Origin of the sequence: Chryseobacterium piscicola, assembly GCF_900156685.1 — a bacterium.
Classification (GTDB): domain Bacteria; phylum Bacteroidota; class Bacteroidia; order Flavobacteriales; family Weeksellaceae; genus Chryseobacterium; species Chryseobacterium piscicola.
The window spans coordinates 57,672-115,342 of the sequence record NZ_FTOJ01000003.1 but is presented as its reverse complement, the minus strand read 5'-3'; the positions used below and the strand labels follow the sequence as shown (position 1 = coordinate 115,342).

Here is a 57,671-nt window from a genome sequence, read left to right as displayed (position 1 = left end):
AATATCTAGTTTTTTTAGAGGTAAAACATCCTGTATAGCTTCAGTTTGATCAAAATCATAAACGCCATAAGGTAGAAAATAGTTTTTCCATTCAAAAATCAGTCTTCTTCTCTGGGGCGACATATCTAGTCTGAAACCTCGTGGCGAATAACCGCCCGAATCTGAGCCTAATGCTAAAATATGCTTTTCTTCCTTTTTCTTCACATAAGCTGCGTACATATCCCGCCCTTGTCCGCCATTTTCACTATTGGCATATAAAATTACTCGAATGGTATGATTATTCTCTAAACCTAAAGCCTTAAAAGCCCTCAAAACTTCAATACATTGTACTACACCAGTACCGTCATCGTGAGCACCTTCCGCAAAATCCCAAGAATCTAATTGTGCACCTAGCAAAATTATTTTCCCGTCTTTTTTTCCGGGAATTTCGGCAATAATATTTTGATTCACCGTTTCGCCTTTGGATTGCGCAGACATATTGAGTTTCGCCTTCACAGTTTGTTTAGACAAAAGTTTTTCTAGTTCATCAGCAGATTTTGCCCCAATAGTTATAGCAGGAATTCTTGCTTTGTCATCCGGTTCATACACAATCATTTTCGCATGAGGAACATCATCAATTGCTGTTGTAAGTGATCTTATAATTAATGCTTTAGCACCTTTTTGGCCAATAACTGAAGCTGCCAGAAGTTTATTTTTGGCTGCACTCAAGTAGGCATCAACAGGATTTACATACGTTTGGTCCATAGGGTAATTCACAAAAATAATTTTGTCTTTTACATCAGCAGAAATCAATTTATTTAAATCTTTCACATCATTAATCATCATGATATCTGCAATCATATCTTTACCATCTGTACCTTCAGAATTTCCAAAAGACAGCATTTTAATTGATTTCCAATCGCCGTTTGCTGCTTTTATCTGCAAATATTCTCTACCCCGAATCCAAACGGGAACCTTTACATCTTGTCTCCAAACTTTCTCTGCACCAGCTTCCTTAAGGTTTTTTTCTGCCCAATCTGCAGCTTTGGCATAACCGACTGTCCCGCTAAATCTTGCACCTACACTTTTGGTTAATTCCCCTAAGTTATTATAAGCCGTACTGTTAATTAATATTTCATCAGAAATTTTTTTGAATTCTTCATGATAATTAAATTTTTCTGCAGCCGTTTTTGGCTTCTTAACAGGTTTTTTCTGGGAAAATAAAAATCCACCCAGAAAGAGTGGAATTATAATGAGTATTTTTTTCATTTTAAAACTGCCCGAATCTTTTCAGAGCATAAATTTAATTAAAAAATAAAATAGTTACTGCTTCATGTCATACATTAACAAAGCTGTAACTAATTTTGGCTCTATAAAAGTACATTTTGGTGGCATTCTTAATTTTAAATCAGAAATTTTAATCATATCATTAAAACTTACAGGGAAAATTCCAAATCCTACTTTTCCTTCTCCATTATCTACTTTTTCTTTCAAAAGACTGATTCCTGTAAGGTTGGATGAGCCTTTTACATAAGAGATTTTATCTGAACTGTCAGAGTTTTTGATGTCTAAAATATCGTTGAAAATATATTTATCTATAAGATGATGATCTAGATTATCTAACGACATCTCTTGCGAACGAAGATCATGTCTTACATGAAGGGAATAATATTTACCATCTAGATACATAGAAATATGAAACTTTTGCGACGGGTAATAGGGGGTTTCTCCTTTCTCATGAATCAAAAAATATTTTTCTATTTTCTTTAAAAAATCTTCTGTAGAGAGCCCGTTTAAATCAGTCACTACACGGTTATAATCGTGAATTTTTATTGATTGGTTGGAGACAATGAAGCTATAAACAAAATTATAAGCTTCAGTACCGCTATGTCTTTTGTTTTTCTCTTTATGACGTTGTGCATATAAGGCGGTAGAGCCAATTCTATGATGCCCGTCGGCAATGTAAAAAGATTCAATTTGATCAATAACTTCTTTAAATTGTTGAAGTTTTAATCGATTATCAATTCTCCAAATTTTATGTCGGATTCCGATGGTATCAACATGATTAAAAATAGGGACATTTTTCTCTTCATGATTCATCAAAAGCTCAATTTTGGGGCTAGATTGATAGGTTAACAACACGGGTTCTGCCTGTAAATTTACTTTATCTAAATAATGGGCGAGTTTCTCTTTTTTCTGAGGAATCGTGCTTTCATGTCTTTTGATTTTTCCGTTCAAGAAATCTTCTATGCTTGCAAGCCCCATCAAACCTCTATACACCTGTTTGTTTGGGTAAATCTGCTCATACAAATAGAAAGAAGAACTGTCTTGTATCAATATATTTTCTTCTACAAGCTCTTCAAAAGTGGTGCGTATTTTCCTTAAATTCCTATCTACGTCTTTAGATTTGCTCACCACATAAGGCTTTATCATATTGATATATGTATTTTCTTTCTGAGCCTTTTCTGTAATCTGAGCCTGAGTAAAGTTGTCTAAAGGATGTGTAGGGAAGGTCGACTCATGATCTTTATGAGGTCTTATTCCGCGGAATGGTCTAAAAACAGGCATATTTTATAATATAGTTTGGTTGATTTTAATAATTTGCTCTGCAAGCTCAATCCCAATTTTTTCTTGTGCATCAATCGTATTTCCACCAATATGTGGCGAAAGTGAAAGATTAGAATTCATTAAAAGGATTAATTCTGGGTTGGGTTCTGTTTCAAAAACATCTAAAGCTGCACCAGCAACTTTTCCATTTTCTATAAAATCGAGTAGTGCAACTTCATTCAGAACGCCCCCTCTTGCAGTATTTACGATATAAACTCCATCTTTCATTTTCTCAAATTGAGGAGTATCTATGATGTATTCTGTTGTTTTGGGTGTGTTTATGCTAATGAAATCTGTATTTCTTAGAAATTCATCAGAATTGTTGGTTGAAGTAATTTCAAAGCTTAAATTCTGTCCGTCAAAAAATTCTAATTTCAAGATTTCAGTTTTGGGTTTCCTTGTAAGAACTTTAATTTTCATACCTAAAGAAATTCCAATTTTCACTACTTCTTGCCCAATACTTCCAAAACCGATAACACCCAACGTTTTGCCAGAAAGTTCATAAGCATTATTGAAAGATTTTTTCATAGCATTAAAATGAGTTTCTCCTTCCAAAGGCATCAATCTATTGGATTCGTGAAGAAATCTCGCTAATGAAAAAAAATGTCCGAAAACAAGCTCTGCAACAGATTTTGATGAAGCAGTAGGTGTGTTAATTACGTAAAGACCTTTTTCTATAGCATATTCTACATCTATATTATCCATACCAATACCACCTCTTCCCACAATTTTCAAACTCGGACAGGCATCAATAAGATCTTTTCGCACTTTGGTAGCACTTCTTACAAGAAGTACATTGACCTTGTTTTCGTTGATGAAATTAGCAAGATGATCTTGAGCAACTCTATGCTCCAAAATTTCAAAACCTGCATTTTTAAGTGCTGTTTCTCCACTTTTTGAAATTCCGTCGTTGGCTAAAATTTTCATACTCATTTTTATTTTATTCAATATCAGATAGTAAAGAAGAGATTATCCTCTGTTAAGATTTGACATTTTACCTTAAATTGTGATAAATTTTGGGTTGTCTAATATATGTTAATTTATTGAATTCATCACATCTACCAAAACCTGCACACTTTCAATAGGTAATGCATTATAGATACTTGCACGATACCCCCCTAAACTACGGTGACCATTAAGTCCGCTTATACCAGCAGATTTCCATGCTGCATCAAATTGTTCTTTCTTAGAATCATCAATTAACTTAAATGAAACATTCATCAAAGAGCGATCTTCTTCATGGCAATAGGTTTCAAATAAAGGATGATTATCTATAGCGTCATACAAAAGTTTTGCTTTTGTAATATTTCTTTCTTCTGCAGCCGCAATTCCTCCGTTGTTTTCTAAATGCTGCAGCGTTAGTAAAGTTGCAAAAATTGGGAAAACTGGTGGCGTATTGTACATTGATTCTTTAGAAATATGCTGAGAATAATCTAGGATTGAAAACATATTTTCTCTTCCTGTATTTCCTAAAATTTCTTTTTTAATTACAACCAAAGTTACTCCAGCAGGTCCCATATTTTTCTGAGCTCCAGCATATATCAAATCAAATTTTGAGAAATCAAGTTGTCTTGAGAAAATATCTGAACTCATGTCGCAAACCATCAAAGTATCTACTTTAGGAAATTCTTTTATCTGCGTTCCGTAAATTGTATTATTTGATGTACAATGGAAATAATCATATTCTGAACCTACTTTATAATCTTTTGGAATGTAAGAGTAATTATCTTCTTTTGAAGAACCAACTACATCCACTTCTCCTACTTTTTTAGCTTCTTTAATAGCTCCTGCGGCCCAAACGCCAGTATCCAAGTAAGCTGCTTTACCGCCAACTTTTAGAATATTATAAGGCACCATTGCAAACTGCAAACTTGCTCCACCACCAAGATAAAGCACTTCATAATCATCTCCAAGATTCATTAATCGCTTTACAATTGCTCGTGCTTCATCCATTACAGCAACAAAATCTTTACTTCTGTGAGAAATTTCAAGAAGAGATAAACCGATACCGTTGAAATCTAAAATGGCTTCTGCTGATTTTTGAAAAACTTCTTGAGGTAAGATACATGGTCCTGCGCTGAAGTTGTGCTTTTTACTCATAATTTTAAAGTTTTTTTTTTGCAGAGATTACACTGCTTTTTATTTATAAGAGTTTATTTTATTTTAAAAATTTAAAGATAAAAAAAAACCGCCTCATTTCAAGTGAGACGGCAGATTTTATTCGCCATGAAGGAATGCTTTCTTATTAAGTAATGTTTCTTCACTTTCTACGTGATCTTCATCTGGCACACAACAGTCTACAGGGCAAACTGCGGCACATTGAGGCTCTTCGTGAAAACCTTTACACTCTGTACATTTATCTGTTACAATAAAATACACATCGTCACTTACGGGTTCTTGAGGCGAATCCGCATCAATCGTAAGACCAGAATGCATGGTCACTTTTCCTCTGAGTTCAGTACCTTCAGATGCTTTCCAATCTACTGCTCCCTCATATATTGCATTGTTGGGACATTCTGGTTCGCAGGCACCGCAATTAATGCATTCATCAGTTATTTTAATAGCCATCGCTAATTTTTTTTAAATTTGTACAAAATTACGAAATATTCCCAAATTTAAACGAATTATGAATGTTGAACACAAAGTTTTAGAACTTGTCCAATTAAGTGACTTAATAAAAACATATTTAACAAAAAATTCTGAAGATTTCAACGAAAATGATTTAGAATTGGAACAAACCCTAAGAAAATCAGAAATTGAAAACCCTTGGTTTACTTTAGAAAATCAAAAAAAGGCACTAGAACAATGGGTTTCGGTTTTAAATTATCCCCAGATTACGGAATGGCTGAGCCAATATTCTGAAAACAAAGTTCAAAAAAGAGTAGGTTTGATACTTGCCGGAAATATTCCTATGGTAGGTTTTCATGATGTAATTTCTGTGATATTGAGCAATCACATTCCAGTGATTAAATTATCATCTAAAGACAAAACACTACTTCCTTTTTTACTTAAAAAATGGAATGAAATCTCCAACGGAAATCTTCAATACGAAATTGTAGAGCGACTTGAAAATTTCGATGCGGTAATTGCCACCGGAAGTAACAATACGGCACGTTATCTTGAATATTATTTTAGAAAGCAACGTTCAATAATTCGCAAAAACAGAACTTCTGTAGCCATAATTTCAGGAAATGAAACTAATGAAGAGCTAGCATTTTTAGCTAAAGATATTTTTCAGTATTTTGGTTTAGGATGCAGAAATGTAACCCGTCTTTTTTTACCAAAAGATTATTTAATTGACAAAATTTTTGAAAATTTCATCAATTATCAAGACATTATAAATCATAATAAATATGCTAATAATTATGATTACAATAGGGCAGTATATCTATTAAATCAAGATCAATTTTGGGATAATAATTTTATAATGTTGAAAGAAGATGAAAAGCTATTCAGCCCGCTTTCTGTGATTAACTTCAGCAGATATGATAATTTGGATGACGTGAAAAATTTTCTTGTTCAAAATGAAGAAAACATTCAATGTGTAGTCTCTCAAACTGAAGGTTTTGAAAACTCAGTTGCCTTTGGCGAAGCGCAAAATCCTAGTTTAGATACTTATGCTGATAATGTAGATACGATGAAGTTTCTCTCGGAAATCTAATTATAGAATAGTTTGTCGTCTTTTCATTATTTTTTTCTCACAGACATCAGAAAACACCTAAGTTGTTGAAAGAAAATAAATTAAATTCAAATCTAAACTATTAAAAGACAAAACTTTACGAATCTAATTTTTGGAAATTTTTGCAATAGTTTTGAAAATTCGGAAAAATATTTTTTTTATTTTCTTTCAAAAAAAGTAAAAAACAAGTTATAAAGATGTGATTAAAAAACTATATCGAGGCATTAGTTCCTAAAGAAATAGAGACGAATACAACACATTATCAAACAGTTAAACAACATAATGCTTCAAGATTCTGAAGCATTAATTTGTGTTTTTAGTGAGAAAAAAAGTACAGGGAAAATCTAAAAGTTAACATAATATAAATTATAGGACATTATAGAATTGAGTATTATAGCTCTAAATAATCCCGAAAACTAAGTTTGTCAATTTGTGATTTCTTACTTACATTCGCTAAACCAATATTAAAGAAATCTTCTACAATGAAAAAATTAATAATTACAGGTATTTTAGGCATTCTCGTTTTTAGTTGCAAAAAACAAGAAAAACAAGAAAATAATACTGTGAAAAAAGACACTACAGAAATTGCAAATCAACCAATTGATACGCTAGGTGCAAAAAATTTCTGCTACATGAAAGTTATTGGCAAAGACACAATTGTGGCTAATTTTGACGACAACTTGGGGACAATTACCGGAAAATTAATGTATAAAAATCATGAAAAAGACAGCTCAAAAGGCAATGTTTCAGGATTTAGATCTGGTGATACCTTAAAACTGACTTATGAATTTACTGCTGAAGGAACAACCAGTAAAAGAGATATTTACTTTTTGCAAAAAGATAATTCACTTTTTGAAGGTATAGGAAATCAAAAAGATAATGCAGGGCAAATGATTTACGAAAACGAAAAGAAAATTTCTTACCCAGAAAATCAAAAATTGGAAACAGCGAATTGCGAAAAAATAAATGAGATTTTAAAATAACAAAACAGGCAAATGGCTGTTTTGTTATTTTAAAAAAAAATCTTTCAATCTTTTAGTAAATTCTTCTACAACATAGTTTTTTGTATTCCAAGATGTTATTATACGAATCGCTGATTTTTCTTCATCAATTTTTTGCCATACATAAAATTCAAAATTTTCTGAAAGTTTCTGAATAATAGTATTTTCAAGAATCGGAAATATTTGGTTGGTTGATGTATCGCTTAGAAATTGAATCCCATTTTCAGTCATTACTTTTTTGATTTTCATCGCTTGAATGTTGGCATTTTCACCTAGCTCGAAATATAAATTATCTTTAAAAAGTTCCAGGAACTGTATACCCAAAAGTCTTCCTTTCGCCAAAAGGGCTCCTTTTTGTTTAATGTTAAATGCAAAATCTTGTTGTAAATCCGGATTATTAATTACAATCCCCTCACCTATTAAAGCTCCATTCTTTGTGCCACCAATATAAAATACATCCGTTAAATCAGCAATTTGATCAAATTTCAAGTCATTAATTTCCGAAGTTAAAGCTTGTGCTAGTCTTGCTCCATCCATAAAAAGATAGAGATTATTATCTTTACAAAATTTAGAAAGTAATTGTAATTCTTCAGCTTTATAAATTGTACCCAATTCTGTTGAATTGGAGATATAAACCAATTTTGGCATTACCTGATGCGGAATATTTTTATGATTTTCAAGAATCTGAACAATATCTGAAGGACGAAGTTTCCCATCAGCAGTTTCTACCCCTAAAATTTTATGTCCTGTAGCCTCAATCGCACCAGTTTCGTTGTTGAGAATATGTCCTGTGGTTGCTGCAATAACCGCTTGATAAGGTTTTAGTATAGATGAAATTACAATTAAGTTAGCCTGAGTTCCACCAGAAACAAAATAAATTTCAGATTTTTCAGAGTTCAATTTTTTTTTTATAATTTCTTTCGCTTTTAATGAATAAAAATCTTCACCATATCCTGGTTGCTGATCTTCATTATAATTCACTAATGCTTGTAAAATATCAGGATGAGCCCCTTCAGAATAGTCGTTTTTAAAAGAGATTTTCATGAAGTAAAGATAAAATTTAATTACAAATTTTTATTCATAAAATATTATTTTGTTAGATTTGTACCTATAAGTTTCTAACATTTTGAAAACAACACTTACCGAAGAGAATTATTTAAAAGCATTATTCCATCTCGTTAATGATAATAATAATGTAACAATCAACGAACTGAGTAAATTTTTGAATGTAAAAATGCCCAGTACAAACAATATGATGAAGAAATTTGCAGAGAAAAAATGGGTCATCTATGAAACTTACAAACCTCTTACCGTAACTTCTTCTGGAATGCGTGAAGCTTCACTTGTTGTAAGAAAGCACCGTCTTACAGAGATGTTTTTGGTAGAAAAAATGAATTTCGGGTGGGAAAATGTACACGAAATTGCAGAACAACTAGAGCACCTACATTCTCAAATCTTTTTTGATAAAATGGATGAAATTCTGAATTATCCTAAATACGATCCTCATGGCGAGCCAATTCCAGATAAACAAGGAAACATTATCGCACAGGATTTACTTCAGTTATCTAATTGCTCAGTGGGCGATAAAGTTATTTTCACATCACTTACTTTGTCTGATGATGGTTTCCTTACGTATCTTACCGGAAAGAATTTATTGCTGAATACTGAAATTTCAGTCTTAAAAATTGAAAATTTCGACAAGTCTATGACAATAGAAATTAATAATTCTAAAGAAATTTTAAGCAGGCAAGCAACCGAGAAAATTTTGGTGAAAAAATAAGGCTATCTTTTTCACTCATTACTCCTATTCTATTTTTTTATGATATACAATTCCAAGCTTAGTTAGGGTTGCTATTTGGACCTATTTGTATAACGGTTGTTTTTTTTTCTGACTATGAATTTTTATTAATTCAAAGATTTTTTGGTTGATGAAGCTTATCTTTGCAGTCTGAAAATTATTTAAAAATGAAAAATATTTGTTCGAAAATTTTGCTTTTAGCATTTATCGCAAGTTCAGCCTACTCTTATGCGTGGGGACTTACGGGTCATCGTATCATTGCAGAGATTGCAGAAAATCACCTATCTGGTAAAGCTAGAAGAGAAATAAAAAAAATGATGGGAGAAGAGCGTTTGGCCTATTGGGCAAACTGGCCAGACTTTATAAAATCTGACACCACCGAAACTTGGAAGCAAACTTCAGTTTGGCATTATGTAAACATTGATCCTCAAACAGATTTCACTGCATTTGAGAAGAATTTGAAAACGCAGTCTGGAGCTAGTCTATACAGCCAAATAAAAACTTTATCTGCACAAATTAAAGATGAAAAAACTCCTGAAAAAGACAGAAAAATAGCGTTGATTTTTCTTATTCACATGATGGGAGATTTGTCTCAACCAATGCATACCGGAAGATCAGAAGATTTGGGTGGAAACAAAATTAATGTTACTTATTTCGGAGAAAAAACCAATCTTCACTCTGTTTGGGATGGCAAGTTGGTTGATTCTCAAAAATACAGTTATACAGAGTATGCTAAACTTTTGGATATTAAAACCAAAGATGAAGTAAAACAAATTCAATCTGGAACATTAGAAAACTGGTTGTACGATTCTCACCAAATTGCCAACAAAATTTATGCGCAAACTCCCAATGACTCAAAATTGTCTTACGATTACCAGTACAAATTTAACGGTACAATGGAAACACAACTTCTAAACGGTGGTTTGAGATTGGCGAAATTGTTGAATGATTTGTTCTAAAAATGATTTGTAACACTTTCTTACATTAAATTATAAAGCGGAACTTTGGTTTCGCTTTTTTTTATGTTTTCCTAAAATTCAAGGAAAACTTATTAAATAAGTTTTATAATTTACAACTTATTTTCCAATCGGTTTAAATTAAATTAAAATAAAATCAAAACCAGTGTAACCTTTTTGGTTTCTTATACGTATAATATAATACTAACTCTTTTTTGAGGAAAAATAAATGAGACAACTAAAAATAACCAAGCAGGTTACCAACAGGGAAACCGCTTCATTAGACAAGTATTTGCAGGAAATTGGTAAAGTTGAACTAATTACCGCAGACGAAGAAGTAGATTTGGCACAAAAAATCCGCGCCGGCGATAGAGTCGCTTTGGAAAAGCTAATCAAAGCCAATCTTCGTTTCGTAGTTTCAGTTTCTAAACAATACCAAAACCAAGGTCTTTCTTTGCCCGATTTAATTAATGAAGGTAATTTAGGATTGATGAAAGCAGCAAAAAGATATGACGAAACCAGAGGTTTTAAATTTATATCTTATGCAGTTTGGTGGATCCGTCAGTCGATTTTACAAGCTTTGGCAGAGCAGTCGAGAATTGTAAGATTGCCATTGAACAAAATCGGTTCGATCAATAAAATCAACAAAGCCTACGCACACCTTGAGCAAGAAAATGAAAGACCACCTTCTCCGGAAGAATTGGCTGAAGTTTTGGATATGAGCGAGGAAGACATCAAAGAATCAATGAAAAACTCCGGAAGACACCTGTCTATGGATGCGCCTTTGGTAGAAGGTGAAGATTCTAACTTGTATGACGTTTTGCGTTCTGGAGAATCTCCAAGCCCAGATAAAGATTTGATGCTTGAGTCTCTTCAAATTGAAATTGAAAGAGCTTTGAATACATTAACACCGAGAGAGGCTGACTTGGTAAGATTGTATTTCGGATTAAATGGAAAACACCCAATGACTTTAGAAGAAATCGGAGAGACTTTTGATCTTACAAGAGAAAGAGTTCGCCAGATTAAAGAAAAAGCAATTAAAAGACTGAAACACAATACTAGAAGTAAGATTTTGAAATCTTATTTAGGTAAATAATTTTAGTTGAAAAAACTAATAAGCGGAGTTTGATTTTTCAGGCTCCGTTTTTTTTTTACAAAGCAAAATCATCATTCTCTAATTCTCTGAAAACACTTTTGTATTATGCGTTGGAAATCATCTGGTTAACTTTAAAAATTCTTGGAAGACTTTAAAATTAATGAGTTTTTAAAATGATTTGAAATAACTAATTTGATGAATTTAAGCTTTACCTATTTAGCTGATGAAATAATAAACCTGATTTTTCGTTTCACTTTAAATAAAGCCTTAATAATAATCTGAAATTTATTGAGAACCTTATGAATAAAGAACGCAACAAAGTATTAATCGTTAATTATATTTTCATTCTGGGAATTTTGATTTTATTTTTGAACGATCATATTTTCAAATTTAAATACCCTAATTTTATTACCGGAAAGTTATCTGATGTTCTCGGAATTCTTATTTTCCCGTTATTGCTGACCTATATTTTCCCAAAATTAAAAGAATACAGCATCGTTATAGCAGCTGCTATTTTTTCTTTTTGGAAAAGCGAATATTCTCAGTCATTGCTCGATTTTTATAACAAAATTTCGCCAATCCAAACTTCTAGAATTGTAGATTACAGCGATTTACTTGTTCTTCTACTCTTACCAATTCCTTATTACTTAATTCGAAATGAAAAAATGCTGCAAAAGTTTAGAATTGAAAAACTCAATTCTAAACTGATTCTCTTTCCTACTCTATTGATTCTCTTTTCAGAATCTCCTCCACCAAGTTTTTATTATACAATGAACGAAGGAAATCTGAAATGTCACAATTGTAAAATGACCATTCATAAAGATAAAATGTTTGTGCTACAGCAATTAAAACTAAATGGAATTGAGTTTGATACCGTAATGCCGATTAAATACGGAAGAGAAATTGATACTGTGAGTGGAGGGAAAAAATACCTCAAAAAATTGCTCATTTTAGATAATGATACGCTCAAAAATGTGAGTTTTACCATTTTCCCAATCAACGAAAACAAAACAAAAATCTATTTTACGGGCCTTGATGTAAGTAACAAACTACTTCAAGACCCTAAACTTGATTACAAATTAAGAAAGCATTATAAAAAACTAATTTTTAAAAGAATAAATGAAAATTTTAAAAATTAGTTTTAGAAGTAATCTCTAGAAAGATTTCAATTGCTCATCATAATAGTCTATCGCGTCATCTATCACAGAAGTTATTTTCGGAAAATTATTGTATCGTTCTCCAAAAACTTCCAGTCCGGTAAATTCTGTAGAGATATTGCTTGCAAAAGTACTAGTCACGTTAATCGTTCTTAAGACTTGGCTTACCTGAATTAAAGTATTAAGTTTATTGTCAACAGATAACTGTTGTGACAGATGTTTTCTTAAACCCTTCAGTTCATCCAGCTGCTCTTTCGTTACTTTTTTTTTCTTCTTTCCCATGCTGTAAAATTACGTTTTTCTAAGGGTAATTTTCTTATTTAATGTTAACAAATTGTTACAGGCAAAATATAACTACTCTATTAAAGTAATTACTCCGTATATTTATCGTAATATTGCAATATTAAATTTACAATAATGGGAGCAACAAAAACTGAACATTTTACAGATAAACAAAATCAAATTGCAAGTATTGCAAAAGCATTAGGACATCCTGCTAGAATAGCTATTATTGAATATTTAATGAAGGTAGACGCATGTATTTGTGGAGATATAGTGAGTGAATTACCTTTAGCTCAACCCACGGTTTCTCAGCATTTAAAAGAATTAAAAAATGCAGGAATTATAAAAGGGAATATTACAGGAAATGCAATTTGCTATTGTATAGATGAAAAAACAATAGAGATATTAAACACATATTTCTCGCAAATAGTGCAATCTGTTACCAAATCAAAATGCTGTTAAGCTTTTTTTTAAATAAGATTTATCGCAATATTGCATTTAAACTATAGATATTTTATTATGAAACTTTCAGAGATTAAAGAAATTTTACCAACATTAGAAAATGTTGAATTTCAACTAGAAAATGGAACTTATGTTCCCGAACATTTCCACGTTACAGAGGTGGGAATGATTACCAAAAACTTTATCGATTGTGGCGGTATAATCCGTTCAGAAAAAGTAGTGAATTTTCAATTGTGGAATGCCAATGATTTTGAACACCGTTTGAAACCGCACAAATTACTCAACATCATTACACTTTCTGAAGATAAATTGGGTATCGGAGATTTTGATATTGAAGTTGAATATCAAAGTGATACCATCGGGAAATATGATTTAGAATTTAATGGAAAAACATTTGTTTTAAAGAATAAAACCACAGCTTGTTTAGCGCAAGACGCTTGTGGAGTCCCAACAGAAAAAGAAAAGAAAAATTTATCTGAACTCAACATAAGTAATGGCAATTCTTGCACACCAGGTGGCGGGTGTTGTTAAAATAATATAAATAATAAAAAATCAATAGAAATGAAGATTGCATTATTCAGCGATATTCACGCTAATCTACCGGCATTAGAAGCATTCTTTGCAGATGTGGATAGAAGAAATCCCGACAGTATTTATTGTTTGGGCGATTTAGTTGGTTACAATATATGGCCAAACGAAGTGGTAAATGAAATCCGTAAAAGAAAGATACCAACTATTGCGGGGAACTACGATTTTGGCATCGGGAGAATGAGCAACGAATGTGGGTGTGCATACAAAACAGATAGTGAAAAAGACAATGGCAATATTTCTATTTCTTTCACAAATTCTTTGATGAATGAAGACGAACGTTCTTATTTGCGTACACTTCCAGCACATATTAAAGTAGAATTTCAATTGAATGAAGACAAACTAAACCTGCTTTTGGTACACGGGAGTCCGAGAAAAATAAATGAATATCTTTTCGAAGATCGGGAAGAAAAAAGCATGCTCCGTATTATGGAACAAGCCGATGCAGATATTATGTGCTTCGGACATACGCATAAACCTTATCACAGAGTTTTAAATTCATGTATTGATGGACAAAATCATTTTCGTCATGCAGTAAATATAGGTTCCGTTGGGAAGCCAAAAGACAACGACATAAGAGGAGGTTATGTAATGTTGACGATTAATGAAAACAGTTCTGTTTTAAACAAAGAAAGCATCAGTGTAGAATTTATCCGCTTTGATTATGACTTTGAAAAGGCCGCAAAAGCAATAGAAAACAGCCCTCTTCCAAACGAGTACGCAGAAAATCTAAGACGTGGCTATTAAATTTAAAAAAAATTGAAAAATAGAATTTCCAATAGCTTTCAATTACTTTAAAATACTGATGCCTTTATCAATAAAAATAGTTGAAAACAATGGGCAAATTTTAAATAAACCCAAATATGTAAATTATAATCCATTGGATGATAAATGAATGGTAAAAATTGAAATTGAAGCTATGAAAGAAACTGAAAATTTAATAATTACAAAACAATACCCTCAACTCAAAAATTAGACGATGCAACCAAAATTAAAATTTCTCGATCGCTTTCTTACTCTTTGGATTTTTTTAGCAATGCTTTTGGGTGTTGGTTTAGGATATCTCTTTCCTAATATATCTAGTGCTACTAACTCACTTTCTGTAGGAACAACAAATATTCCCTTAGCCATTGGCTTAATTTTGATGATGTATCCGCCTTTGGCAAAAGTGGATTATTCTTTATTACCAATGGCTTTTAAAGACAAAAAAATCATGTCCGTATCATTATTATTAAATTGGATCATCAGTCCTATTTTAATGTTCGTATTGGCTATTATTTTTCTTCGAGATGAGCCAGATTATATGGTGGGCTTAATTTTGATTGGCTTAGCAAGATGCATTGCAATGGTAATTGTATGGAACGATTTAGCAAAAGGAAATAGAGAATATGCAGCTTTGTTGATAGCACTCAACAGTATTTTCCAATTGATGTTTTATAGTTTTTACGTATGGCTTTTTATAAATGTTTTGCCACAAAAATTGGGTTTGGGTAGTTTCAATATTAACGTGCCGATTAAAGAGGTAGCCGAAAGTATTTTTATTTATTTAGGAATTCCATTTATTGCAGGATTTGTGAGCCGCTATTTTCTGATTAAATTAAAAGGAAAAAACTGGTTTAATGGAAAATTTATTCCAACAATTTCTCCTATTACATTGTATACTTTGTTATTTACCATCGTATTTATGTTTAGTTTGAAGGGGAACAAAATTTTAGAATTACCTATGGATGTTGTAAAAGTAGCCATCCCTTTAGTAATCTACTTTATTCTCACATTTTTTATTAGCTTTTTCGTTAGCAAAGCACTGAAGATTCCTTACGACAAAAATACATCTATTGCTTTTACGGCAACAGGAAACAATTTTGAATTAGCTATTGCTGTATCCATAGCAGTTTTTGGAATTCATTCTTCACAAGCATTCGTTGGTGTGATTGGGCCTTTAGTGGAGGTTCCTGTTTTAATAGTATTAGTAAAAATAAGCCTAGCATTAAAGAAAAAATATTATTTTAAAAATTAAAAAAAAATAGCTATTACTAATTGCAAACAATAACCCTCGCCATGCGGGGAGGGTTTCACATTCTATCAACCAGAAATATATTTTTTGCAAAAAAAATCATTCTACACTATTCTATTTTTTTCAAGATAAATTTTTTATTAGTTTCAGCCTGCGCAAGTATCTTTTCCTACTCCACAAATTTCAGAAAAACTTCAGTCTCAATCTATTTTATGTTATATAGGTAAAGATAAATACGATTACACTGTTCGTTTGCTAAATAGGAGCCACATAGGTGCAAAAATTTATTTTATTGTTCCATTCGCCAATCTTTTCAGCATTCCCTTAAAAATTAATCCATGAAAAGGTAATACAGAAAACCAATACAATCTACCCCACAATCCTTTTGGTCGGAAAACGGCTTTCTGCCAGAGTTTTCCTTTATATAATTTGAACATCAGCCAGGCTTCCCCAGGTAATTTCATTTCTGCAAAGAGTATAAGTTTACCTTCATCCCTATTGGCATAAATAACACGCCAAAAATCCAGAGCGTCTCCCTCGTGAAGCTGTAGCGGGTGCGTTCTTCCCCTTCTAAGACCAGGACCACCAACCAGAACATCCATATAACCTCTTATTTTCCATAGGCTTTGTCCGTACCAACCGTTTTTGCCTCCTAAACCAAAAACACGATCGAGACATTTTTCTCGGTCGTCATATTTTTCATTTCTAATATCTTTGAAACAACCAAAATGCGGTACTTCTATAAATTCTTTCAGTGAAGAATCGTTTCTGCTGCTGATGAAGCTATCCTTCCAGCTGGAACGTATTTCGTTTGCCTGAATCTTTGCCATCGTCCTCTGCAAAGCCTGTTCATAAGAAAATGGGGTTATGCCTGTTATTTTTTTAATATTTGATAAACTTTCTTTATTACAAACCACTTCTATTTTCATACTTCCAACGAGCGAACTTGCCAAACTGTATGTGGTAGAAGTGATAAAGTATAACCAATAAGAAGACAGTTTTGGCGTCATTATGGGCAAGGTAATTATGGTTCTTTTCAAACCTCTAATTTTAGCAAAGCCCAATAATATTTCTTTGTAAGTCAATACATCATCACAACCGATATCAAAACTTTTACGGTAGGCTTCTTTCTTGAATAGAGTGAAGATTAAAAAATCCAATACATTAGCAATTCCAATAGGTTGGCATTTGGTAGTGAGCCATTTTGGGGTAATCATTATTGGTAATTTTTCAACCAAATCACGGATGATTTCAAAAGACGCACTCCCGGAACCAATGATAATGCCAGCTCTTAATACCGTAGTTGCTATCTTACAATCAATCAATATTTTCTCTACATTAAATCTTGAATTAAGATGCTTTGATAATTCTTTTTGGTTAACCAATCCAGACAAATAAATAATATGATTACACTGAGTTTTCTCAATCTCAGAAACAAAATTCTGAGCGCAAATTTTCTCAGATTCTTCATAATCAGCAGTTGTACTCATAGAATGCATTAGATAATATGCACCAGAAATATCTTTGGGAATATTCTGTAGAGTTTCCTTTTTCAGAAAATCAACCTCAATTACCTCTATTAAACTATCATCAATACCCGCAGGTTTAGAAAACCTACTGATGTCACGAGTGCAGCAAACAACTTTATAGCCTTGCTCGGTAATCACACTTATCATCCTTTTACCAATATAACCTGTTGCTCCTGTTAATAAAATTTTTTTCATACGAGATTATTTTTTTTGAATTAGTAAAAAGATTTTTCTGATCTAAAGATTGAAATTAAAGTTTTTCCAAAAGATGCCCGAAATAATCTTTCTTTGTTGTAAGATAAGAAGCATTAATTGGATTTGATGCAATTTCCAAAGAAATTCTTTTGTTAAGCAAAATCCCACTATTATTGAAAGCTTTCAGTTTTTCAGGATTATTGGTTAGTAAATTTACTTCTAATACTCCCAGAATTTTCAGCATTTCAATTGCTATATCAAAATTTCTACCATCTGCCGGCAAACCCAATCTCAAATTAGCTTCTACCGTATCAAAACCCTGTTCTTGGAGAGCATAAGCTTTTAACTTATTGATGATTCCAATATTCCTCCCTTCTTGTCTGAGATAAATAATAATTCCTCCATTTTCTGACATGAAATTCATGGCAGCATCCAGTTGTTGTCCACATTCACATTTCTTGGAATGAAAAACTTCTCCTGTAATACATTCCGAATGAAAACGTACATTGACCACCGCACTAAAATCTGTTTTTTCAGCAACCCAAACCAAATGCGGGCTCCAGTCATTTTCATTTTCAGAAAATGCATATACGGTAAACATTCCGAAATCAGTTGGTACATTAGTTTGAGCTTGTATTTTGAGCATTACTTATATTTTAAATCATTTATATAGTACAAATTTATACTTTATTTATTTAATTAGTAAAATAAATTACTAAATTTGTTGAAATAAAATTTGAAAATGGAAAAAGAAAATCTAATTACAGAAGAAAAAATATTTGAATTGTACGGAGATTACATTTTGAATCACGGCGAAAGACCCAAAAATATTTACCGCTTCGCAAAAGAAAATAAGTTTGAAGAAAAAGACTTTTACAATTACTTTTCAAGCTTTGAGCAAATTGAAAAATCAATGTTGGTTAATCTTTTTGATCAATCTGTAGCACTGGCATCAGAGGTTAATAATTCTGATGAAATCACGTCAAAAGAAAAGCTATTGAATGTTTATTTTATCTTCTTTGAAAATATGACAATGAACCGTTCTTTGGTTTTAATGATTTTGGGCAGTGACAAACTGCATTCCCCAAAACTTTCTAATCATCTCAAAGAAACGCATAGAAACTTCATCAAAACGCTCGATTTTAATGATTTTGAAATGATTAAAAAAGCAAAAGAAGACATGAAAAACTTACATGAAAAAGCTAGAGAAGAAGCTCTGTGGATTCATTTTGTTTCCTCCATAGAGTTTTGGAAAAAAGACACTTCACCTTCATTTGAAAAGACAGATGTTTTCATTGAAAAAACGGTAGACACAGGTTTTGAGTTGATGGATAATGAGCCTCTGAGAAAAGTAATTGACCTTGGAAAATTTTTGTTTAAAGAAAAATTCAGAAAAAGTTAAATGATAAATCTGAATAATGAAACTCTTTAAGTGCATTAATAATAAAATTTAAAAATGAAAACACTCAATAAAATACCCACAGGAAAGCTAGAAAGAACTAGCAGTTTGCTAAAAGCAGGTGCAAAAGTGGGCGTTAACTACATCAAATATTACGGAAATAAAATCATCAAAGATGAGGTGGAGGCACGAAAAACCTTAAATGAAGATAATGCTACAGATATTTATGACTCACTAAAAGAATTAAAAGGTTCTGCTTTAAAAGTTGCACAGATGTTGAGTATGGAAAAAAACATACTTCCACAGGCTTATGTAGAGAAGTTTTCTTTGTCACAATTTTCTGTTCCACCACTTTCCGGAGCCTTGGTAAAGAAAACTTTCAGGAAATACTTCGGGAAAAACCCGGAAGATATGTTTGATGAATTTACAAATGAATCTGTAAACGCAGCAAGCATAGGACAAGTACATAAAGCAAAGAAAGAAGATAAAAATTTTGCTGTAAAAATTCAATATCCCGGAGTAAGAGAAAGCATTTCAAGCGATCTGAAAATGGTAAAGCCAATTGCCATGAAAATGTTTAACATCAAAAAAGAAGGTTCAGAATCTTATTTTCAAGAGGTAGAAAATAAACTCTTTGAAGAAACCGATTATAATCTTGAATTGATAAGAAGCCAAGAAATTTCTAAAAAATGCAGCCATCTTCCTAATCTTGAATTTCCTCAATATTATCCTGAGTTCTCTTGTGAAAGAATCATCACGATGGATTGGATGAACGGAAAACATTTCTCAGAATTTACAAAACAAGACAATTCTCAGGAAGATCTAAACACAATTGGACAGACGCTTTGGGATTTTTATATGTACCAAATGCACGTTCTTAAGCAAGTGCATGCAGATCCGCATCCAGGAAATTTTTTGGTTTCAGAAGATAAAAAACTTTTGGTAATTGACTTTGGATGTATCAAGGAAATTCCCAATGATTTTTACAAACCTTATTTTGAATTGGCTAAACGAGAGAATTTGAATAATCCTGATGTTTTCAGAGAAAAGCTTTTCCAGCTAGAGATTTTACGTTCGAACGATTCTCAACAGGAACAGGCATTTTTCACAAAATTATTCTATGAATTACTAGAATTGTTCACAAGACCTTTCAACGCAATAAATTTTGATTTTTCTGATGAAAATTTCTTTCAAGAAATTGCAGACTTGGGGCAGAGATACGCGAAACTAAGCGATATGAAAGGAATGAACACCAATAGAGGTTCTAGACACTTTATTTATCTTAACAGAACATTTTTTGGTTTATACAATATGATGCACGATTTGAGAGCCAAAAATATCGTGATTAATCAATATAAAAATTTTATCTCATAAATGCCTGCCAACTTACCTTCAAAGATTTGTGAAGTTTGCGGATTGCACTTCAATTGGAGAAAGAAATGGAAAAAAAATTGGGACGAAGTAAAATATTGCAGTGAGAAATGCCGCAAAAACAAGGTGAAAATACATTCAAATATCTAGATTTTGAGAACATCTGTAATGGAACGTATTGAAAAATAGAATATTGTATTTTTGCAAGTTTTTGAAAAAACAAATAAGTTTTCTTTTAAACTAAATTTTAGAATTTGAATAATCTTGCAAACATTGGATAAAATAATGAAGGAGAAAAATTCTAACCATTTTAAGATCACAAAAAAAAGATTAAAAATTTACAACAATGGCGAAAGATTTTGATTTAATACAAACAGACCGCATTATTGAAATGGCTTGGGAAGACCGAACACCATTTGAAGCAATAGAATTTCAGTTTGGAATTACCGAATCTGAAGTGATAGAACTCATGAGAAGAGAATTAAAACCATCAAGTTTTAGGCTTTGGAGAAAGAGGGTAAATTCGGGAGTAAGCCAAAAACATTTAATGAAAAGAAATCATGAAATTGATCGGTTTAAATGCAGCAGACAGCGAACAATTAGCCTTAATAAAATTTCTAAACGGTAAAATTTTGTTTGCCACCAACTCTCAATGAAGAAAATTCTTATAAACATAAAATATAGAAAATGAAAAACATAGTTATCATCGGTTGTGGACAAGGAATTGGTTTTTCTGCAGCCAAAATATTGTCGGAAAACTATAATGTTATTGGCATTTCAAAAACTGAAAATAATGAAATTAAAAATCTAAATATTGAATTTCATACCATGAATATTGCAGACGGAAATCTGGATAAAATTAATTTTCCCGATGTGATTGACGGATTGGTTTATGCACCCGGAAGTATAAATTTAAAGCCTTTTAACCGACTTTCACTAGATGATTTTAAGACAGATTTTGACATCAATGTTTTGGGTGCTGTGAAAACAATTCAGAAGTTATTGCCTAATATGAAAAAATCTGCTAGCGCTTCAATTGTTTTATTCAGTTCGGTTGCTTCAAAATTGGGAATGCCCTTTCACGCTTCTATTGCCGCAAGCAAAAGTGCTGTTGAAGGTTTAACGAAGAGTTTGGCGGCAGAATTATCTGCTCAGAAAATTAGAGTTAATGCGATTGCTCCATCATTAACAGACACAAACCTTGCATCTCAACTTTTATCAACGCCAGAAAAACGGGAAGCTTCAGGAAAAAGACATCCTTTGCAAAGAATTGGAAATGCAGATGAAATAGGAAAAATGGTTGAATTTTTACTTTCTGAAAATTCAGCTTGGATCACGGGACAAATCATCGGAATAGACGGTGGAATGAGCAGTGTGAAACTATAATTTGCTTTCAAAACTTGCTTAAATTTGTATAACAATTTTTTGTGATTTCTAAATTCACTTCCAAAAAACAAAAAACCAATATCTTTACCAAAATTAATTATGGGAACAGACTTTTTCATACACCTACTCCATGAAGTTAAAGAATTTGAAAATTCTAACACCTACAAATCTAATGCTGATGTGGAGGATTTTAGGATGTGGATGAATGCTAAAAAATATGCTGAAGAAAGCCCTACCAAACTTTTTAAAAATGAAAACCATCAAGCATCATTTACAGAAAATGAAATCTGCAAACAGGTACTCTTGTTAGGAAGATATTCTAAATTATTGATTAGAAAAGGATTGGGAGACTTTCCCGATTTAGCCAATGAAGAATTCACCTATTTATATCGATTAAAAGACGAACCTTTTTTAACGAAAATTCAATTAATTGAAAAAAACGGACACGAAAAGCAAACCGGAACTCAAATTATCAAAAGACTTTTGGAAGCTGGATTTTTAGAAGAAAAAAATGATGAAGAAGATAAGCGCAGTAAACGATTAAATTTAACCAAAAAAGGGGAACAAATTTTTCATGAATCTGTAGAAAAAGTAAACCAAACCTCAAAAATATTATCTGGGAAATTAAATGATGATGAGAAAGATGAATTTCTGAATATTTTGAAGAAATTAAATGAATTTCACTCTCATATTTATACTGATTATAAAACCGTAAATATTGATATGATTGTGAAGGCTTTCGGGTAATTTTGGTTATAAAATTACGATACTAAGCTCAGAAATCTAAAGTTCATTTTCGCTGTTATTATACAGATTTTCAAATAAATTATTGAAAAAAAACATATTTTTCTAAAAACAGAATATCATTTAATTTATATTGAATTTGCAATTTCTCTTCACTATTTATAAGAAAATATTGTGTGTTCAATATTTTCTCACCCTTAGAACTTAATTATTGAGGTTTTGATTTTCTTCTTACAAGAAAATTAATTTCTTTTTACTTTAATCATGACTACCGATAACGATGCCATTAAAAATAATGCTCCAGCCAATGTAATAGCATTTGAAGGATCGTTTCCTAGAAAGTTTTTATAAATAAAACCAAAAGAAACGGTCTGAATTAACATTGGAATAACAATCATCATATTGATAACCCCCATATAAATGCCTCTTTTATTGGCTGGTATATGCTGAGAAACCATTGAATATGGCAATCCCATCATTGCAGCCCAACCAATTCCGAAAAGAACCATCGGTAATAATATTAAGTACTCATTATTAACTAAAGGTAAGATTAAGAGAGCGATTCCGGTGGCCAAAAGACAAAATATATACACCTTTCTGGTAGAATATTTAAGAGCAAGCGGAATTAGCAACAAAGCTGAAATCATGGTAATAAAGTTATAAAAACCATTCATTAATCCTGTTTGTCCCACCGCCGTTTCTACTAAGCGAAGTATATTTTTAGCCCACTCAACATCAATTGCATTTGTGATACCTGTATTTGTATTTGAAAGATCAAGAATACGCTTGGCCTTTACCTCATCATTTTCGGAGACGTGATACAAGGTTTGCTTAATCATTGGGGTTACAAACTGCCAATAACAAAAAAGAGCATACCACTGAAAAAAATACACCAATGCCAACTGCCAAAGTATTTTAGGCATATTGACAATAGCTGTGAAAATATCAGTAAAAGGTGTAAAAATTGTATCATTTTCTTTTTCAGCTTTCAATTTTATAAGTTCTTCATCTGTAGGAGGAATTTCTGGGGTTTTATAAACTGACCATACTACTGACGCAATAGAACAGAAAGATCCTAAGAAAAACGAATAATAAACCCATGCAGGTATCCCTCCAGGTTCTGAACTTCCTCCAAAATATTTTTGAAAAACAAACAAAGAGAGATTAGCGAGCGTGATGCCTCCTCCTACAAAAAGACTCTGCATCTGAAAACCGTAGGTTTGCTGTTCCTCTGGAAGTTTATCTCCGATAAAAGCTCGGTAAGGCTCCATTGCAGTATTGTTTGCAGCATCTAAGATCCAAAGAAGACCTACCGCCATCCAAATGGAAGAACTGAAAGGAAAAACAAACAAAGCCAAACTGCAAAATACCGCACCAAGTAAAAAGAAAGGTTTCCGACGCCCCCATTTTACGCTCCAAGTTTTGTCACTTATTGCGCCAATGAGCGGCTGAATCAGCAGACCTGTAACTGGACCTGCCAAGTTGAGAATTGGAAGCTGATCTGCATGAGCTCCTAAAAATGAATATAGAGGATTTACAGCAGTTTGCTGAAGCCCAAAACTGTATTGAATCCCGAAAAAACCGACATTCATGTTCCAGATTTGCCAAAAACTGAGCTTAGGAATTATTTTTTTATTCATGGCTTATGGCTTTACAATTTGATAATTTTTTCCTAGCACAACATTTGCCTTATTTTTAAATTGTCGGATTAAATTGTGTTCAATATCCAGTATTTTTTCAACGAAATCGCTTTGTACATCTCGGTTTCTTTCTATTCGGTTTTTGTAAGTGTCTTTATAATTTCGGTCTATGAAAATACTAAAATTAAACGCATCAATACTTAAGATGTATGTGCCTTCAATAATGAGAATCTGAACATTATCTAGATTCAAAATTTCTTTAGAAATAGAATTGTTTTTATAATCAACCAATGGCTTTTCTATAGAAGATGTCCCTTTTTTAAAATCTTTTATGTTTTCTTGCATGGCATCCAAATGAACTTCATGCATTCCAACATTATCCCAACTTTTTTGTCTATTCTCATGGTTGGTTTTAGGAGGAAGTTTGAAGTAGTCGTCCATTTGAATTACGACACTTTGTATGCCATTTTCTTCCAATACTTTTTTCAAAGCAAAGGCGGTTAAAGATTTTCCGCTACCACTTTCTCCACAAATCCCTACAGCCCATTTATCAGTGTGATTCTCATTTTTCTTTAAAATTTTATATATATTTTCAGCAGTATCCAAATGTTTCTGCTCTAAATTTATTACATCTCCAATCATTTTTTAATCTGTTTTAAAAATAAATAGTTTTGTTTACAATTGATCAATTTTCATCATAAGATATCCTGAGGCTGAAAAGCACAATTGATCTGTTCCTGAAGGAATCAAATGATCTGTAGAATAATATTCTCTAAAACTAGAACCTCTCTCGCTAAGAAGTTCCTCATATTGGTTTAAGATTTTCAAAGGAATTTTGGTGTGTCCTCTTTTTTTCAATCCTAGACAGAGCCAACCGAGATAGATAGGCCACGATCCTCCGTTATGGAATTGATAGGGCTTGTTTTTAAAATCATAACTGTAATTATTTTCCAATAAATTCCAGTCATCATCCTCTGGAAAGATAATAGGATAAAAAACGGGAATCATCCAATGATTAAACTCTTTATTTATCTGTTCTAAAAACGTACTAAAACCGTCCAGATCTAGATTAAATCCTAGAAAAATCGCTAAAGCATTTCCGGCAAGATCAAAACGTTCGTCATAGCCATTTGCATTCAAAGATGCCCATAAGTAAGGTTTTTCATTGGCTTTTTTATAAGCAGTTTGATGATATTTTGTTACCTCAGAATTGTTTTTTCTGAAATTATTTTCTATCATACTTTTTGTTGTCTCAGCGAGAGATTTCAGTTCATTATCCTCATATACTTCTGCTGCATTTTTAAAAGCCCAATAACGGAGAACATTATCATATAAAACATAGCCAGATGTAACATATTCATCTGCCCAATTTCCACCCAATGGACTATAGAGCAGACCTCGCTGATTAAATTCCCAGGTTTTAAGACAAGATAATGCTTTATCTATTTTATATTTTAAGTTTTCTTTCAGGTCTTTATCTTTTGTATAGAGTATATATTCACAAGCTCCAATGACCCACCAAATCGTAGCATCAGTTCTGCCAACAAGTGTTCCGTAACTGGCTTTATTCCCAAAAACATTGGAAGGAATCTGTCCGTTATCTGCTTGGTGATCTACAAGAGTTTGTATAGATTTTTTTAGCGCATCAACGATGATTTGGTTTTTAATTAAAATTCCTGCAATTCCTGTCATCATAGAATCTCTAGACCAAACCCTCGCATAGTTATCTTTTTTTTCAGAAGACGCAAGAATACCCTGATCTGAAATGGCTTTTTCTATTACGTTTAAGGCTTCTTTTGTAAACATTTAATCTTAAATATGAGTAAGGAAACTAACAGCACAATATGCTGTTAGTAACCAATAATTAATAATTTTGACCACACATAAATTTTGATCTAACAGTAATTTTTCTGTTAAAAATCAAATTTTACGCTTGCTCCGATAGTTCGTCCCGGCAATGCTCTTGCTCTGATGATACCATTGCTTCCTTGTAAAGTTCCTTCTTCTGCTTCTGTAATAGCCAATGCATTAAAGACATTGTTTGCATTAATATTAAGAGTTAAATCTTTCAGCAATCTGTATGAAATGTAAGGATTTACAATAACGTAACCTGGCATAATGAGTTTGTTGCTGTCTTGGGTAAATGCTTTTGTAGATCCCACTGCAAAGAAACCAAAGCTTATCTTTTCAATATTCACATTAGGATTGAAAGAATACATTACTTTGGGAGTTCTTCTAGGCATATTACCAATGATAGTCTTATCTATTGCATTTTTTATTTCAGCGTGGGTATAAGTCAATCCTGCTTTGATGTCAAAATTTTTATTGATTTTGTAGAATCCATCAAACTCTACCCCAAATGATTGATACTTATTTTCTGTTCTGAGCTGTGTGGTTGCTTCGTAATTTGCTTCAATAGTTCTTGCTTGAAACAAAGTAGTATTCAAGAAATAATTGGAACCTCTTAATTTGTAGCCTAGTTCAATTTGATTTAGTTTATTAACTTTCACTGCTTCTAATGCAGGATCATCATTATTCGTATAGTTATAGCCGGCAAAAAGAATTCTGTCTGCAGACGCACTTCCCCCCTGACTTATTCTTGCAAAAACTGCGTTACGGGAATTTAAAGTGTAATTAGCTCCAAATGAATATCCGAAAATACCATATTTATAATCAACCGGAACTGTTCCGTTAACAACTTCAACTGACAATTCAGGAGTTTCAAAAGTTCCGTTTTGATTAATATCTATCGCTTTTTTGGTATTCTTTGTCCCAGAAAAACTTCCTGATACATTTCCAAAATCATATCTTGCTCCGAAATCCAAAGTTAGTTTATCAATAGGATTGATTTCTACCTGAGCGTGTGGAGCGAGTACGGAGTATTTGGTGTCGTAATTTCTGTTCACACCACCCCATCCTGGAACACCGTAGTAGAGAAGACCGTTGTCTGTAATTTTTGTTCCCGTGTTGCTTACAATATCTACCAGACGTGCATTATTATCAGAAACTTCCATCAAATAAGTATTCCAATTCCAAGAAAGATTGATGTTTTGTGAACTATTATAAACTCCTGTATTAAGCTTTACTTTATCCCATTTTTTGCTAATATTGACATCGCTGAAAAAATTGTTTAAATTATTCAACTTAGTATTGAATAAAACAGTTTTCATGTATTTTGCATTACCGTCTACAGGAGTATTGGTTTCGGCGTATACCGCATTGCCATATCCTGTGACAGATTCTAAAATCTCAGATTTACTACCTACTGATGCTGGAAAAGGTGCTAAAAACTGACCATCATTTGCAGCATATCTTGCTTTCGCATCTACTTTCCAGCCAGAGCCTAAATTATAATTGAATTCCATTCCTACAGTTTTAGATACCGAATGCATACCGTCTCTGATATCACTTTTCAATATCTGCCCGTTTCCGCCAAAAGTAACATCATTTTTGAAGTTTGAAGACTGCAGAGCACCAGTTAAGATGTTGTAGTTACTAAGCGAATTATAATCAGGGTTTGAATCTGATCCTGAAACTGATACCGGCATTGGCATATAAGCTGCTGTACGATCATCAAGATATTTACCATAAATTCTAATACTTCCGTTTTCAAATTTCTTTAATAAAGATAAACGGAACTGCCCACCATTATTCGAGGTATATCCTGTTTTACGAGGGCCATCCCCGCTTCTGTAAAAGCCACCAACCCCAATGTAAAAATCTTTACCAAGCGGGGTTCCATAGTCTATATCTGTTCTGAAGTTTTTATAATTTAAACCCACTTGTTGCGTGATGCTTCCACCCTCTTTTTCACCTGTCTTTGTAATAAAATTGATAATACCCGCAGGTGAGTTAGACGCAAAAACAGATGCGGAACCTCCTCTTAATGCTTCAACACGAGATACGAAAGAATCAAATCTAGTAAACTGATCCTGTGTACCAAAAGCAATATCTCCAAACTGCATCACCGGAAGACCGTCTTCCTGAATTAATAAATATCTTGAACCTCCAGCAGAAACAGGAACTCCTCTCACCGTAATATTTGAATTTCCCTCACCTCCCGAAGACTCGGCACGAATTCCCGGAATCGTTCTGAAAATTTCAGCAGTGGTACGTGGGGCTGAATTGATAATATCTGCAGATTTTAAAGTAGAAATTGATGTACTGGTTTTCATCGAGGCTTTCGGATTCGAGTTTCCTGTAATGACTATTTCATCAATTGTTCTGCTTTTGGAAGATATTGTATCAACTGCCGTAGTCTGAGAAAACATAAACGCTGCTACATTCATCGTCCCGAAAATTAATAGTTTCTTTAGTACTTGTGATTCCATAATTATGTTGAGTTTTTTGTTATGTTTCAAAAGTATTTTTTTTAAGGTATCAAAAAAGAGATTTAAACTCAATGTTAACGATAACAAAATATCAAACGTTTGCGCAAACGTTTGCGGTTGATAACTTTTATTAAAATTAACTTTTATTTAACAATTGTTGATTGTTTTTTTAACAAAATTTAACAAAATATGAGTGGAAAATATTCTTAATTTCTCCTAATAATTGATGTAATTATAAAAAATGAGAAGAACTACCCTAAAAGACCTTGCTGAAATGCTACAAATCAGTACTTCAACAGTTTCAAGAGCATTGAAGAATCATCCCGACATCAGCAACGCTGTAAAAACAAAAGTAAAAGAAGCTGCGGAGACTTTTAATTATGTACCTAATGACTTTGCAGTTAATTTCAGGAAAAAATCGTCAAAAGTTATCGGTCTTATTGTTCCAGAAATAACAATGTTTTTCATTCCATCGATTATCAACGGTATTTCGTCTGTATTAAACAAAGAAGGTTACCATTTTTTCATATTATCTTCTAATGATTCTTTTGATACTGAAAAAGAACATCTGGAAACCTGCATCAATTCAAGAGTAGACGGTATTTTAATTTCACTAACCAATGAAACTAAGGATAGTGAGCATTTAAAAAAACTGAAAGAAATGGAAATCCCAGCTATCATTTTTGATAAAACTGTTCCTAAAAGTATTTTCGAATCTGTTATTTTTGATAATGTTAAAAATGCGGAATTGTGCGCCGACAAGCTAATTAATCACGGATGCAAAAATATTCTCGGAATATTTGGTGATGAAAATTTAGAAATTACACAAAGTAGATTAGTTTCTTTTGAAACTCGAATTAAGCAATTTCCTGGCATTATCCTGAACATTATTTATTGCCAATCTGCTGATCTTGTAAAAGAAAAATTAGATATATTATTGAATGATGATTCTATAGATGGTTTTTTTGCCATGAGTGATGAAACGCTGATGGGTTTACATAGCTCACTGATTAAAAGAAGCCTGAATAACACGAATAAAAAAGTGGTTTCTATAAGCGAGGGAACTTTACCGAAATATCTTGATGAGACGTACGAATATCAGATCAATGACGGATATGAAATGGGAACTATTGCTGCAAAAAAGTTGATGGATAACATTAAAACTTTATACACAGATAATTTCATCGATTCTAACAAATGCTATTACTTATAATTTAATAAATTTTATACTACTTTTTCACATTTTAAGGAATAAGTACTTGAGATACTATTTAGTTGTCTTGTGAGTTTACGGATTAAAAATGTAAGATTAAAAACCACAAAGTAAATGATTAAACATTCAGAATTACTAATGTCAATAAATTTGTATGTAAAAATGTTACCTACTTTTTAAATTCAAGCTTAGAAAATCTATTTTTCATAAAATCATAATATACCAATAGATATTCGTGTTTATTTTGAATGTTGGTTAATAGTAAAGCACTTATTTTTCCTTCATTTTTTTATTTTTGAATCTCTCGCTAGCAGTTTGATAGTAAGAAATAGTCTGTGAAATGTGTTTACTATTTTTTGATTTTACTTCAGATAAAGACTGGCTGGCTCCAAAAACGTTGAACTGTTTTACTCTTTTTCTGTCATCTATTTGAGTGAAAACATTGTCTTTCAACATTCCTAAAGTTCTGTAATTTCCTAGAAATGCACGTTCATCCCCAATTTTGGTTTTATGAATATCTTTCCCGTAAAGAGATGTAGTATAATCCCAACCCAGATACCCGAATAATGTTGGCATCAGATCAATTTGTGATGTAAGACGATTGATCTTTTCAGTTTTTTGTAGGGGAAGGTTATAGATGATAGCAGGAATGTGATGATTGGCAATATTGATTTCCCATCTCCCTGCACTATTGGCACAATGATCTGCAACGATTACAAAGACAGTATTCTTGAACCAGGGTTTTGTTTTGGCATCATCCAAAAATTTACCTAAAGCATAATCTGTATATTTCACAGCAGCATTTCTGTCTCCTTGCGGAAGATCTATTTTACCTTTAGGGAAGGTAAAAGGCTTATGATTGGAAGTCGTCATTACAAACTGAAAAAACGATTGATTTGCTTTGGCGCTTTTGTCGGCGTATTTTATCGATTGTTTGTAAATATCTTCATCACATATTCCCCAAGCATTTTCAAAAGTCACTTCGTTATCCGGGATTTGGTAACGTGTTGTTTTAATATCATCAGATAAAGCATTTCCTCTATTTCTATCAACAATATCGAAGCCCTGGCCGCCGAAAAAGTTATTCATATTATCAAAATAACCATCTCCACCATAAATAAAGTAAGGATGATACTTCTTTGCTTTCATGATTGTTGAAATAGAAAATAAATTCTGATTATCTGGTCTTCTTACAATGCTGTTTCCAGGAGTTGGCGGCACGCAAAGCGTCAAAGCCTCCATTCCACGCACAGTTCTGGTTCCGGTTGCATACAAATTTGTAAAAAAAACACTTTGCTCCGCAAGCCTGTCGTAATTCGGGGTGATATTATCCTTATTCCCGAATGCTTTTAAAAATTCTCCACTGAAACTTTCTATTGTGATTAAAATAATATTTGGCTTTAGTTCCTGATTTCCCTGCGTTAACCGTGAAATATCGTCATCTGTTTCAGTAATATATTTTTGATTGTCTTGTAAAAGATCGTATTTCAAAACCGAATAGGCTTCTTTTTCAGGAAGTGTAGGGTAAAATGTTCCATAATCTAATTCGTTTGACTGATAAGCAGAAACAAAAGAAAAAGCCCCGTTTTTCCCCAATTCATTCACCACAAGATTGTTTGTAAAATCGGCTTGTTTGTTTTTCATCACCAATCCCAAAACTAGTGCTATGGCTAAAATCGGAGTTGCATAAAGGGAACGGTTGCGGATGGAATTTTTGTCGGAAAAAGTATTTCTGAAAATTTTGAACCTATTGAATAAAAAAAATGTGAAAACTATTAATCCTATCAATACAATTCCAATCAATGGTAAAGGGTAAGACTGATTGATGTTTTCAAAAACCTCATAGGTGTAAATTAAATAATCTACGGCAATAAAATTAAATCTCACACCGAACTCAGCCCAAAAAGGAAATTCTGCCAAAAGACTGAAATAAATGATAATCAACAATAAACTTAAATAAAAATAGGTAAAGCATTTATCGAATAATGAACCGATCCATTTTTTCGGAACCAACAAGAGGTAAACGCAGTACAAAACCAAAAATAACAAACCCATTGTAAGATCGAAAGCAAATCCTGTAAAAAATGATCTTAAAATATGCATAATGTTGAGATCCAAATCTTTTACAGACCATACCAGTAATACAATCCTTACTAAAAGTGATAAAAAAACATATAAACTTAAAACACCAAACAGTGTAGAAAATCTGCCATTGAATAATTTTTTCATGAGTAAGGGTAATGTATTAAAATGGGTAATATTAAAAATGAAATCACGTTGAATGTCATCGTTTGGGAAAATATGTATTTAAAAAAGCGTTTTTAAAATACTGTATGCCTTTGGAAGTTGAAGATAAGAGCAAAAATAAGAATACAGAAATAGCTCCAATGAAAGATTGTGTCATGATATAATGTTCTGTTTTCGAAAATACAATGCGCCTCCAGATATGTACTTAAGACTTCTTAGCTATTGTTTTAAAAAATTATTAGTTTTCATATCGCCAATTCAAATATTAAAAATATTTTAAAAAATATAGATTTTATTCAAAATAATTGGTGGTTGAAGATACATCTATTAAAATTTTAAACAACACTAAAAGAAAATAAAACATAAATTTAGAATTATTCCATTTTGAAATAAAGTACACAAACTAATTTAATTACCAATGGAAAACTAAACCAAACTGCGATATGAGGTACAAATCTCGAGGTTTATAGGAAACTGGGATATGATAAACAATTGGGTGCAGACCTGAGAATTTCTTTTTAAATAGATATTTAAAATCATTCTTAACAAAACATTGCATAATTTTACTTCGTGAAAAAATGGGTATCCATAGTATTACTTTCCTTATTTTTGGTTTCAACAACTGAACTGTATCAGTTGCTGAAAATGCCAGTCCTTGTGGAGCATTTCTTAGAACACAAAGTAAAAAATAGAGATATTACTTTTATCGATTTTATAAAAATGCATTATGATGACCCTGTGAAAGATGCAGATTATACCACAGACCAAAAACTGCCTTTTGTGGCCCATTCTTTGCCGCTTACTCTTGTATTTACTATAAATCCAGAGTTCATTATTGAAATTAAAAAGCATATACCATCGGATACTGATAAAAAAACTTTTTCCGAGGATCATTTATTCTATAATAAAGATGCTGTAAATTCTATCTGGCAACCGCCAAAAAACTGTTAAAATCTTTTCGTTTTTATTTTTCGTTTTTATAACGTCAATAGTATTGTGAACAGTGATGTTGATGGTATTCTTAGTGATATTCAAAACTAAGATTATCAACGGTATTTCACCATCTGCTCGTGCTTACTATTTCCTTGTCTGCTAAAAACGTATTCAATTTCAAAAAATTTTAACAGAATTATTTATGCTAACAAAAATTATTGAGTTTTCTGTAAAGAATAAACTCATTATTGCATTACTGGTATTCGGACTGATTGGCGTAGGCTCATATCAGGTGACCCAATTACCAATAGATGCCGTACCTGACATTACCAATAATCAGGTTCAGGTGATAACAACCGCTCCTTCATTTGGAGCTACGGATATTGAAAGATTAGTCACTTTCCCCATAGAACAGGCGAACAGTAATATTTCGGGGATGAAAGAGATCCGGAGTTTTTCACGGTTCGGACTTTCTTTAGTGACCATTGTCTTTAATGATGATATTGATATATATTGGGCAAGACAACAGGTTGCAGAGCGTCTCCAGCAGGTTCAAAACCAGATTCCACAGGATGTTGGAACGCCTAGTTTAGGACCTATTTCCACAGGTCTTGGTGAAATTTATCAATACGTTGTCCGTCCAAAAAAAGGATACGAAAACAAATATGACATTGCAGAACTCAGAACACTTCAGGATTGGATTGTAAGAAGACAATTGCTTGGTGTAAAAGGCGTTGCGGAAGTCAGCAGTTTTGGTGGAAAACTGAAACAATATGAAATTTCCGTTAATCCCGATCAACTCAACGCTTACGGAATTACCATTACCGATGTGTTCGATGCATTAAAAACCAATAACCAGAACACAGGCGGTTCTTACATTGAAAAAGGGCCGACTGTTTTATATATTCGAAGTGAAGGATTGGTTGGAAATCTGGAGGATATCAAAAACATTGCTATCGCCACCAAAAACAATGATGTTCCTTTATTTATAAGAGATATTGCAGACGTTCGTTATGGTTATGCTACAAGATTTGGGGCAATGACTTATAATGATAATGGCGAAGTTTCTGGTGCCATTGTGATGATGCTGAAAGGTGAAAACAGCAGTGAGGTGATCAAAAATGTAAAAGCTAAAATTGAGCAGATCCAAAAAACATTGCCAGAAGGTGTTGTGATAGAGCCCTTCTTAGACCGAACCAAAATGGTAAACAATGCCATTGGTACTGTTGAAAAAAACCTGATGGAAGGCGCATTAATTGTCGTTTTTGTGCTGGTTCTGTTTCTGGGGAATTTCCGTGCCGGTTTGTTGGTTGCGTCAGTCATTCCTTTGGCAATGCTTTTTGCAATTTGTATGATGAATCTCTTCGGCGTCAGCGGAAATTTGATGAGCCTTGGTGCGCTGGATTTTGGGCTGATTATAGACGGCGCCGTGATTATTGTGGAGTCAGTAATGCATCAATTTACCCACAATTCAAAATTCCGAAAAGCATTATCAGTTTCAAAGCAGGAAATGGACACCATTGTCATCGATTCTGCAGGAAAGATGATGAACAGCGCTGTTTTCGGGCAGATTATCATCCTTATTGTGTATCTACCAATTTTAACATTACAAGGGATTGAAGGTAAAATGTTTAAACCAATGGCACAAACAGTTGCGTTTGCTTTATTGGGCGCGTTTCTGCTTTCGCTGACTTATATTCCGATGATGAGTTCTATTATTTTAAGCAAAAAAATAAGCCACAAAATGAACTTCTCAGACCGTTTAATGGCAAGGGCTGAAAATTTATATCGTACAACCTTATTGAAAGTTTTAAGAATACCAAAAACCATTTTTGCTGTTGTCATTGCTCTTTTTGTTTTATCCATCGTGATTTTAAGCAGAATGGGCGGCGAATTTATCCCGTCATTAGAAGAAGGAGATTTTGCTGTAGATACCAGAGTTTTACCCGGAAGTAACCTCAAAACTACGATTGAAAGCACGCAGAAAGCAGCCCATATTCTGAAAACCCGCTTTCCAGAAGTTCAGAAAGTAGTTACCAAAATAGGAAGCGGCGAAGTTCCCACAGATCCAATGCCGATGGATGCTTCTGATATGATGGTAATTTTGAAAGATAAAAGCGAATGGACTTCTGCCAAAACTTTTCCGGAGCTTTCCGAGAAAATGAGCAAAGCTTTGGAAGACGTTCCCGGAATTACGGTGGGCTTTCAGTATCCTGTACAAATGCGTTTTAATGAATTAATGACCGGCGCAAGACAGGATGTTGTTCTCAAAATATTCGGAGAAGATCTTGATATTTTGGTTAAAAATGCCAATCATCTTGGGAAAATAATCAATACCGTAGAAGGAACTCAGAATCTTTATATAGAACCTGTTTCTGGTCTTCCGCAGGTTATTATTCAGTACAATCGTCCGGTTATTGCGCAATATCATTTGTCGATTGGAGACATCAACAGAGTCATCAATACCGCTTTTGCCGGACAAAGTACCGGTTTGGTTTTCGAGGGCGAAAAACGTTTTGATATGGTGGTGAGATTAAACAGCAATGACCGTAAAAACCTGAATGACGTGAAGAATTTACTCGTCCCTACTCCATCAGGTAATCAGATTCCGCTTTCGCAGCTTGCCAATGTTGATATTAAAGATGGACCTAACCAAATTCAGCGCGAAAACGGACAGCGGAGAATTGTAGTAGGTTTTAACATCAAAAACCGCGATGTTCAGGCAATTGTAGAAGAACTTCAGACTAAGGTAGACCAACAATTAAAGCTTCCTCCAGGATATTACGTCACCTACGGAGGCTCTTTTGAAAACCTCAAAAATGCCAAAAACAGACTGATGATTGCAGTACCAATTGCTTTGGTTTTGATTTTTGTGCTGTTGTTTCTGGCGTTTAATTCGGTGAAAGAAAGTCTTTTGATCTATACAGCGATTCCGCTTTCTATCATTGGAGGCGTATTCTTATTGGCTGCAAGAGGAATGCCTTTCAGCATCAGTGCTGGTGTAGGATTTATTGCGCTTTTTGGAGTTGCTGTTCTCAACGGAATCGTACTTATTTCCGAATTTAACCGACTCTATAAAAGTGGAATTAAAAATATTGTAAGAATTGTGGTAGACGGCGGAGAAGCCAGATTAAGACCTGTGTTGATGACTGCTTTTGTGGCTTCATTAGGATTTATCCCGATGGCAGTGAGTAACGGCGCGGGTGCAGAAGTTCAAAGACCATTGGCAACGGTGGTAATAGGCGGACTTCTGATTGCCACATTACTCACCCTTTTTGTGCTTCCTCTGCTTTACGTAATTATTGAAAAAGGATTTAAAATGAAAAATAATCACAAAAATATAATAACGCCCATTCTCATTATTTTCTTTGTTTTAACGGGAAATAGAATGAATTCTCAAACCAAAGTCACTTTAAATGAAGCGGTTGCCATCGCTTTAAAAAACAACAGAGGTCTTAAAAGTGAGAAATTGAAATCAGAATATGCAAAAGCTTTGATAAAAACTTCTTCAGATATTCCTCAGACAGGAATTTCTGCGGATTACGGGCAAATCAACAGTGCTTACCGTGATATGAAATTCGGGGTTTCCCAGAGCATTTCATTTCCCACCGTTTACAAGAGACAGAAAAATCTTTACACAGAAGAATGGAAAAAAAGTGAGCTCAATATTTCATTGAAAGAATATCAGCTGAAAAAAGGCGTCACGCTCACATTCTACAACATCCTGTATTGGAAGGAAAAGGAAAAAATCCTGAGTGAATCTTTAGATTTTTATTCTCAATTTCTGGATAAGGCAACTTTAAGACTAAAAAGCGGCGAGAGCAATATTTTGGAAAAAGCGACTGCTGCCAATCAAAAATCAGCTATTGAAATCCAGATCAAACAGGTGAAACAGGAACTCAGAACTCTGCAGCTGCAATTGCAATGGCTTTTGAATTCAGAAACAGAAGTAATTCCTGATGGAGAGCGTATTTTTTCTCTTTCGAGTCTTCAAAATGATGTTTCCGGCAATCCTTCGTTAAAAATACTGGAACAGCAAAAAAACATTGCCGCTCAGCAAACGGCTCTGGAAAAATCTAAATTATTACCTGGTTTGCAGCTCGCTTACAACCTCAACAGTTTTCGTGGGATGGGCGCAGATGATCAAGTGTACAATGCTTCACCACAATTTCATTCGGTTCAGGTCGGCGTTTCAGTTCCCATATTTTCTGGCGGACAGAAAGCGAGGATTCAGGCTTCAAAAATTGCAGAATCTGTGACCGAAAATGATTTTCAGAACGCGGAGTTTACATTAAAAAATCAATATGAAAAACTAGCAGAGATTCAGCAAAAAAACCTGGAAATTGTTTCTCAGTACGAGAAATATGAACTGAAAAATGCCCATACGATTCTGGAAACTGCCCAAAAACAGTTCATCAACGGAGAGATCAATTATCTGGAATTTGTAATGCTTGCCAACCAGGCGATCAGCATCAAAAATAATTATACAGATGCCGTGTGGAATCTCAATGAAAGTATTGTTGAGTTGGAATATATCACTTTAAATCAATAAATTATGTTAAAATCAATTCAAAATAAATATTCGGTTTTATTAATACTTGCCGTCTTTTTTTCGGTTCAGTGCCATCAAAAAGAAGAAACTATTGTAAAGCCAACAGCTCCTAAAGATGAAACTACGGTTACATTGACTGATGCTCAACTCAAAAATACGCCGATAGAAACAATGTCCCTCTCTGTGAAAAATATTTCTACGGTGCTCAAAATCAATGGAAAAATAGACGTTCCGCCACAGAATTTGGTTTCGGTAAGCGTTCCGTTGGGTGGTTATCTGAAAAACACCACTTTGCTTCCGGGAATGAAAGTAAGTAAAGGACAGGTGATTGCTGTAATAGAAAATCCTCAGTTTATACAGCTTCAGCAGGATTATTTGATGGCAAAATCTAAACTTCATTTCGCAGAACTGGATTATAACAGACAGAAGAAGCTGAACCAAAGCCAGGCAAGCAGTGACAAAGTAATGCAACAAGCACAATCTGAGATGAACAGCCAGAGAATTATGATGAATACTTTGGCAGAGCAGCTAAAACTCGTCAATATTAATCCCGGGAGTTTAACTTCAGGAAGTATCCGGAAAAGTGTTCCTGTGTACAGCACGATTAACGGTTTTGTGAGTAAAGTGAATGTGAATATCGGAAAGTTTGTGAATCCGTCTGATGTTTTGTTTGAGCTCATCAATCCTAATGACATTCATCTGAACCTAAAAGTGTATGAAAAAGACCTGGAAATGCTGAAAATAGGACAACGATTTACTGCCAATACCAATACGCAGCCGGAGAAAAAATACGGTGGAGAAATTATTCTGATCAGCAAAGATATCAACACAGACGGAACAGCAGATGTGCATTGCCATTTTGAACAGTACGATCACAACCTGACTCCCGGAATGTATATGAACGCTGAAATAGAGACCGAAACATCATTTTTCAACGCGCTTCCTGAGGAAAGTATCGTCAATTTTGAAGGCCAAGATTATGTTTTTGTAGAGGAAAAAAAGCAAACGTATCAATTGATTCCGGTAACGTTGGGAGAATCTGAAAACGGTTTCATTCAAATCAAAAACTTTGAAGATTTTAAGAACAGAAAAATCGTAACGAAAAATGCCTACACGCTTTTGATGAAACTAAAAAATACGGAAAGTGAAGAGGAATAATTCTGTTTCAATAATTTAAAAATAAATTCAAAAACTTAAAATAATGAATAAGTCAATTTTTAATCTAAAAAATATTTTAACTGTACTGTTGTTGCTGTTTATCGGCATTCAGTTTATTGATATTAAAAAGAATATCAGCCAAGATCAATCTGCCAATGCAATCGGAAATCATTATAATGTACCTCCAAAAATTCAGTCGATTTTAAAAACAAGTTGTTATGACTGCCATTCCAACAACACCTCTTACCCTTGGTACAGCAAGATACAGCCTGTGAAATGGTGGTTGGCAGATCACGTTAATTCCGGTAAAAGGCATCTTAATTTTGATGAATTCAATTCTTACAGCCGCGAAAAAAAGCTTGAGAAACTGGATGAGATCGTAGAAACGATAAAAGAAGGCGAAATGCCGCTCACTTCTTACACGGTGATTCATCAGGAGGCAAAATTGTCTGCTTTGGATGTGTCTGAAATAGAAAAATGGGTAAATGAAACGAAAAAGAAAGTAAAATAGTTGATTCATCTTAACCGTAAATAATAAAGAAAGTCTTAGAAATAAGGCTTTCTTTATTATTTTTGACAAATGCTGATTTTTTTTGATGAGGTTATTAAATCGAATATTTTTATGTTTATCTATTATTCTAAATAATGTTTAATTTACCGAAAAATCAAACAAAAAATTCAAATATTGACCGTTTTTTAAGTTATACAAGGGAGTAAACTTAACAAAGAGAAGCAAAGTTTTTTCAATTATTGCACTACGCCGATAAATATTTAAAAATATTTGTCTTTATTTTTAATAGGTATTCAAACCGTTATAACAAGCAGCATTAAAATGTATGGTAGGTTCAAAGCCTATATCAATGCGGCAATTTATCTCTGAAATATCCATAAACCCAAGTTCCCATAACGGCACTCAACAAGGTAATGACTACGGCTACTGCTCCGGTTCCGATCTGTGCAAAAAGCGGTCCGGGACAAGCTCCTGTTATTGCCCAGCCAAATCCGAAGATCAGTCCGCCATAAATTTGGCCTTTACTGAATTTCTTTGGGGCGATAGAAATCTGCTCTCCATAAATTGTTTTGATGTTGAATTTTTTGATGATCCAAACGGAAATCATTCCTGTTACCACTGCACTTCCTATAATACCGTACATATGGAACGACTGCAAGCGGAACATTTCCTGAATTCTGAACCAGCTGATTACTTCTGCTTTTACAAACACAATCCCGAATGCAATCCCCACCAAAAGGTATTTCAAAAGATGGTACCATCGATGCTGAATACGACTTTCGTTGGTGCAAATAGAATCTTGATGTCTTATATCTGTTTCTTTTTTCATTTTTAATCAATTTAAAGGGATAAAATAAATGGGAAAATAAAATTGGCCATTAAAAAACCACCTACCATAAAGCAAATGGTTGCAACCAATGAAGGCCACTGTAAATTTGAAAGTCCCATAATAGCGTGACCGCTTGTGCAGCCCCCAGCATATCGGGTTCCGAAACCGACCAGAAAACCACCTACCACCATTATGAAAAACCCTTTTAGACTTACCAGATTTTCAAAATTCATCAACTCTACTGGCACCAAATTGCTGTAATTGGTGATGCCATAGCCTGCCAATTCTGCTTTGAGGTTTGGGTTGACGATGATGTCTTGACCATCCATTAAGAAGTGAGCGGCAATCATTCCTCCGAAGAAAATTCCAAAAACGAAAAACAAATTCCAAGATTCTTTCTTCCAGTCATATTTGAAAAAATTAATATTTGCGGGGATGCACGCTGCACAAATATGCCGTAGTGACGAACTGATTCCGAAGGATTTATTCCCCAAAATTAAGAGTGTAGGAACGGTGAGACCAATCAGCGGACCTGCAATATACCACGCCCAAGGTTCTTTTATGATTTCTAACATTAATACTATTTTTTAAATTAAATTATTTTAAAACTTTACTTTGACACACAAAATCACTTTTTGTGATACCAGTCTGCACAATTGCATTAAAACCTCCGGCAATTTCGGTAAAATTTCTGTAACCTCTTGCCAGAAGAATACTTGCTGCCATCATACTTCTGTACCCTCCCGCACAGTGCAGATAAAAATGTTCGCTAGGATTAATATCTGTAACCCATTCATTAATGTAAGCCAAAGGCTTGTTGTAGGCTTCATCCACGTGTTCTGCTTGGTATTCGCTTTCTTTTCGTACATCGACGATTTTTACATCTTTATTTTCAATTTCCTTTTCAAATTCTTGTGCAGAAATACGGTGTACGGTGTCAATTACTTTTCCGCTGCTCTTCCAGGCTTCAAAACTGCCTTTCAGAAAACCTATAACATTATCAAAACCAACTCTGCTTAATCTTGTAACCGTTTCTTCCTGGTTATTTTCATCGGTAATTAATAAAATCGGTTGTTTTACATCTACAATCAGAGCGCCAACCCAAGGGGCAAAATCTCCGTTTAAACCGATATTAATAGATTGGGGAACAAAACCTCTTGCAAAATCGTCATTCGTTCTTACATCCAGAATCAAAGCGCCGGAAAGTTCTGCCGATTCTTCAAATTCTTCGGGGGAAAGTGCGTGTAGACCTTTAGACAAGACCTTATCGAAACTTTCGTAGCCTTTTTTATTCAATGCCACATTCATCCCGAAATAGGAAGGTGGCGGAAGAAGCCCATCTGTAACCGCTTTTATGAAGCTTTGTTTATCTTTTTGATTGAGTGCGTAATTGGTTTTCTTTTGATTTCCCAGGGTATCTACCGTTTCTTTCTGCATATTTTTTCCGCACGCAGAACCAGCACCGTGAGCCGGATAAACGATAATATCATCATCTAAAGGCAGAATTTTTTGATACAAACTTTCGTAGAGAAGCCCTGCCAATTCTTCCTGAGTCATACTTGCCGCTTTCTGAGCCAAATCGGGACGGCCAACATCACCGAGAAACAAAGTATCACCGCTGAAAAGGGCATTTTCTTTTCCATTTTCATCTATTAATAAAAAGGAAGAGCTTTCCATTGTATGTCCGGGTGTATGCAGAACCTTTATTTTGATGTTTCCCACTTCAAAAATCTGGTTATCATTTGCTATAATGGCTTCAAAATCCGGATTAGCAGTTGGTCCGTAGACGATGGGTGCACCTGTTTTTTTGCTGAGGTCTACGTGACCGCTCACAAAATCTGCGTGAAAGTGAGTCTCAAAGATGTATTTGAGTTTTACATTGTCTTTTTGCAGTCTTTTGATGTAAGGCTGGGTTTCTCTTAAAGGGTCAATGATTGCAGCTTCACCATTTGAAACAATGTAATAAGCTCCTTGAGCGAGACATCCTGTATAAATTTGTTCTATTTGCATTTTGATATTTTTTATTTAATTTTAATTTGATACAAATTTCTGGGTTTGAATTCTGTTGTACAGCTACTTTTGTTACATAAGGGTGTTAATTAATTATCTCCTATTTTGAAACGCCGAATGATTGCAGCCCGACTTGAACGGAGCTCTTTTTGTGAGGAGGAACGACGAGCAAAAAAGCGGGAGTGGAAGGCGGATAAAGCTGCCCAAATAATATTAGAAGAAAAGTTCTTTAATAATAATGTAAATTCCCATCATCAAAATAAACCATCCGAAAGCCGGTTTTAGTTTTTTACCATCAATTTTCTTTGATAATTGGGTACCTATCAATATTCCTACAACAGCGATTGCTGAGATGGTTACTAATACATTCCAATCAATTTTCACTGTATTGAATGAAGAGAAAAATCCGATGAGAGAATTAAAAGAAATGATGACCAAAGAGGTTCCAATGGCCACTTTCATTGGCGTTTTCAGAAGATTTACCAAAGCGGGAATGATCATAAAGCCTCCGCCTGCGCCTACCAAACCTGTTAAAACTCCTACTACAGAGCCTTCCCCTGCTGCCAGAAGCGCATTGTGATGGTCTGGATGGGGTATTTCTGTGTTATCTTCTGCTCCTTTTCGGATCATTTTATAGGAGGCAAGAATCATTAATCCTGCAAAAATCATCAGCAACAATAAATCTTTGGTTACCATAAAACTTCCAAAACTGAAAATATCATCAGGTATCAACGGTAAAAGGAATTTCCGTGTGATAAAAATAGAAATGATAGAGGGAAGACCAAACACAAAAGCCGTTTTGAAATGGACCAAACCTTTTTTGAAATAAGAAACCGAGCCCACCATACTGCTTATTCCGACAATGAAAAGTGAATATTCTGTCGCCAAGAAAGCATCTAGCCCAAAGAGATAAACGAGAACGGGAACGGTAAGAATACTTCCGCCGCCGCCAATTAATCCTAAAGAAACACCAATAAAAACCGATGCGATGTAACCATATATTTCCATTCTTCAACTTTTATGGTGCAAAAATGGAACTATTGATCTAGCTGTACTGCTACTTTTGTTACAGAAGGACAATTAGATTTCATCAAAATTATTCTTTAGTCTTAAAGCGTACAATATTTCAAGAAATAGAATCTGAAAGTATAATCTTATTTCTTCCCAAAGTAAGCTTTCCGGAATCTTCGAGCTGTTTCAGAAGTCTGGAGACCACTACTCTAGCCGTTCCAAGCTCATTGGCAAGTTGTTCGTGGGTAATAACGATGCTCTTTGAATGAGAAATTTCAGATTTTTTATGGAGGAGATTCAATAATCTTTCATCTACTTTTTTAAAAGCGATAGCGTTGATAATATCCAGCAATTCTTCAAAGCGTTTGTGGTAGAGCCTGAAAATATAATCCAACCATTCCGGATACTCTTTAATGAAGAGTGAAACCTTATCTATGGGCAGAAAAAGGATTTCAGAATCTTCTACCACTTCTGCTTTCACGATACTTTTTTCATTGTGCATCCCGCCAAGAAAAGACATAATGCAGCTTTCACCAGCTTTGATGTAATAGAGTAAAATCTCTCGCCCGTCTTCTTCGGTACGGATTACCTTTAATAATCCCTTCATCACAATCGGTATGGAGCGGATGGAAGCATTTTCATCCAAAATAATGTCACCTTCGTGGTAGGTTTTCACTATACTACTTTTATAAAGTTGATCTGTTAACTCTTTAGAAGAACTGAATTCAGAGGAAAAAGTTGTTGGGTTCATGATGAAAAAAAATAGATAACGAATTTACCGCTATTTAAAGAATTATTGTTGACTATTTTGCAGATTACTATCAATTTATTTCAAATTTAAGCTATTTTTGACACCAAATACTTCTATTTTTTTTACTTTTTCGTTTTTTTCAAGTGCAAAATGAATTAATCTTTATGATTGTGCGCTTTTATTCATAATGCTAAATTTTAACGCAAAGGGACACACAAAGTTTTTTTACTAATCATCGTTTTTAAGATAAAGAAAGGCGTAAACTTAATAATGAAAAACAAATATTTTTTAATTGTTATAAATTGCGGGTATTCAGTTAATCTTTCATCATTTTTCTTCTTTTCAACCATTTTACCAATTCAAACCAAACTACGGAAACAAAACCTATTAAAACGGCAATGAATAATTGTGAAAGGTTCAAGGTCTGAAAGCTGAAAAAGTTGGTTATTGGTTTTACATAGAGCATTAATGCTACAAGGGAAACTGTGATAGAGATAATGAGCGCAACCAGATTATTCTTGTATTTGAGTGTTGTGAAAATGGAATAATAAAACGACCGGTTGATTAACGTAAGAAAGATATTAGAAGTAATTAAAACTGTAAATACCATTGTTCTGGTTAATGCTTCATCATAGCCTTTTTGTACGCTATATTGATAGACTAATAATGTTCCTGCAGTAATTACCAATCCTTGTATAATACTGGTAGATAACTCCTTCCAGTTGAAGAAAGTAGTAGTTAAGGCTTTGGGCTTCTGTTGCATTGCATTTTTTTCTATAGGTTCGTTTTCATAGATAATAGAGCAAGTAGGCCCCATAATAATCTCCAGAAAAATAATATGAACAGGAGAAAATATATTGGGATATACCCAGCCTAGCGCCAATGGTATGAAAACAGTTAAGATGATAGGAATATGAATGGAAATAATATACTGAATGGCCTTTTTGAGGTTGGTATAAATTTTTCTGCCCATTGCAACAGCATCTACCATTTCAGACAAATCATCTTCCAGCAAAATCAGCGATGCGGCCTGTTTGGCGATTTCTGTTCCTTTTTTGCCCATTGCGATCCCAATATGTGCGGCTTTGAGAGCGGGACCGTCATTCACGCCATCACCTGTCATTGCAACGATTTGATTATTCGATTTTAAAGCATTGATTATTTTCAGTTTGGCTTCGGGGAACATTCTAGTAAAAATGGTGTTTTCCGTTACACTAATTTTCAAGTCTTTATCATTTAACTTCATTAATTCTTCGCCTGTAATACAGTTTTCGTAACCCTTGAAACCAATTTGTTTTGCAATAGCTTCCGTAGTTTCAGCATTATCTCCGGTAATAATCTTCACGGCAATGCCTGCATTATAAAAATCTTCCAATACTTTTTGGATATTTTTTTTTGGAGGGTCATAAAATGCCACAATTCCTTTAAACTGAAACGAGAAATCTTGTTGCTTTTCCGGATATTGAGTTTCTTTAAAATCTGAAATACCCACACCTAAAATACGAAATCCATCTTTTCCTAAAATGTGGATGGCTTCATTAATCTGTTTTTTTTCAGTTTCTGTGAGATTAGAAACAGCCATCAAGGCTTCTGGTGCACCTTTGGCAGCAATCACTCTTTGCCCCGTTTGATTTTCAAAAATATGGGTCATCATCGGCGGTTTTCCACCTAAAGGATATTCGTGAACAAGCTTGTAACTGGTTCTTTCATCCTGGTTCGCAGCATCTTTATAGACTTTATGCAAAGCTATTTCCATCGGGTCAAAAGGAATGGGTTCGCTTGCCCACATTGCTGCGGTAATGAGTTCTGTTTTATCATCAGAATCCCCTTCGTGAACGTTAAATATTGTGTTGGAGGACAGCAAAAACATTTTTGCTACCGTCATTTTGTTTTCTGTTAAAGTTCCGGTTTTGTCTGTACAGATTACAGTAGCACTTCCTAGTGTTTCTACGGTTTTCATTTGCTTTACCACGATCCCAAGTTTCATAAGCCGCCACGCTCCTAAAGCCATAAATGTGGTAAATGCAACAGGAATTTCTTCGGGTAAAATACTCATTGCCAATGTGAGTGACTGTAATAGACTTTGTAATAATTCTTTCGTATTCCAATAATTAATGCCCCAAACAATGACAAAAACCACAGCACCGGTTATTGCCATTTTCTTTACAAAATTGGCAATCTGTTTTTCTAAGGGTGTTTTTTCTTCCTGTATATTTTCTAGGCTGCTTCCAATTTTTCCTAATTTGGTGCCGTTGCCAATTGCAGTAATGGTAGCCACTGCTAAGCCACTGGCAACCGTTGTACCGCTGTAAATAAAATGATCCTCTTTGGATTTATCTTTAAATAAAGAAAACGATTCGCCTGTTAAAATAGATTCATTGACTGAAAAATCATTAGAATGAATGATGCTTCCATCTGCGGTAATCAAAGTACCTTCTTCCACAATTAAACAATCTCCAACTACTAATTCTTCACTTTTAATTTCTGAGGTTTTACCATTTCGGATCACTTTGCAGTTGGGTTGGGAAAGGTCTTTCAGTTTTTCCAAAGCATTTTTGCTTCTAGAATATTGATACAGGGAAATAGAGGTTTGGAAAACAATGGCAAAAGATAAAAAAATACCATCTCCTGTACTACCGCTGACGAAATAAATAGAAGCGGCGACCAGAAGTAATATAAGCATAGGATCTTTCACAATACGAATGAGGGTATCTATGATCGTATTTTCTTTTTTGTAATTTAATTGATTTTTTCCATACTTTTCCCGGGCCTTGGTAACTTCATTACCTGATAAACCCTGTATGTTGAAATTTTGAATAGACATTGTAAAGATGATATGATGTTGAAAATAAATGAAATTGCTCTATAATTTATTGAAAATCAATAAAGGAACCTGGGTTTGAAATGCGTACTCTACAGAATTGCCGGAATAGAATGTTCTCTCAAACCAATTTTTTGTTTTCCCTGTAAACATTACCAATAAAGAAGGAGAAAAAGGCATTTTTTTCAGTTGCAACTCTATGGCTTCCACCAGATTGTAGTTTTGTTTTTTTTCAACAATATAGATATTTACAGGATAATCTGTAATTTTCTTTATCTGAGTTTCTAGTGTGCTCCAATGTTCTGCTGCAACCGGATTTGATATAAAATGCAGCAGTTCTAAATCAGCATTCAATGGTTTTGCAAACGATACTACTTTACCGAGTTCATTTTTGTAATCATCCAGATCAGATGCATACAAGATACTTTTAATTTCAAATATCTGACAATCATAAGGTACCACAAGTACTGGTACTTTAGAATGGTTGATAACGTTTGCAGTGATGGTTCCTAGAATTCTTTTCATTATCCCTGCACCTCTTGTACTTATGCAGATGTAATCGTAATGATGCTTTTCGGCATATTCTATAATGCAGGCATTTGGTAAAATAGAAATTTCCACAACACATTCTATATCAACAGGCTGAATATTAAGATCTTCATATATTTTTTCTACAAATGGAACCAATTGTGCCATTATCTGTTTTTTCTGCTCTTGCTGATATTGATCCATCCTTACAGAATCCCAAGCGGAAGGTGTTTGCAAGTGGTGAACATTGATAAAAGTAAGCGCATATTTGTTTTGAGATGCTAATTGCGCAGCAAACTGCAATCCTGCTTTTGAATGATCAGAAAAATCTGTGGTAACAAGAATTTTTTTCATTGGTTTTATTAGAATTTGTATTGGTTTTTGGTGATTTTATAGGAGCTAAACTTGGTTGGTTGGCTTTTTTTTCAGGACATTCATTAGATCTTCCAGATAATCGGTTTGTATTTCTTGTATTTCCAGTAGTTTTTTATTTTGGTTTACCAGCAGATGGTCTATTTTCTCGCTCAGTAGTTTGATTTCTAGTTCGGCTTTCAAATTAATTTTGTAGTCGTGTTCTCCTCTTATTCTATCTTTTTGCTCTTGCCGGTTTTGGCTCATCATAATAATTGGAGCCTGAATGGCAGCAAGGCAAGAGAGAAGTAAATTTAATAATATAAATGGGTAAGGATCAAACGGTTTTGTCGATATAAACAATATATTGATGAAGATCCAGAACATTATAAAAGAAAAAAACACGATGATAAATAACCAGCTTCCTCCAAAAGAAGCCACCTTGTCCGCCAGCTTTTCTCCCGTGGTAAGATCTGCCTCAATTTCGTCTTGGATATTTTCAGAAAGGATAGAGTTATTTTTGATGGCATCCATCACATCGAGGTCTATGATCTCCAGCTCTCCCTTTTCTTCCACAATCAATGAGGTTAGGTATAATCTACGGTATTGATTGAGCTCGGTGATTGAGATAAAATCATCTTTACCAAACTCAGGGAATTGTCTTGTGATGAGAAGAAAGATTCCTGCCCGAAGATCTTCACCTTTCACCTCTTCACCTTCATTTATTTTCTGATGGCTGATGTAGCTCGTTTTCATTATGATAGATTTAATTATAAATTTAAAGTTTTTGCAATGGATTATTAATTCCGGACCATCACAATAATTTTCAACCAAACTCTCACTTAATCAAATAAAAAATGAAATCCCGAAATGCAACGAATTTTTGTCTGTCAATCTTAGTTTCCATTCCTGAAAATTATGTAATTGTCTGGCAATTGAGTTGTTTTGGTATTCCACATTATTGATCAATAAGACGTCTTTGATTTTGGGTGTTTCATTTAAAGGAAAATGCAATTCCTTACACTGGGTTTTCTTTTCAGAAGCACTATCAACGATCTCTACCGTCAACGGCTGTGTTTTGTTTTGATCATTCATAACCGTTTTTTATGATTGTTAATATCATTTTAAACCTTTCATTGGCTTTTACAACATTGGGTTTATGTGCAGGAATGATAATAGACTGCCCCGTTTCTAAAACAAAAGATTGGCCGTCTATAACGATTTCTGCTTTACCTTCTATAATCTGGGCAAAGGTGTCAAACGGTGAGATTTTTTCTGTAAGGCCTTCTCCGCTGTCAAAAGACATTACGCTAATATTGCCTGTAGATTTTTTCAAAATCGTTTTGATGACGACAGAATTGGGAATATATTCTATGATTTCTACAGTGATGTAGGCAATTGATTTTTCGAGTTCGTTATTATCCATAATATTGATAGTGTGATGAATATTAAAAGGAAGTATTTTACTTCTTATTTTCAAATGATATTGTGAAGAATAATAGATTGCTAAATATCTTCAAGATTTTGCTTTCTTTTTTGCCCGAGTTGTTTATAGAATGATGGACTAAGCCCTGTTACTTTTTTGAACTGATTGGAAAGGTGGGCAACACTGCTGTAATTAAGTTTGTAGGCAATCTCGGTAAGATTCAGCTCATCATAAAGAAGCAACTCTTTGGCTTTTTCTATTTTATGATTGATGATGTAATGCTGAATGGTAATGCCCTTCACTTCGGAAAATGTATTGGCAAGATAAGTGTAGTCATAACCCAGTTTTTCACTGATATAATCTGAGAAATTTTGTTTCGGAAGTTCGTCTGCGTAATGCACCATTTCTATGATGACATTTTTTATTTTTTCTATCAGAATACTTTTTTTGTCATCCAAAAGTTTCAATCCAGATTTTGCTAAAATCTCCGAAAGCTGCTGCCTTTGCTCTTCGCTGGTTTTTTCTGGAGTTTCAACTAATCCCAATTCTATACTCAGATATTTTATATTTAAACTATCCAACGCATCCTGGACCACCATTTTGCAGCGTAGGCTTACCATATATTTGATGTATAATTTCATAACCTCTAATTAGTATTTGCATCGTATGATGATGATTTATGATATTAAACGGAAGGTAAGAAAGGCTTTTTGCCTGAATGAAAATTCTGGGAATTGAAATGATTACCTCATCATTATTACCAAAGGTAAGCTATTATTACTAAGATATACCGAAATTCTTTGGTCTTTGTTCAGAACCTGTCATATCTCTTATTTTCAAATCAATAGGCCAACAGATGTCCGCGAAAATTAAACAAAAAAAAGTGGGATATATATAAAATTAAGTAAAGAAAATACAACGGTTGTATCATAAAAATCACAAGCTTTGTATGGTAAAACATTATCACCTTTACTCACTTCCAAATTTTGGGGAAGGATGAAAAAATGCGTTTACAATAAGTACAAATGATGAGAAAGAACGATGTGTTTACATCACTTCCAATCTAGGATGAATAGAAAAAAGAAAGCTTATTTTCTAAGGTTAAAAAAAAGAATAGATTACAATGTAGCCTATTCTTTTTTTATATTCTAGCCTTCTAGTATTTTTTTCTTATCCTCATACTCCTGCGTTTTGATCTCTCCTGAGGCAAAGCGTTTCTTCAAAAGATCAAGCGGTGTATCTTTCCTCATTCTCTGCCCTGGGATGTTGTATGGGGTTGCAAAAATCCAGATGAAGAAGAAAATCCAAAGAATCCACCAAATGAAGTGCATTCCAAAATATTCATAATTCTCAAAGTAGTTCATTTTATTAATTTTTTAGGTGTGAGCGTAGAAACCAAGCCATTTTTTCGTGTGTTTCCATAACAGCTGTAATAAAATCAGCGGTTCCCAAATCGTGAAACCGATTTCCAAAACTATGGATATGCTCACGGAGAATAATGATGAGGCTGTCGTGATCTGCAAGCAATTCTGTGATAAAGCCTTTACTGTTATTCTTCTCTCTCGTTTGCTCTGTAAGGTGTGTTAGGCTGAGGTAAGATTTTAAGCTGGCAGGAGCATAATGCCCAATCGAACGAATTCTTTCAGCCACACGGTCTATAACTTCGTCTAATAGCCCCACTTGGCTCTCAAAAAATTTATGTTTTTCATAAAAATCAGGCCCTTCAACATTCCAATGGGCATTTTTGGTTTTTACGTATAACACATTTTCGTCTGCCAATATTTTTACCAATTCATCTGCCACCAGCTGCCGATGCTCATCTGTTATTCCTATTTGTACTTTCATAATATGTTTATTTAATGTATTTTTTATTTACTTTTTCGCGTTGTTTCTTCGCTTTTCTGGAAATAGGTTTCAGTGATTTTTTTACAATTTTTTCCATTTTATTGGTAAGCTCAGACTTGTTATTGGTAAGCACCCTGTTCACTGCTGCCAAAAGCTTGTCTTTCAGTGGTTTTATCACTTTCTCCTGTTTTAGGGTTTTCTTTTCCATAATTTTTTGATTTAAAATTTAATTGAAACTTTTTGTAATGAATACAATGACGGGAATGCCAATTACTGTTATTACTGATAAAAAACTAAAAAGTACTTTTTGCTTCGTACTTTTTAGTCTTAATCATATTTAAGTTCTGTTAAAAAGCATACTCGTAATCCACCGTCAGTTCATTTTTCACTTCCCAGATGCCGCGCGTTTTCCAGGCGATACGGGCAGCTTCTTCTTTGGCGTACCAAGAATGAACTGTTCCTTTTAAAGTCACTGCAGTTCCAGAAACTGAAACTTCAATACCATCATCATTGATGGCACTGCTTCTCAATGCATTTTCTATATCTTGCTGCTCAACTTTATCGTGAAATAAGGATTTAACTTTTATATTATTGGTGATTGCTTTCACACCGGGAAGAAGCTTTACCGCATTTCTTGCAGCTTCTCTTTCATAATTCCAGTGCAGTTCACCATCCAATGTTACTCTTCCTTTCTCTACTTTTACGTGTACCTTCTCATTCGGTACAATGTAGTCTGATTTTAATGCTGCAATCACCTCGTTGGCAATTTCCAAATCACTTTTCATAAAAGAATTAGGGTAATTAACTTCTATATTTTCAACAATGGCTTTTACTCCCAAGATCTTTTTTGCAGCTTCCTCGGCTTCGGATTTTTTGGCATAACTGTCAACAATACCAGTTAAAGAAACCACGCCATCCTTTGCTGTGACTCCTATTTCTGCTGAATTTAATGAGGGTTCCCATTTAATAGCATCCTGAACATCTTTTTGTAATTCTGCGTTTGTTTTCATTTGTAATGACTTTAATCGAAACTTCGTTGTTTCAATATTGTAAAGCTACATTTGATTAAAAATCAAAACATTACAAACCAATTAAAAAGGCTTACACCTATCACACATTGAAAACAATGGCAAAACTATTCGCAGAATAATGGATGTGTGATGTATATAAATTTTATGTATTAATGCACAACATCAATGATCTAATAAAATCCACCTTTGTATAGTAATAATGATATTACGTTAAACATTCTGCTGATGGAAACACATCTTACAAGGAAAATGAAATCTCCAAAGTAAAGAGATTGAAAACTAAATCCTAAAAACCATTGTAAAAAAATTATTCACTATAAAAAGATTTTTACCCTCAGATTAAAAGCCTAAGCGAAACAGATGAGAACAAATTACTTATAGGGCAAAAAAATAACGATAGCATAATTCATTTTCAAATTAAAGCCAATAGAAAATAGTCTATATGTTTTCTAAAGGTTTTAAGAAATGGATAGATGCTATAAGCGCTATCCTTTTTCTTTAAAAAAAATGGAATTCAAAAAAAAAACTTTAACCAAAAAAATAAGATGAAAAATTTATTAAATACCAATAGAATTCGATTGAGAGATTCTAAAAAAAATAAAATATTGCAGGATATTCAGTTTACTGCGTTGTTTTATATCCGCAGTACCAATGCCCATCTAGATAAAGACCTTACCGAAGTATTGAACTCACTAAAGGAATTGGAAAACCTCAACAACAGATCGGGCCTGATCTTTAAAATCAATCTATTACCAAACACAAAAAACCAATGGATGACGATTCTTACAGAAATCAACAGCAGCTCTGCATTACTTAAAGAACAATTTATATATCTGAAGAAAAATATTGCCGAAAAAAATCCCCTGAACTCTTCTGTATTCTGGTTCCAAAATCAATCCTATGTAGACAGCATAACAGAAAACTATAAAAGCTTAGAAAAAATAGGTCTACAGATTCTTCCGGAAGAAGAAAAACTATATTGGCGTACTTGCATTTGCAATGCACAAGACGAAATTTTCTCACTAATCGCGTCTCTCACCAATATTTGCAAAGTTGAACTCGATTTTATTGAGAAATATATTCCGGATACAGTTGATATAACTTCACAGCAGATCATCAATCGCATTCCAGCAGATTGTACTCTGGAAGAGGCTACAAAGTATCAACAAAATTATCATACTGTTTTAGACTATTACAATAATCATTATGAGAGGAAAAAAAATATTTGGAATAAATTATTTCATTTCTTGGGTAGAGATACTCATCATTTTCCTTCTGGCGACGGAATGCACTAATGATCATATGAAGATGGTTTGTTTTACAGCTTTCAATCACAATCAATTAAAAACAAAAAAGATGTGATAGATGTAAATATTAAACGGAACACTACAAACAATGCGATTATATAATCCCCATCTTTATATGCACTACTAAATCCATTATTATGTCTAAAGAAAAAGATACCAAAAAGAAATCAGACAAAACGCCAGCCACCAAATCTACCAAAGAAAAAAGGGTCGATAAATTGGCGAAAAGAAAAGACAAAGAAAACAATAGCAGACTTACAGATCTCTAAATGAAATCAGTTAAAATAAAAAAAGAAGGGATTCTCTTAGGAAAAACAGAATTGGCTTTTGAAGCAGATGGCGTACTAAATCCTGCAGTCATCAAAGAAAACGGAATTATACATTTATTTTACAGAGCCGTTGCCAAAGGCAATTTTTCTACGATTGGCTACTGCCGGCTTTCCGATCCTTTAAAGATTGAAGAACGTTTAGGATTTCCTATTCTTTCTCCGGAATATGATTATGAAAGGCACGGAATGGAGGATCCCCGGATTGTGAAAATTGAAGAGCTGTTCTATCTTACCTACACTGCTTATGACGGCATTAATGCTTTAGGTGCATTGGCAACTTCCAGCGATCTGAAGACCTGGGAGAAGCAAGGAATTATTGTTCCGCAAATCACCTATGAAGAATTTAAAGATCTGTCCAGGGATAACGGTTCTATTCCTGAAAAATATGTTCGTTTTAATGAATTTCAGATCAGCCATAACAAGGATGACAAAAACGTTTTTATATGGAGCAAAAATCTCATTTTCTTTCCAAGAAAGATCAAAGGCAAATTCTTTTTTTTTCACAGGATAAGACCTGACATTCAGATTGTTCTAGGGGTTGACAATTTAAAAGAACTGACGCCAGAATTTTGGACCAACTATTTTCTGCATTTTAAAGAAGATATTGTTTTGGCACCAAAATACAATCACGAATTAAGCTACATCGGGGGTGGCTGTCCGCCAATCGAAACAGAAAAAGGCTGGCTCATCATCTATCACGGTGTTCACGATTCTTTGAAAGGCTATGTGTATAGTGCTTGTGCTGCGTTGCTGAACTTGGAAAACCCGAAAAAAGAAATTGCGAGACTTCCCTATGCGCTTTTCAGCCCAGAAGAAAAATGGGAACTGAAGGGCGAGGTCAACAATGTGTGCTTCCCTACCGGAACTGTTGTGGAAAATGATACACTTTATATTTATTACGGCGCTGCTGATGAACGGATAGCAGTGGTTTCATTAAGTATTTCTGAATTGCTGGATGAACTTATAAAATATAAGGTAAGTCTATAAAAATGAAGTCAAATCACTAAAAAATTAAAAAAATGAAAATGGATAACAAAACAGATGTGGAAGAACAAATTGAAAGACCATCAAGGTTCATTAAAGAAAATATCCAGAGTGCGAAAGCTTTGCCGGAGATCCTTTTTATTACTTCTTTTCCACCAAAAGTATGCGGCATCGCCACTTACTCGGAAGATCTTATACAATGCCTGAAAACCAAATTCGTAAAATCTTTCAAAGCCATTATCTGCCCGATAGAAACTGAAGATGAGCACTATGACTATGCTCAGAATACAGCCTATCATCTTAACACCTCAGACTACGATTCTTACATCCGACTGGCCAAGAAAATCAATAAAAGTGATGCTATTGAACTGGTGATGCTTCAGCACGAGTTCGGGTTCTTCGGTGCTGTACAAAATGGATTATCAAAATTCTTAGAATTGTTAGAAACAGACATTATTGTCACTTTTCATACGGTGCTTCCAAAACCCGATCCCGGACTTAAAAAACAAGTGCAGGAAATCGCCCATTATGCAAAATCAATCATTGTAATGACTGATATTTCTGCTACAATATTAGCAAAAGAATATAAAATATCACCCGAAAAAATTAACCTCATCCCTCACGGAACACACCTGTTGCCATTAACAGAAAAAAGTTCACTGAAAGATAAATACCAGCTAAAAGGTAAAAAAGTTCTCTCTACTTTCGGATTATTAGGTTCGGGAAAAAACATCGAAACTACTTTGAATGCTTTACCAAAGATCATTGCTGAACATCCTGACGTTCTCTTTCTGATTATAGGAAAAACACATCCTACCATTATTAAAAATGACGGAGAGGAATACCGCTTATCTCTAGAAAAAACAGTACAGGAACTACATTTGGAGAACAATGTACGGTTTGTCAATGCATACCTTCCCTTAGCAGAATTGCTAGAGTATCTTCAGTTGACAGACATCTATCTTTTTACCTCCAAAGATAGAAATCAGGCAGTAAGTGGGACGTTTTCCTACGCCATCAGTTGCGGTTGCCCAATCATTTCCACACCTATTCCACACGCATTGGAAGTCCTTAAAGAAGATACAGGAATTATTATAGATTTTGAATCGCCGGAACAACTTGCTTCCGCCGTAAACAAGGTCTTGAAAAATGAACAAATGCAGGAACAATTAAGTTCTAATGCATTGGAAAGAATGGCACCTACAGCTTGGGAAAATTCTTCCCTACTGCACGCTTTGCTTTTTCAAAAATTTGGAAACCACAAAATCCAGCTAAAATACAGTTTGCCTAAAATCAATTTGACACACATTCAAAATATGACCACAGATTTTGGAATGATCCAGTTTTCAAAGATCAACAGACCAGATATAGATTCAGGTTATACATTGGATGACAATGCCCGTGCGATGATCGCCATTTGCCAACATTTCGGGCAAACCAATGACGATGAAGATCTGAAACTGATCACTATTTATCTTGATTTTATAGAATTTTGTCAACAGCCAGACGGTAGTTTTCTTAATTACGTAGATGAATATAAGAAATTTACCCCTCAGAACTATGAAACCAATCTGGAGGATTCCAACGGAAGAGCAATCTGGGCTTTGGGCTATTTGATATCCAAAAAAACTGTTTTACCGGAAAATTTGTCTTTAAAAGCAGAAAAAATCATCAAAAAAAACCTTCCATTTGCCGAAAAAATGCATTCTACCAGAGCAATGGCATTTATCATTAAAGGCTTGCATTATCAAAATTCAACACAAAATATACCAGTCTTAATTACATTGGCCAACCGATTAGAGAAAATGTACGAACACGAGGCACAGGATAACTGGCACTGGTTTGAAAGTTACCTCACCTATGGCAACAGCGTACTTCCAGAAGCTATGCTTTGCGCCTGGATCTCTACAGGAAACAAAATGTACAAAAAAGTTGCACTAGAATCTTTTCAGTTTTTGTTATCAAAAATATTCGTAAAGGATGCTATCAAAGTAATCTCCAACAAAGGATGGCTTCAAAAAAACGAAATCAAAGCAGAAGCAAATGGAGGCGAACAACCCATTGATGTGGCGTACACTATCTTAACATTATTCAAGTTTACAAAATATTTTAATGATGAACATTATCCAAAAATGATGAAAAATGCCTTCAATTGGTTTCTGGGAAAAAATCATCTGAATCAGATCATTTACAATCCCGCCACAGGAGGTTGTTATGATGGATTAGAAGAGAAAAATGTGAACCTGAACCAAGGTGCAGAATCTACCGTAAGCTATCTGATGGCAAGGCTTTGTTTTGAAGAAAAATAGATTACTATTTCCAAATAATACTGTAATATTCTTAAATAATTGATATTTAAACAATTGTATTGCTTCGATAAATGAAATGCCATCGTTTGTCTTTAAAAAGAAATCTATTATAAAATCTTTGTTTTTCTTAGCAATTAAAAAACACAAGAATAAACAAGGATTTTTTATAAAAACAACGCCAATATAATCTATTGGCGTTGCTTTTATTTAATAGTACCTTGTGACTTCGGAGGGGTTCGAACCCCCAACCCTCGGAGCCGAAATCCGATATTCTATCCAGTTGAACTACGAAGCCTATTTTTATAAGTAATGAGTAATTAATGATAAGTAATTCAAGTAGCGTATTACCAATTACTCATTACCTTATCTTAGAACGTTATTTTCACACCTCCTAAAACCTGTGCACCAAGAACTTTATATCCTTTATACGTTTGGTATTTTGAGTTGAGAAGATTGTTTCCGACTGCGAAAATACTAAAATTTTTGTGAAATTTATACTCTGCGGACAAGTTTAAATCTGCATATCCACCCACTTTATCATTAGTATTCTCTGTAGACTGGTAAACCGTAGATCCTGCAACCAAAGGACCAGGAACAGCATTCAAGATGTAAGAGTTTGTGGTTCTATCACTTGCAACAATTCCTTTGAAGCCCAATAGAAGTTTTTTGGCAAGCATAGTATATTTTGCTCCGAAGGATGCAGTGAGCAAAGGAACGTTATAAATATTTTTATAATTGTTCAAATCAAACTTTTGGAACCTTACTTCGCCGTCTATCACCAAGTTTTCTAGCGGGAAATATTGTAAACTTCCTTTAATATCACTCACATTTCCATCATCATAAACAGTAGAAAATGTATTGGCAAAATTGTAGGCAGAGCGGTTTAATGTAAATGCATTATCAAATAATGTATTGGCTCTGAAAAACATAATATTATTCATTTTCCCAAAACCTGCCGACACGTCATATTTAAAAGTCTCGTCGATGTCTCCTCTCAAACCTGCGTAAAAGTGGTATTTTGTTTCCGTTGGTCTCAAATATTGATCAGAAACCAAAAACGGATTGTCTTGTAATAGTTCACCATACGTATTTAGTTTTAGCCCCCCATCTACTCCACCATAAAATTTAAATTCGTTGGCTGCAGCATATTGAAATTCAGCTTGCGGAAACCAATAGGTTTTATTTGATTTTAACTGTTCAGCTAAAATTAAATTATCATTTTTAGAATTTAAAAAAGAAAATGAAGAACCTATACTTAAATAAGAATCCCCTTTTCTAAAACTTATTTTTGGGGTCAAACTTGCATTCACA

At 33.8% G+C, this 57,671-nt stretch carries 55 protein-coding genes and 1 tRNA gene (2 of these 56 cut by a window edge); 25 read left to right on the top strand and 31 right to left on the bottom strand.

Annotation, left to right across the window (positions count from 1 at the left end; all coding sequences use genetic code 11):
- From BW939_RS06580 to BW939_RS06560, 5 genes are all read right to left on the bottom strand, one after another.
- Positions 1 to 1,248: the 5' portion of a M28 family peptidase gene (locus tag BW939_RS06580; RefSeq protein WP_084566613.1), read on the bottom strand. The gene continues 150 nt to the left of window position 1, outside the view; 1,248 of the gene's 1,398 nt are visible here — the first part of the coding sequence; the start codon lies at positions 1,246 to 1,248; the stop codon falls past the left edge of the window.
- 54 nt (positions 1,249 to 1,302) lie between these two features.
- Positions 1,303 to 2,547: a DUF1015 domain-containing protein gene (locus tag BW939_RS06575; RefSeq protein ID WP_076451028.1), complete on the bottom strand. Its 1,245-nt coding sequence runs from the start codon at positions 2,545 to 2,547 to the stop codon at positions 1,303 to 1,305.
- Positions 2,548 to 2,550: 3 nt separating this feature from the next.
- Complete coding sequence (locus BW939_RS06570) at positions 2,551 to 3,513, bottom strand: D-2-hydroxyacid dehydrogenase (protein ID WP_076451025.1); 963 nt, start codon at positions 3,511 to 3,513, stop codon at positions 2,551 to 2,553.
- Positions 3,514 to 3,621: 108 nt separating this feature from the next.
- Positions 3,622 to 4,686, bottom strand: a complete 1,065-nt coding sequence (gene serC / locus BW939_RS06565) for a 3-phosphoserine/phosphohydroxythreonine transaminase (protein WP_076451023.1) — start codon at positions 4,684 to 4,686, stop codon at positions 3,622 to 3,624.
- Positions 4,687 to 4,803: 117 nt separating this feature from the next.
- Positions 4,804 to 5,154 carry a 4Fe-4S dicluster domain-containing protein gene (locus tag BW939_RS06560; protein WP_076451021.1) on the bottom strand — a complete coding sequence of 117 codons (351 nt, stop codon included), beginning with the start codon at positions 5,152 to 5,154 and terminating at the stop codon, positions 4,804 to 4,806.
- Positions 5,155 to 5,212: 58 nt separating this feature from the next.
- Here BW939_RS06560 and BW939_RS06555 point away from each other — a divergent pair, with 58 nt between their 5' ends.
- Positions 5,213 to 6,247, top strand: a complete 1,035-nt coding sequence (locus BW939_RS06555) for an acyl-CoA reductase (RefSeq protein ID WP_076451019.1) — start codon at positions 5,213 to 5,215, stop codon at positions 6,245 to 6,247.
- Between the two features lie 500 nt (positions 6,248 to 6,747).
- Entirely contained in the window at positions 6,748 to 7,248 is a 501-nt protein-coding gene (locus BW939_RS06550) for a hypothetical protein (RefSeq protein ID WP_076451018.1), read from the top strand.
- A 24-nt stretch (positions 7,249 to 7,272) separates the two neighbouring features.
- Here the strand turns inward: BW939_RS06550 and BW939_RS06545 are convergent, their stop codons facing one another.
- Positions 7,273 to 8,310: a threonine aldolase family protein gene (locus BW939_RS06545; RefSeq protein ID WP_076451016.1), complete on the bottom strand. Its 1,038-nt coding sequence runs from the start codon at positions 8,308 to 8,310 to the stop codon at positions 7,273 to 7,275.
- 82 nt (positions 8,311 to 8,392) lie between these two features.
- Here BW939_RS06545 and BW939_RS06540 point away from each other — a divergent pair, with 82 nt between their 5' ends.
- The 4 genes from BW939_RS06540 to BW939_RS06525 all read left to right on the top strand — a co-directional run bounded on the left by BW939_RS06540 (position 8,393) and on the right by BW939_RS06525 (position 12,255).
- A complete protein-coding gene (locus BW939_RS06540; RefSeq protein WP_076451015.1) occupies positions 8,393 to 9,046 on the top strand; it encodes a metal-dependent transcriptional regulator in 654 nt (217 codons plus the stop codon).
- A gap of 185 nt (positions 9,047 to 9,231) precedes the next feature.
- Positions 9,232 to 10,023 carry a S1/P1 nuclease gene (locus tag BW939_RS06535; protein ID WP_076451013.1) on the top strand — a complete coding sequence of 264 codons (792 nt, stop codon included), beginning with the start codon at positions 9,232 to 9,234 and terminating at the stop codon, positions 10,021 to 10,023.
- A 226-nt stretch (positions 10,024 to 10,249) separates the two neighbouring features.
- Positions 10,250 to 11,116, top strand: coding sequence for a sigma-70 family RNA polymerase sigma factor (locus BW939_RS06530; RefSeq protein ID WP_034757900.1), 867 nt, complete (start codon positions 10,250 to 10,252; stop codon positions 11,114 to 11,116).
- Between the two features lie 299 nt (positions 11,117 to 11,415).
- Positions 11,416 to 12,255 (top strand): hypothetical protein, encoded by an 840-nt coding sequence (locus BW939_RS06525; protein ID WP_076451012.1) that lies wholly within the window; start codon positions 11,416 to 11,418, stop codon positions 12,253 to 12,255.
- Between the two features lie 15 nt (positions 12,256 to 12,270).
- Here the strand turns inward: BW939_RS06525 and BW939_RS06520 are convergent, their stop codons facing one another.
- Positions 12,271 to 12,555 (bottom strand): hypothetical protein, encoded by a 285-nt coding sequence (locus BW939_RS06520; RefSeq protein ID WP_076451010.1) that lies wholly within the window; start codon positions 12,553 to 12,555, stop codon positions 12,271 to 12,273.
- 135 nt (positions 12,556 to 12,690) lie between these two features.
- On the opposite strand from BW939_RS06520, the gene BW939_RS06515 reads away from it, so the two are divergent.
- The 4 genes from BW939_RS06515 to arsB all read left to right on the top strand — a co-directional run bounded on the left by BW939_RS06515 (position 12,691) and on the right by arsB (position 15,622).
- A complete protein-coding gene (locus BW939_RS06515) occupies positions 12,691 to 13,017 on the top strand; it encodes an ArsR/SmtB family transcription factor (protein ID WP_076451008.1) in 327 nt (108 codons plus the stop codon).
- A gap of 57 nt (positions 13,018 to 13,074) precedes the next feature.
- Positions 13,075 to 13,548: a DUF6428 family protein gene (locus BW939_RS06510; protein ID WP_076451006.1), complete on the top strand. Its 474-nt coding sequence runs from the start codon at positions 13,075 to 13,077 to the stop codon at positions 13,546 to 13,548.
- A gap of 30 nt (positions 13,549 to 13,578) precedes the next feature.
- On the top strand, positions 13,579 to 14,352 hold the full coding sequence (locus BW939_RS06505; RefSeq protein ID WP_076451005.1) for a metallophosphoesterase family protein: 774 nt from the start codon (positions 13,579 to 13,581) through the stop codon (positions 14,350 to 14,352).
- A gap of 232 nt (positions 14,353 to 14,584) precedes the next feature.
- Positions 14,585 to 15,622: an ACR3 family arsenite efflux transporter gene (gene arsB, locus BW939_RS06500; RefSeq protein ID WP_076451003.1), complete on the top strand. Its 1,038-nt coding sequence runs from the start codon at positions 14,585 to 14,587 to the stop codon at positions 15,620 to 15,622.
- A gap of 281 nt (positions 15,623 to 15,903) precedes the next feature.
- Here the strand turns inward: arsB and BW939_RS06495 are convergent, their stop codons facing one another.
- Both BW939_RS06495 and ribA read right to left on the bottom strand, forming a co-directional pair.
- Positions 15,904 to 17,343, bottom strand: a complete 1,440-nt coding sequence (locus BW939_RS06495) for an SDR family oxidoreductase (protein WP_076451001.1) — start codon at positions 17,341 to 17,343, stop codon at positions 15,904 to 15,906.
- Between the two features lie 55 nt (positions 17,344 to 17,398).
- Positions 17,399 to 17,989, bottom strand: a complete 591-nt coding sequence (ribA, locus tag BW939_RS06490) for a GTP cyclohydrolase II (RefSeq protein WP_076451000.1) — start codon at positions 17,987 to 17,989, stop codon at positions 17,399 to 17,401.
- 96 nt (positions 17,990 to 18,085) lie between these two features.
- Here ribA and BW939_RS06485 point away from each other — a divergent pair, with 96 nt between their 5' ends.
- From BW939_RS06485 to BW939_RS06460, 6 genes are all read left to right on the top strand, one after another.
- Positions 18,086 to 18,745: a TetR family transcriptional regulator C-terminal domain-containing protein gene (locus BW939_RS06485; RefSeq protein WP_076450998.1), complete on the top strand. Its 660-nt coding sequence runs from the start codon at positions 18,086 to 18,088 to the stop codon at positions 18,743 to 18,745.
- Between the two features lie 54 nt (positions 18,746 to 18,799).
- Positions 18,800 to 20,116 carry an ABC1 kinase family protein gene (locus BW939_RS06480; RefSeq protein WP_076450997.1) on the top strand — a complete coding sequence of 439 codons (1,317 nt, stop codon included), beginning with the start codon at positions 18,800 to 18,802 and terminating at the stop codon, positions 20,114 to 20,116.
- Entirely contained in the window at positions 20,117 to 20,263 is a 147-nt protein-coding gene (locus BW939_RS06475) for a DUF2256 domain-containing protein (protein ID WP_076450995.1), read from the top strand. It abuts the gene before it with no gap.
- Positions 20,264 to 20,459: 196 nt separating this feature from the next.
- Positions 20,460 to 20,741: a TIGR03643 family protein gene (locus tag BW939_RS06470; RefSeq protein ID WP_076450993.1), complete on the top strand. Its 282-nt coding sequence runs from the start codon at positions 20,460 to 20,462 to the stop codon at positions 20,739 to 20,741.
- A gap of 59 nt (positions 20,742 to 20,800) precedes the next feature.
- Complete coding sequence (locus BW939_RS06465; protein ID WP_076450992.1) at positions 20,801 to 21,499, top strand: SDR family NAD(P)-dependent oxidoreductase; 699 nt, start codon at positions 20,801 to 20,803, stop codon at positions 21,497 to 21,499.
- A gap of 99 nt (positions 21,500 to 21,598) precedes the next feature.
- The gene (locus BW939_RS06460; RefSeq protein ID WP_076450990.1) at positions 21,599 to 22,246 is read left to right on the top strand and encodes a MarR family winged helix-turn-helix transcriptional regulator; all 648 of its coding nucleotides are present in this window, start codon (positions 21,599 to 21,601) and stop codon (positions 22,244 to 22,246) included.
- Positions 22,247 to 22,485: 239 nt separating this feature from the next.
- Here the strand turns inward: BW939_RS06460 and BW939_RS06455 are convergent, their stop codons facing one another.
- The 4 genes from BW939_RS06455 to BW939_RS06440 form a co-directional block, all read right to left on the bottom strand.
- Positions 22,486 to 23,883, bottom strand: coding sequence for an MFS transporter (locus BW939_RS06455; protein ID WP_076450988.1), 1,398 nt, complete (start codon positions 23,881 to 23,883; stop codon positions 22,486 to 22,488).
- Positions 23,884 to 23,886: 3 nt separating this feature from the next.
- Entirely contained in the window at positions 23,887 to 24,525 is a 639-nt protein-coding gene (locus BW939_RS06450; RefSeq protein WP_076450987.1) for a uridine kinase family protein, read from the bottom strand.
- A 33-nt stretch (positions 24,526 to 24,558) separates the two neighbouring features.
- Entirely contained in the window at positions 24,559 to 25,689 is a 1,131-nt protein-coding gene (locus tag BW939_RS06445) for a glycoside hydrolase 100 family protein (protein WP_076450985.1), read from the bottom strand.
- Between the two features lie 107 nt (positions 25,690 to 25,796).
- Positions 25,797 to 28,214, bottom strand: coding sequence for a TonB-dependent receptor (locus tag BW939_RS06440; RefSeq protein WP_076451390.1), 2,418 nt, complete (start codon positions 28,212 to 28,214; stop codon positions 25,797 to 25,799).
- 241 nt (positions 28,215 to 28,455) lie between these two features.
- Between BW939_RS06440 and BW939_RS06435 the strand changes: the two genes are divergently transcribed.
- Complete coding sequence (locus BW939_RS06435) at positions 28,456 to 29,427, top strand: LacI family DNA-binding transcriptional regulator (protein ID WP_076450984.1); 972 nt, start codon at positions 28,456 to 28,458, stop codon at positions 29,425 to 29,427.
- Between the two features lie 270 nt (positions 29,428 to 29,697).
- Here the strand turns inward: BW939_RS06435 and BW939_RS06430 are convergent, their stop codons facing one another.
- Positions 29,698 to 31,656 (bottom strand): LTA synthase family protein, encoded by a 1,959-nt coding sequence (locus BW939_RS06430; RefSeq protein ID WP_076450982.1) that lies wholly within the window; start codon positions 31,654 to 31,656, stop codon positions 29,698 to 29,700.
- Between the two features lie 588 nt (positions 31,657 to 32,244).
- On the opposite strand from BW939_RS06430, the gene BW939_RS06425 reads away from it, so the two are divergent.
- The 4 genes from BW939_RS06425 (at position 32,245) to BW939_RS06410 (ending at position 38,828) form a co-directional block, all read left to right on the top strand.
- Positions 32,245 to 32,625: a hypothetical protein gene (locus BW939_RS06425; RefSeq protein ID WP_028123637.1), complete on the top strand. Its 381-nt coding sequence runs from the start codon at positions 32,245 to 32,247 to the stop codon at positions 32,623 to 32,625.
- 184 nt (positions 32,626 to 32,809) lie between these two features.
- Positions 32,810 to 37,159 (top strand): CusA/CzcA family heavy metal efflux RND transporter, encoded by a 4,350-nt coding sequence (locus BW939_RS06420; protein WP_076450980.1) that lies wholly within the window; start codon positions 32,810 to 32,812, stop codon positions 37,157 to 37,159.
- A gap of 3 nt (positions 37,160 to 37,162) precedes the next feature.
- Positions 37,163 to 38,317, top strand: a complete 1,155-nt coding sequence (locus BW939_RS06415; protein ID WP_394333832.1) for an efflux RND transporter periplasmic adaptor subunit — start codon at positions 37,163 to 37,165, stop codon at positions 38,315 to 38,317.
- 43 nt (positions 38,318 to 38,360) lie between these two features.
- Entirely contained in the window at positions 38,361 to 38,828 is a 468-nt protein-coding gene (locus BW939_RS06410) for a heme-binding domain-containing protein (RefSeq protein ID WP_076450977.1), read from the top strand.
- Positions 38,829 to 39,174: 346 nt separating this feature from the next.
- Here the strand turns inward: BW939_RS06410 and BW939_RS06405 are convergent, their stop codons facing one another.
- The 15 genes from BW939_RS06405 to BW939_RS06335 form a co-directional block, all read right to left on the bottom strand.
- Positions 39,175 to 39,657: a DUF6691 family protein gene (locus BW939_RS06405; protein ID WP_076450969.1), complete on the bottom strand. Its 483-nt coding sequence runs from the start codon at positions 39,655 to 39,657 to the stop codon at positions 39,175 to 39,177.
- An 11-nt stretch (positions 39,658 to 39,668) separates the two neighbouring features.
- Positions 39,669 to 40,232, bottom strand: coding sequence for a YeeE/YedE family protein (locus BW939_RS06400; RefSeq protein ID WP_076450968.1), 564 nt, complete (start codon positions 40,230 to 40,232; stop codon positions 39,669 to 39,671).
- A 22-nt stretch (positions 40,233 to 40,254) separates the two neighbouring features.
- Complete coding sequence (locus BW939_RS06395) at positions 40,255 to 41,667, bottom strand: MBL fold metallo-hydrolase (protein WP_076450966.1); 1,413 nt, start codon at positions 41,665 to 41,667, stop codon at positions 40,255 to 40,257.
- Between the two features lie 213 nt (positions 41,668 to 41,880).
- On the bottom strand, positions 41,881 to 42,675 hold the full coding sequence (locus BW939_RS06390; RefSeq protein ID WP_076450965.1) for a sulfite exporter TauE/SafE family protein: 795 nt from the start codon (positions 42,673 to 42,675) through the stop codon (positions 41,881 to 41,883).
- 118 nt (positions 42,676 to 42,793) lie between these two features.
- The gene (locus BW939_RS06385) at positions 42,794 to 43,429 is read right to left on the bottom strand and encodes a Crp/Fnr family transcriptional regulator (protein WP_076450963.1); all 636 of its coding nucleotides are present in this window, start codon (positions 43,427 to 43,429) and stop codon (positions 42,794 to 42,796) included.
- A gap of 316 nt (positions 43,430 to 43,745) precedes the next feature.
- The gene (locus tag BW939_RS06380; protein ID WP_076450962.1) at positions 43,746 to 46,253 is read right to left on the bottom strand and encodes a cation-translocating P-type ATPase; all 2,508 of its coding nucleotides are present in this window, start codon (positions 46,251 to 46,253) and stop codon (positions 43,746 to 43,748) included.
- A 39-nt stretch (positions 46,254 to 46,292) separates the two neighbouring features.
- Entirely contained in the window at positions 46,293 to 47,132 is an 840-nt protein-coding gene (locus tag BW939_RS06375; protein ID WP_076450960.1) for a universal stress protein, read from the bottom strand.
- A 45-nt stretch (positions 47,133 to 47,177) separates the two neighbouring features.
- Positions 47,178 to 47,885: a DUF1003 domain-containing protein gene (locus tag BW939_RS06370; protein WP_076450959.1), complete on the bottom strand. Its 708-nt coding sequence runs from the start codon at positions 47,883 to 47,885 to the stop codon at positions 47,178 to 47,180.
- 90 nt (positions 47,886 to 47,975) lie between these two features.
- Positions 47,976 to 48,224, bottom strand: coding sequence for a hypothetical protein (locus BW939_RS06365; RefSeq protein WP_076450957.1), 249 nt, complete (start codon positions 48,222 to 48,224; stop codon positions 47,976 to 47,978).
- On the bottom strand, positions 48,217 to 48,555 hold the full coding sequence (locus tag BW939_RS06360) for a cupin domain-containing protein (protein ID WP_076450956.1): 339 nt from the start codon (positions 48,553 to 48,555) through the stop codon (positions 48,217 to 48,219). Before BW939_RS06360 ends, BW939_RS06365 begins: the two co-directional genes overlap by 8 nt.
- Positions 48,556 to 48,635: 80 nt before the next feature.
- Positions 48,636 to 49,196, bottom strand: coding sequence for a helix-turn-helix domain-containing protein (locus tag BW939_RS06355; RefSeq protein WP_051259553.1), 561 nt, complete (start codon positions 49,194 to 49,196; stop codon positions 48,636 to 48,638).
- Positions 49,197 to 49,703: 507 nt separating this feature from the next.
- Entirely contained in the window at positions 49,704 to 49,919 is a 216-nt protein-coding gene (locus tag BW939_RS06350) for an SHOCT domain-containing protein (RefSeq protein ID WP_076450954.1), read from the bottom strand.
- A gap of 4 nt (positions 49,920 to 49,923) precedes the next feature.
- Positions 49,924 to 50,400, bottom strand: coding sequence for a Dps family protein (locus BW939_RS06345; protein WP_076450953.1), 477 nt, complete (start codon positions 50,398 to 50,400; stop codon positions 49,924 to 49,926).
- Positions 50,401 to 50,407: 7 nt separating this feature from the next.
- Positions 50,408 to 50,608: a hypothetical protein gene (locus tag BW939_RS06340; protein ID WP_076450951.1), complete on the bottom strand. Its 201-nt coding sequence runs from the start codon at positions 50,606 to 50,608 to the stop codon at positions 50,408 to 50,410.
- A 139-nt stretch (positions 50,609 to 50,747) separates the two neighbouring features.
- Positions 50,748 to 51,410 (bottom strand): BON domain-containing protein, encoded by a 663-nt coding sequence (locus tag BW939_RS06335; RefSeq protein ID WP_076450950.1) that lies wholly within the window; start codon positions 51,408 to 51,410, stop codon positions 50,748 to 50,750.
- Positions 51,411 to 51,976: 566 nt separating this feature from the next.
- Here BW939_RS06335 and BW939_RS06330 point away from each other — a divergent pair.
- From BW939_RS06330 to BW939_RS06320, 4 genes are all read left to right on the top strand, one after another.
- Positions 51,977 to 52,726 (top strand): hypothetical protein, encoded by a 750-nt coding sequence (locus tag BW939_RS06330; RefSeq protein WP_076450948.1) that lies wholly within the window; start codon positions 51,977 to 51,979, stop codon positions 52,724 to 52,726.
- Positions 52,727 to 52,875: 149 nt separating this feature from the next.
- The gene (locus BW939_RS16090; RefSeq protein WP_262484469.1) at positions 52,876 to 53,007 is read left to right on the top strand and encodes a hypothetical protein; all 132 of its coding nucleotides are present in this window, start codon (positions 52,876 to 52,878) and stop codon (positions 53,005 to 53,007) included.
- A complete protein-coding gene (locus BW939_RS06325) occupies positions 53,008 to 54,054 on the top strand; it encodes a glycoside hydrolase family 130 protein (protein WP_076450947.1) in 1,047 nt (348 codons plus the stop codon).
- Positions 54,055 to 54,092: 38 nt separating this feature from the next.
- On the top strand, positions 54,093 to 56,360 hold the full coding sequence (locus BW939_RS06320; protein ID WP_084566619.1) for a glycosyltransferase: 2,268 nt from the start codon (positions 54,093 to 54,095) through the stop codon (positions 56,358 to 56,360).
- 221 nt (positions 56,361 to 56,581) lie between these two features.
- On the opposite strand, the gene BW939_RS06315 is transcribed toward BW939_RS06320, so the two are convergent.
- Together BW939_RS06315 and BW939_RS06310 are read right to left on the bottom strand one after the other, a co-directional pair.
- Positions 56,582 to 56,655 (bottom strand) — tRNA-Arg (locus BW939_RS06315).
- Between the two features lie 73 nt (positions 56,656 to 56,728).
- Positions 56,729 to 57,671: the 3' portion of a TonB-dependent receptor gene (locus BW939_RS06310; protein ID WP_076450945.1), read on the bottom strand. It continues 839 nt past the right edge of the window; the window shows 943 of its 1,782 coding nt (coding positions 840-1,782); its start codon lies beyond the right edge, outside the window; it ends in the stop codon at positions 56,729 to 56,731.

Excerpts from the sequence above, each read along its gene's own strand:
- BW939_RS06400 (WP_076450968.1), bottom strand. The coding sequence starts at position 40,232 with ATGTTAGAAATCATAAAAGAACCTTGGGCGTGGTATATTGCAGGTCCG.
- BW939_RS06435 (WP_076450984.1), top strand. The coding sequence starts at position 28,456 with ATGAGAAGAACTACCCTAAAAGACCTTGCTGAAATGCTACAAATCAGT.
- BW939_RS06360 (WP_076450956.1), bottom strand. The coding sequence starts at position 48,555 with ATGGATAATAACGAACTCGAAAAATCAATTGCCTACATCACTGTAGAA.
- BW939_RS06330 (WP_076450948.1), top strand. The coding sequence starts at position 51,977 with ATGAAAAATTTATTAAATACCAATAGAATTCGATTGAGAGATTCTAAA.
- BW939_RS06535 (WP_076451013.1), top strand. The coding sequence starts at position 9,232 with ATGAAAAATATTTGTTCGAAAATTTTGCTTTTAGCATTTATCGCAAGT.
- BW939_RS06510 (WP_076451006.1), top strand. The coding sequence starts at position 13,075 with ATGAAACTTTCAGAGATTAAAGAAATTTTACCAACATTAGAAAATGTT.
- BW939_RS06445 (WP_076450985.1), bottom strand. The coding sequence starts at position 25,689 with ATGTTTACAAAAGAAGCCTTAAACGTAATAGAAAAAGCCATTTCAGAT.
- BW939_RS06355 (WP_051259553.1), bottom strand. The coding sequence starts at position 49,196 with ATGAAATTATACATCAAATATATGGTAAGCCTACGCTGCAAAATGGTG.
- BW939_RS06380 (WP_076450962.1), bottom strand. The coding sequence starts at position 46,253 with ATGTCTATTCAAAATTTCAACATACAGGGTTTATCAGGTAATGAAGTT.
- BW939_RS06345 (WP_076450953.1), bottom strand. The coding sequence starts at position 50,400 with ATGAAAGTACAAATAGGAATAACAGATGAGCATCGGCAGCTGGTGGCA.
- BW939_RS06550 (WP_076451018.1), top strand. The coding sequence starts at position 6,748 with ATGAAAAAATTAATAATTACAGGTATTTTAGGCATTCTCGTTTTTAGT.
- BW939_RS06385 (WP_076450963.1), bottom strand. The coding sequence starts at position 43,429 with ATGAACCCAACAACTTTTTCCTCTGAATTCAGTTCTTCTAAAGAGTTA.
- BW939_RS06460 (WP_076450990.1), top strand. The coding sequence starts at position 21,599 with ATGGGAACAGACTTTTTCATACACCTACTCCATGAAGTTAAAGAATTT.
- BW939_RS06480 (WP_076450997.1), top strand. The coding sequence starts at position 18,800 with ATGAAAACACTCAATAAAATACCCACAGGAAAGCTAGAAAGAACTAGC.
- BW939_RS06410 (WP_076450977.1), top strand. The coding sequence starts at position 38,361 with ATGAATAAGTCAATTTTTAATCTAAAAAATATTTTAACTGTACTGTTG.
- BW939_RS06485 (WP_076450998.1), top strand. The coding sequence starts at position 18,086 with ATGGAAAAAGAAAATCTAATTACAGAAGAAAAAATATTTGAATTGTAC.
- BW939_RS06350 (WP_076450954.1), bottom strand. The coding sequence starts at position 49,919 with ATGAACTACTTTGAGAATTATGAATATTTTGGAATGCACTTCATTTGG.
- BW939_RS06470 (WP_076450993.1), top strand. The coding sequence starts at position 20,460 with ATGGCGAAAGATTTTGATTTAATACAAACAGACCGCATTATTGAAATG.
- serC (WP_076451023.1), bottom strand. The coding sequence starts at position 4,686 with ATGAGTAAAAAGCACAACTTCAGCGCAGGACCATGTATCTTACCTCAA.
- BW939_RS06405 (WP_076450969.1), bottom strand. The coding sequence starts at position 39,657 with ATGAAAAAAGAAACAGATATAAGACATCAAGATTCTATTTGCACCAAC.
- BW939_RS06365 (WP_076450957.1), bottom strand. The coding sequence starts at position 48,224 with ATGAATGATCAAAACAAAACACAGCCGTTGACGGTAGAGATCGTTGAT.
- BW939_RS06395 (WP_076450966.1), bottom strand. The coding sequence starts at position 41,667 with ATGCAAATAGAACAAATTTATACAGGATGTCTCGCTCAAGGAGCTTAT.
- BW939_RS06370 (WP_076450959.1), bottom strand. The coding sequence starts at position 47,885 with ATGAAAACGAGCTACATCAGCCATCAGAAAATAAATGAAGGTGAAGAG.
- BW939_RS06415 (WP_394333832.1), top strand. The coding sequence starts at position 37,163 with ATGTTAAAATCAATTCAAAATAAATATTCGGTTTTATTAATACTTGCC.
- BW939_RS06440 (WP_076451390.1), bottom strand. The coding sequence starts at position 28,214 with ATGGAATCACAAGTACTAAAGAAACTATTAATTTTCGGGACGATGAAT.
- BW939_RS16090 (WP_262484469.1), top strand. The coding sequence starts at position 52,876 with ATGTCTAAAGAAAAAGATACCAAAAAGAAATCAGACAAAACGCCAGCC.
- BW939_RS06545 (WP_076451016.1), bottom strand. The coding sequence starts at position 8,310 with ATGAAAATCTCTTTTAAAAACGACTATTCTGAAGGGGCTCATCCTGAT.
- BW939_RS06335 (WP_076450950.1), bottom strand. The coding sequence starts at position 51,410 with ATGAAAACAAACGCAGAATTACAAAAAGATGTTCAGGATGCTATTAAA.
- BW939_RS06320 (WP_084566619.1), top strand. The coding sequence starts at position 54,093 with ATGGATAACAAAACAGATGTGGAAGAACAAATTGAAAGACCATCAAGG.
- BW939_RS06570 (WP_076451025.1), bottom strand. The coding sequence starts at position 3,513 with ATGAAAATTTTAGCCAACGACGGAATTTCAAAAAGTGGAGAAACAGCA.
- ribA (WP_076451000.1), bottom strand. The coding sequence starts at position 17,989 with ATGCTCAAAATACAAGCTCAAACTAATGTACCAACTGATTTCGGAATG.
- BW939_RS06520 (WP_076451010.1), bottom strand. The coding sequence starts at position 12,555 with ATGGGAAAGAAGAAAAAAAAAGTAACGAAAGAGCAGCTGGATGAACTG.
- BW939_RS06340 (WP_076450951.1), bottom strand. The coding sequence starts at position 50,608 with ATGGAAAAGAAAACCCTAAAACAGGAGAAAGTGATAAAACCACTGAAA.
- BW939_RS06575 (WP_076451028.1), bottom strand. The coding sequence starts at position 2,547 with ATGCCTGTTTTTAGACCATTCCGCGGAATAAGACCTCATAAAGATCAT.
- BW939_RS06465 (WP_076450992.1), top strand. The coding sequence starts at position 20,801 with ATGAAAAACATAGTTATCATCGGTTGTGGACAAGGAATTGGTTTTTCT.
- BW939_RS06505 (WP_076451005.1), top strand. The coding sequence starts at position 13,579 with ATGAAGATTGCATTATTCAGCGATATTCACGCTAATCTACCGGCATTA.
- arsB (WP_076451003.1), top strand. The coding sequence starts at position 14,585 with ATGCAACCAAAATTAAAATTTCTCGATCGCTTTCTTACTCTTTGGATT.
- BW939_RS06455 (WP_076450988.1), bottom strand. The coding sequence starts at position 23,883 with ATGAATAAAAAAATAATTCCTAAGCTCAGTTTTTGGCAAATCTGGAAC.
- BW939_RS06420 (WP_076450980.1), top strand. The coding sequence starts at position 32,810 with ATGCTAACAAAAATTATTGAGTTTTCTGTAAAGAATAAACTCATTATT.
- BW939_RS06390 (WP_076450965.1), bottom strand. The coding sequence starts at position 42,675 with ATGGAAATATATGGTTACATCGCATCGGTTTTTATTGGTGTTTCTTTA.
- BW939_RS06495 (WP_076451001.1), bottom strand. The coding sequence starts at position 17,343 with ATGAAAAAAATTTTATTAACAGGAGCAACAGGTTATATTGGTAAAAGG.
- BW939_RS06325 (WP_076450947.1), top strand. The coding sequence starts at position 53,008 with ATGAAATCAGTTAAAATAAAAAAAGAAGGGATTCTCTTAGGAAAAACA.
- BW939_RS06430 (WP_076450982.1), bottom strand. The coding sequence starts at position 31,656 with ATGAAAAAATTATTCAATGGCAGATTTTCTACACTGTTTGGTGTTTTA.
- BW939_RS06530 (WP_034757900.1), top strand. The coding sequence starts at position 10,250 with ATGAGACAACTAAAAATAACCAAGCAGGTTACCAACAGGGAAACCGCT.
- BW939_RS06560 (WP_076451021.1), bottom strand. The coding sequence starts at position 5,154 with ATGGCTATTAAAATAACTGATGAATGCATTAATTGCGGTGCCTGCGAA.
- BW939_RS06375 (WP_076450960.1), bottom strand. The coding sequence starts at position 47,132 with ATGAAAAAAATTCTTGTTACCACAGATTTTTCTGATCATTCAAAAGCA.
- BW939_RS06515 (WP_076451008.1), top strand. The coding sequence starts at position 12,691 with ATGGGAGCAACAAAAACTGAACATTTTACAGATAAACAAAATCAAATT.
- BW939_RS06450 (WP_076450987.1), bottom strand. The coding sequence starts at position 24,525 with ATGATTGGAGATGTAATAAATTTAGAGCAGAAACATTTGGATACTGCT.
- BW939_RS06555 (WP_076451019.1), top strand. The coding sequence starts at position 5,213 with ATGAATGTTGAACACAAAGTTTTAGAACTTGTCCAATTAAGTGACTTA.
- BW939_RS06525 (WP_076451012.1), top strand. The coding sequence starts at position 11,416 with ATGAATAAAGAACGCAACAAAGTATTAATCGTTAATTATATTTTCATT.
- BW939_RS06475 (WP_076450995.1), top strand. The coding sequence starts at position 20,117 with ATGCCTGCCAACTTACCTTCAAAGATTTGTGAAGTTTGCGGATTGCAC.